The sequence below is a fragment of the Klebsiella sp. HN106 genome (assembly GCF_051209435.1).
GTDB lineage: Bacteria > Pseudomonadota > Gammaproteobacteria > Enterobacterales > Enterobacteriaceae > Klebsiella > Klebsiella oxytoca.
In genome coordinates this window covers 1-57,671 of sequence record NZ_JBLURD010000010.1, presented here as the reverse complement: position 1 = coordinate 57,671, position 57,671 = coordinate 1, and the positions used below count along the sequence as shown (strand labels likewise).

Genomic DNA, 57,671 nt, shown 5'->3' with positions numbered 1-57,671 from the left:
GGTCTTCCCCTTGCTGAGGGGCTTGGACTGCTGGCGCAGCAGCAGCCTAACGCGCAGTGGCAGGCATTGCTGCAAACCCTGGCTGAGGATCTGGCGCAAGGCATTTCGCTTTCAGGCTCCCTTGAAAAATGGCCCGAAGCTTTTCCTCCGCTCTATCTGGCAATGATCCGCACCGGAGAACTTACCGGTAAACTGGAGCTATGCTGCGCGCAGTTAGCTCATCAGCAGCGAGAACAGCGACTGCTTAGTGAAAAAGTCAAAAAGGCCCTGCGCTATCCTCTGATTATTTTGTCCCTGGCGCTACTGGTGGTGATGGGAATGCTGTGCTTTGTTTTGCCAGAGTTTGCTGCCATTTATCAAACCTTCAATACCCCGCTACCGCTGCTGACCCGCGCGGTCATGGGCATTGGCGAAGGGTTAACTCACTATTGGCCATTGCTCGCTGCGCTGCTCGTTTTACCTGCGATACTCAACCGACTGATTTGCCAGAGGCCCGACTGGCTGCTGTATCGTCAGAAACTTCTCCATAAGCTGCCGGTGTTTGGCAAACTGCTGTGCGGTCAGCGGCTTAGCCAGATATTTACCGTACTCGCATTGACGCAAAGCGCCGGTATCAGCTTTCTGCAGGGCCTGCAAAGCGTGGAAGAAACCCTGAGCTGTCCGCTATGGCGACAAAGGCTGCAGCAGGTTTCCCGGCAAATCACTCACGGCGCGCCCATCTGGCAGGCGCTCACTGACAGCGGAGGATTCACGCCGCTCTGTTTGCAACTGATACGTACCGGTGAAGCTTCGGGTTCGCTGGATACCATGCTGGAAAATCTGGCTCGCCATCACAGTGAGCAGACGCAACAGCAGGCGGATAACCTGGCCACCTTACTGGAACCGATGATGCTGGTCGTTACCGGAACGATTGTCGGCGTGCTGGTAGTCGCGATGTATTTACCCATTTTTCATCTGGGCGACGCCATTAGCGGGATGGGGGGATAGCGCTGGCGCAGTCGCGCCAGCGAGTTGCGTTACAGGCTGTTGAACACGCGGTTCTCTTGTTCCTGTACGCGAATAAAAGTCGTGCGTTTAGTCAATTCTTTCAGGCGTGAAGCACCAACGTAGGTACATGCGGAACGCAGGCCGCCAAGGATATCGCGCGCGGTATTTTCAACCGGGCCGCGCAGAGGCAGCTTAACGGTTTTGCCTTCAGCCGCACGATACTGCGCTACGCCGCCAACGTGACGGGTCATCGCCGACTCGGAGCTCATACCATAGAACAGCATAAATTTTTCGCCGTTCTCTTCAACTACGGTACCGCCGCTTTCTTCGTGACCGGCCAGCATACCGCCAAGCATCACGAAATCCGCGCCGCCGCCGAATGCTTTAGCCACATCGCCCGGCATAGTACAACCGCCGTCGCTGATAATCTGCCCGCCCAGGCCGTGCGCCGCGTCGGCGCATTCAATTACGGCGGAAAGCTGCGGGTATCCGACGCCAGTTTTTACGCGAGTCGTACATACGGACCCCGGACCAATGCCAACCTTCACAATATCGGCGCCAGAAAGAACCAGCTCTTCACACATTTCACCGGTCACAACGTTACCCGCAATAATAGTTTTCTGCGGCCAGGCTTCGCGAGCTTTGGCCACAAACTGCACGAAGTGCTCGGAGTAACCATTCGCCACATCAATGCACACAAAGCTAAGCTGCGGGTTCTGCAGCAGTATCTGCTTCGTTTTTTCGAAATCCGCATCGGAAGTGCCGGTTGAGACCATGACATGCTGCAGGACATCCGCAGAAACGCCCTGAACAAACGCCTGCCACTGTTCAACGCTGTAATGCTTATGAACTGCGGTCAGAACGCCAAAAGAAGCCAGCGCTTTGGCCATAGCAAACGTGCCCACCGTATCCATGTTGGCGGCAATGATCGGCACACCAGACCAGGTCTGGCCAGAATGTTTGAAAGTGAATTCACGTTCCAGCTGTACGTCAGAACGGCTTTTGAGGGTAGAGCGTTTCGGGCGGATAAGAACGTCTTTAAAACCAAGCTTCAGATCTTCTTCAATACGCATGTGCGAATTCCTGGGGTTAATTGCATTATTGTGAGAGCACAACTCCAGTGACGTTATCATACGCACGAATCATGGCCGCGCAAGACTGCGATTTTCACTTTTTTTACGCTACAATCGTATAAATTTACCTGGTGAATAGACAAAAGCGAACCTGCGATATTTAATCGCCAGCGTATCATTTTCAACCACTTGATTTACATGTGTAAAAAGAATCAGAATGCGTGGTGACAGCAGATTATCGGTTCGATATTACGTCGATAAAACAGCTGCGGCGTCGCTGTCATGTCGTAAATAACGGCGCTGCTTGTTGAAAATATGCATGTAGTCAGTTTCAGGATCGAGGTGTATGACGTACACGGTGGCGTTAACAGGCGGCATTGGCAGTGGTAAAAGTACCGTAGCCGATGCGTTCGCACAGCTCGGCGTTAACGTTATTGATGCTGACATTATCGCGCGCCAGGTGGTGGAGCCCGGTACACCGGGGCTAAGCGCTATTGCTCAACGCTTTGGTGCGCAGATGCTCAACGAAGATGGTACCCTGAACCGTCGTGCTCTGCGCGAGCATATTTTTGCTCATGACGAGGATAAGCGCTGGCTAAACGCGCTGCTGCACCCGCAAATTCAGCAGGAAACGCGTCGGCAGATACAGCTTGCCACCTCGCCTTATATTCTCTGGGTTGTACCTCTACTGGTCGAAAATGGTTTGTCCGCCAAAGCCGACCGCGTACTGGTTGTCGATGTGCCAAAAGAGACGCAAATTGAGCGTACGATGCTTCGCGATCGGGTCAGTCGGCAACATGCGGAACATATTCTTGCCGCTCAGGCGACGCGCGAGCAGCGCCTTGCCGTAGCGGATGATGTTATTGAAAATATGGGTTCACCTGATGTCATAGCATCAGCTGTCGCCCGCCTGCATGCAAAGTATCAACGTCTGGCATCGCAGGCCGCCTCACAGGAAAAACCGTAATGCATACCCCTGTTCTTTTTGAACATCCGCTTAATGAAAAGATGCGCACCTGGCTACGCATTGAGTTTTTACTTCAGCAGTTATCCGTTCATCCGGCGATTACCACTCATGCGGATGCGCTGCATTTCTTCCGCAATATCGGCGATCTTTTAGATGTTTTAGAACGCGGTGAAGTCCGTACCGATCTGATGAAAGAGCTGGATCGCCAACAGAGGAAACTGCAATCCTGGGCAGAAGTACCTGGGGTCGATCAGGATCGCATCAATGAATTACGCCAGCAGCTAAAACAATCCGGCAGCACATTAATGTCCGCCCCGCGGATCGGCCAGTATCTGCGAGAAGACCGTCTGATCGCCCTGGTGCGCCAGCGCTTAAGCATCCCAGGTGGCTGCTGTAGCTTTGACCTCCCGACGCTGCATATCTGGCTGCATATGCCGCAGGCATACCGCGATGAGCAGGTCGGTAAGTGGCTGACCAGCCTTGAACCTTTAACGCAATCCTTGCTGCTTGTTCTCGATCTCATCCGCAACTCGGCACCTTTCCGTAAGCAGACCAGCCTGAACGGTTTTTATCAGGACAACGGCGAGGACGCCGACCTGCTGCGTCTGCGCCTGGATCTTGCCAGCCAGCTCTACCCGCAAATTTCAGGTCATAAGAGCCGTTTTGCCATCCGCTTTATGCCGCTGGACAGCGAGCACGGTATTGTGCCGGAACGTTTTGATTTTGAACTGGCCTGCTGTTAAGGTGCGAAAATGTCAGAAGAGATAACCGTTAATTGCCCAACCTGCGGCAAAATTGTGATCTGGAATGAGCAGAGTCCACATCGTCCGTTCTGCTCCAAACGCTGTCAGCTCATTGATTTAGGCGAATGGGCGGCGGAAGAGAAACGCATCCCGAGCAGCAGCGATCTGTCAGATAGCGATGGCTGGAGTGAGGATAAAGAGTAAAACCGGGCTAGCCCAAAGATACCTTGCCGGATCGCGGTCTCGCCCGGTCCGGCTTAACTCCCGGCCGCTAGTTTTGCTATCACGGGTTCATTTGCCGGAGGAAAATCTTCGGCGACGAGCGCGCTTTGCGCTATCCAGCGCCCTGGCTGCCCCTCTTTCCCCCACGGCTCGCCATCCCAGCTTTCCACCAGCCAGAACCACAGCGTTATATGACGGTCGGGAAACTGATACTCCAGCTTATCGAACAGGCTGGAAGCTCTCACTGTAATACCCACTTCTTCCTGTAGTTCACGCACTAAGGCCTGCTCTGACGACTCGCCCTCTTCAATTTTCCCACCAGGAAATTCAAGCTTATTCGCCATATGCGCGTCGGCAGCTCGCTGGGTGATGAAAATTTCGCCTCGCGCATTGCGGATAATACCGACGGAAATCTGTAGTGTTTTCATTGTGCTTCTTCCATAAAAAAGGCGCAGATATCTGCGCCCTTGTATTCAACGTTGTTGAGCTTAGCTCAGACGACCGTGGCACTGCTTATATTTTTTACCAGAGCCGCACGGACAAGGATCGTTACGGCCCACTTTACGCTCGCCGGTTTGTTCAGCCAGCGCGGCCGCAGCTGCGCTCTCATCGTCCTGATGGCTCAGCTGTTGCATCTGCGCCAGACGCTCAGCGTCTTCACGACGCTGCTGCTCCATCGCTTCCACCTCTTCCGGCATCCGCACCTGAACTTTGCTCAGCGTGCTGATCACTTCGTATTTTAGTGATTCCAGCATTGCAGCAAACATAGAGAATGATTCACGCTTATATTCCTGCTTCGGATCTTTCTGCGCATAGCCGCGCAGATGGATACCCTGACGCAGGTAGTCCATCGCCGCCAGATGCTCTTTCCACAGTGAGTCCAGCGTTTGCAGCATGACGCCTTTTTCGAAGTGACGCATCATCTCAGCGCCAACCACTTCTTCCTTACGCTGATAGGTTTCAATGGCGCTCTGCAGAATGCGCTCGCGCAGCGTTTCTTCATGCAGCTCCGGTTCTTTATCCAGCCACTCTTTGAGCGGCAGATCGAGGTCGAAGTCATTTTTCAGACGTTCCTGCAGTCCTTCCACATCCCACATTTCTTCCAGCGACTGCGGAGGAATATGGGCATCGATAGTGGCTTTAAATACGTCTTCACGAATGCTGTTGATCGTTTCGCTCACGTCGGTCACGTCGAGCAGTTCATTACGCTGGGTGTAAATAGCGCGACGCTGGTCGTTGGCCACGTCATCATATTCCAGCAGCTGCTTACGGATATCGAAGTTGCGGCTCTCGACTTTGCGCTGGGCATTGGCAATCGCCTTGGTCACCCAAGGATGCTCGATAGCCTCACCCGGCTTCATACCCAGTTTACGCATCATGCCGGACACGCGGTCAGACGCGAAGATGCGCATCAGGGCATCTTCCATCGACAGATAGAAACGGGAAGAACCCGCATCCCCCTGACGACCTGAACGGCCGCGCAGCTGGTTATCGATACGGCGAGATTCATGGCGCTCGGTCCCGATGATATGCAGACCGCCGGCGGCCAACACCGCATCGTGGCGAACCTGCCAGTCGGCTTTGATCTGAGCAATCTGTTCCGGCGTCGGGTCTTCCAGCTGGGCGACTTCCGCCTGCCAGCTACCGCCGAGCATGATATCAGTACCACGGCCCGCCATGTTGGTCGCAATGGTCACTGCTGATGGGTAGCCCGCCTGAGCAACGATGTCCGCTTCGCTGGCGTGGAATTTCGCATTCAGCACGTTGTGCTTGATGCCCGCTTTCGTCAATTCTTTGGAGACCACTTCTGATTTTTCGATTGAAATGGTACCCACCAGCACCGGCTGACCCGCAGCGGTACGCTCTTTAATATCTTCGATAATGGCCTGAATTTTTTCCGCTTCGGTCATATAAACCAGGTCCGCCATGTCTTTACGAATCATCGGGCGGTTGGTCGGAACCACAACGGTATCCAGCTTGTAGATCGAGCTAAATTCAAACGCTTCGGTATCGGCGGTACCGGTCATTCCTGCCAGCTTCTCGTACAGGCGGAAATAGTTCTGGAAGGTAATTGAAGCCAGCGTCTGGTTCTCGTTTTGAATCTCAACGCCTTCTTTCGCTTCCACCGCCTGGTGCAGGCCATCAGACCAGCGACGTCCCTGCATCGTACGGCCGGTATGCTCGTCGACGATGATAACTTCGCCATCTTTAACGATATAGTCAACATCACGGGTAAACAGCACGTGCGCGCGCAGCGCCGCGGTCACGTGGTGCATCAGCATGATATTGGTCGGAGAGTACAGCGACTCGCCTTCATCCATAATGCCTTCATTGACCAGCAGCTCTTCAATCAGCACCAGACCGCGTTCGGTCAGGTTAACCTGGCGCGCTTTCTCATCAACGGAGAAATGCCCTTCGCCGGTAAAGGTCTCGGAGTCTTCTTTTTCCTGGCGGATCAGATGCGGGATGATTTTGTTCACTTTCTTATACATTTCCGAACTGTCTTCAGCCGGGCCAGAAATGATAAGCGGGGTACGTGCTTCATCGATGAGGATGGAGTCGACTTCATCCACCAGCGCATAGTGCAGTTTGCGCTGTACGCGTTCTTCAGGGCTGAACGCCATGTTGTCGCGCAGATAGTCAAAGCCATATTCGTTGTTGGTGCCGTAAGTAATATCGGCGGCGTAGGCTTCGCGCTTGGCTGGCGCAGGCAGGCCAGACATGTTAATCCCAACGCTCATACCGAGGAACTCAAACAGCGGACGGTTGTTCTCCGCATCACGCTGCGCCAGATAGTCGTTGACGGTGACCACGTGAACACCTTTGCCGGTCAGCGCATTAAGATATGCTGGTAAGGTGGCGGTCAGGGTTTTACCTTCACCAGTGCGCATTTCCGCAATGCAGCGCTCGTTGAGGACCATGCCGCCCAGCAGCTGAACGTCAAAGTGACGCATGCCGAAGACGCGCTTACTGGCCTCACGTACAACGGCAAAGGCTTCCGGGATCAGGCTCTCAAGGCTTTCACCTTTTTCCAGACGCGCGCGGAACTCAGCGGTTTTCGCTTTCAGTTCGTCATCGGAAAGTTTTTCCATGGCCGGTTCCATGGCGTTGATAACGTTGACGGCTTTGCGCATACGACGCAGCGTACGGTCGTTACGGCTACCGAATACTTTAGTTAATAATTTGATTAGCATAATAAAATCTCAAACGCCCCGCAGTGCGGAGTCACAAAAAATGGAATGGTCCGTATTTGTTTCAGCTGAGACGTTGAGGCCCGGCGCGTATGCCCGTAACCTGGCTTATCCAGGTACAGACGCGAAACGCACATTGGGAGAAGGTGGGATTGTATGCCACCAGGTGAACGATGACCGGAGGTTTACTCTCCTGCGTCAACAGCGCGCTAAGCGTATCGAGGAGCGCGAGATGCTGCGCCTGCAGCGGTGAAGACTCCTCAGCTACCGGCAGCGCCTGCGGCGCCATCGCAAAAGAGAGATGGCGGATGACCGTACGAATGGCATGCTGATGCCAGTAATCAACGGTAAAATTTGGCCGACGACTGGAAGACTCCAGCAGCGCGAGCTGAGAAAAATTGACTTTAGCAGGGTTGTGGTTGCTGGAAGTTGTTTTTGCCGGCGACGCGGTCTCATGCTCATGGCCGTTGCTAAGCGCAGGCAGGCCAAGGCTAGCCGCGACCATCCCCAACAGGAGATGCGGCCAGAAATACCTTCTGCCAAACTGTCGCCAGCGCGTCAGCAATCCACTCACTTAACTTACCTTTTGTTGGTAACAACCCTGAGAAATATTTTGCGTCCAAATACTAACATTAATACGCCATCACGGCAGCAGGAATGAGGGCTCGGGCGGGGTAAAAACGTCTAAAAAAGGAACGAACGCGCAGTAAAGACGGGTAAAACTGGAAGCTGGGTGCAGCGGAAACGCAAAAAGAAAACGACTGGTTCCCTGGCCGGAGAGAGTACCAGGTTACCAGTCGAATTTACTACAGGATCTGGCTTATGCCAGAACCAGTGTCGGCGCGCGGAACGCCAGCGGCATCTCTGCGTCGTCCTCGAAGGTCACATACTCCCAGGCTTCCTGTTTTGCCAGAACAGCCTGCAGCAGTTTGTTATTCAACGCATGACCGGACTTGTACGCCGTAAATGCACCGATAATATTGTGACCGCACATAAACAGGTCGCCAATCGCATCCAGCATTTTATGACGGACAAATTCGTCTTCAAAGCGCAAACCGTCTTCGTTCAGTACGCGATAATCGTCAACAACGATGGCACAATCGAAGCTGCCGCCCAGGCACAGGCCGCGGGACTGCAGATATTCGATATCGCGCATGAAACCAAAGGTACGCGCACGGCTAATCTGGCGCATAAACGCATCGGCCGAGAAGTTCATTGCGTAGCGCTGGCTGCTGGAGTCAATCGCCGGATGGTTAAAATCAATGGTGAAGTCCAGTGAAAAACCATTATACGGTTTGAATTCAGCCCATTTATCGCCATCTTCGACGCGAACGGTCTCTTTGATACGCACAAATTTCTTAGCGCAGTTCAGTTCATCGATGCCGGCATCCAGCAACAGATAAACGAACGGAGCCGCACTACCGTCCATAATCGGGACTTCCGGGGCATCGACTTCAATAATAATGTTGTCGATACCTAAGCCAGCCAGGGCAGCATTAAGGTGCTCAACCGTCGATATCCGCACGTCATGCTCGTTGACCAGGCAAGTACAGAGCATGGTATCACGCACAGATTTGGCATCAGCCGGAAAATCAACCGGTGGATTCAAGTCGGTGCGACGATAGATGACCCCGGTATTTGCCGGCGCAGGGCGTAACGTCAGGGTGACTTTCTTGCCGGTATGCAAACCGACGCCAGTCGCCTGAACGATACGTTTAAGAGTCCTTTGTTTGATCATCGTATAATCTCGCCAAGTTACCTATCCAACCGAAGTGTACTATACATTCGGCAGGCCAGTTTAGCACAAAGAGCGCAGATGCCCAACTTCCAGCCAATTCTTAATCGGCTTGCTTACGCAGGAAGGCTGGAATATCCAGATAATCCGGCTCTTTTGCGGTTTGCGGCGTATTGTCGTTTACCACTTTCGAAACCGGTTTCTGCTCTTGATTCAGTGGGGACATGCCGTGCTGCTGGTAACGATCCATCACCGGCTGCTGAACCTGCTTGTTGGTGACCAGGGTAATTTCCGGACGTTTGTCCATACCGATACCGGTGGCAACCACGGTTACGCGCAGTTCGTCGTTCATATCCGGGTCCAGAGAGGTACCGATAACCACGGTCGCGTTATCCGAAGCAAATGCACGGATCGTGTTACCCACGGTTTCGAACTCATCGAGACGCAGATCGAAGCCAGCGGTGATGTTAACCAGGACGCCGCGGGCGCCGGATAGATCGATATCTTCCAGCAGCGGGGAAGAGATAGCCATTTCAGCCGCTTCTTCCGCACGGTCTTCACCGCTCGCTACGCCGGAGCCCATCATCGCATAGCCCATTTCAGACATCACGGTACGTACGTCCGCAAAGTCGACGTTCATCAGGCCTGGGCGCGTAATCAGTTCAGCGATACCCTGCACCGCGCCTTTCAGCACGTCGTTAGCCGCACCGAAGGCGTCAAGCAGCGAAATACCGCGCCCCAGAACTTTCAGCAGCTTATCGTTCGGGATGGTGATCAGAGAATCCACGTGCTTGGACAGCTCGGTGATACCCTGCTCGGCGAATGCCATACGCTTCTTGCCTTCAAAATTGAACGGCTTAGTCACGACGGCAACGGTCAGGATGCCTAAATCTTTGGCGACTTCAGCAACCACGGGCGCAGCACCGGTTCCGGTCCCGCCGCCCATACCTGCTGCGATAAACACCATGTCGGCGCCATCAAGAGCGGCACGCAGCGCTTCACGGTCTTCATCCGCTGCGTTACGGCCCACTTCCGGGTTTGCGCCTGCGCCCAGCCCCTTGGTAATACCGCTGCCGATCTGGATAGTCTGGCCAACAGCCGTTTTGCGCAGTGCCTGCGCGTCGGTGTTCACCGCGAAAAATTCAACACCCTCAATGCGCTCGCGCACCATGTGCTCAACGGCGTTACCGCCGCCGCCACCGACGCCGATGACTTTAATCACCGCGTCGTTGGTCAGTTCCATAGGTTCAAACATAATTTCTCTCTCCGTTGTGCCTGTCGCCTGAGAACGCTAATTTTCTGCGTTCTCTTAAAAAATTAAAACTCTTTTCGCAACCAACTGTTGAGTCGTTTGATCCACGACCCGACCGTTACGCGTTTTTCCACTTCTGCTTCACCACTGAGATGAGATTCCTTCCCGTAGTGCAGCAGCCCAACCGCCGTCGAGTAATACGGTTCCTGGGCATAATCCGTTAATCCGGTAATGTTCAGCGGCGCGCCAATTCGCACCTGCGTGTGAAACACGCGCTGCGCACAGGCGGCAAGCCCTTCAATTTGCGCCGCACCGCCGGTTAATACAATCCCTGCCGCCAGATGATGCTTGACGCCCTGCTGACGAAGCTGTTCCTGCAGTTGCAGAATCTCTTCATTCACGAGGTTGAGCAATTCGGTATAACGCGGCTCAATAACCTCTGCCAGAGTCTGACGCTGCAGGCTGCGGGGTGGACGCCCACCCACGCTCGGCACTTCGACGTTTTCATCTTTACCAACGATGGAGCCCAGCGCGCAGCCGTGGCGCACTTTAATGGCTTCGGCATCGCTCGGCGGCGTACCGAAAGCGTAAGCAATATCGCTGGTCACAACGTTCCCCGCATAAGGGATCACTTTGGTATGACGCAGCGCGCCGCCGGTATACACCGCGATATCCATTGTACCACCGCCGATATCCACCACGCAGACACCCAGTTCACGTTCATCTTCCGTTAAAACGGAATAGCTGGCGGCTAAACCAGCGAAAATGAGCTGGTCGACTTTCAGACCGCAGCGCTCCACCGCTTTGACAATATTTTTCGCCATATCGTTATGGCAGGTAATCAAATGCACTTTTGCCTGCATACGTACGCCAGACAGGCCGACGGGGTTTTTTATCCCCTCCTGGTAGTCAATAGCGTACTCTTGCGGAATAACGTGCAGAACGCGGTGTTCATCGCGCACGCGAACCGATTTGGCGGTATGCACCACGTTCTCGACGTCATCCTGAGTGACTTCTTCTTCAGAAATCGGCACCATACCAATTTCATTTTGACAGCTGATATGCTTGCCTGAAAGCGCCAGATAGACTGACGAGATCTGGCAATCCGCCATCAGTTCGGCCTGGTCAATGGCGCGCTGTACGCATTTCACCACGGATTCCAGGTCGTTCACTCCGCCTTTATCCATACCACGCGATGGGCAACTGCCCACGCCAATGATATTAATCATACCGTCGGGCAGAACTTCCCCTACTAAAGCGGCAACCTTAGCGGTGCCAATCTCCAGTCCAACTACCAGTTTTCTGTCCGTCGCCTTGATCATTGTTGTTCTGCCTGTGCCTGATTCTGTTGTTGATTAGTTTCCTCTGCGGGAACCGGTACCCAACCGACTGCCGCTCCCGAGTCATAACGCAAATCAACGTAGCTTATCCGTTTGCCGTCGGTCTGCGCCTGCTGCTGAAGAACCGGGTAGAGTTCCATAAAGCGCTGAAGCCGTTTCATGGTGTCGCCTCGGCCAAGATTGAGCTTAATATCGTTATTAAGCGTCAATTGCCAGGAGCGACGCGCGGTCATTGCCGCCACTTTCAACGTGAATTTATCCTTTGCCAGCACCTGCCCCATGTCACGGTACCCCTGAAGAACTTCGTTCTCACTACCTTCCGGGCCGTATAACATCGGTAAATTCTGTTTACTGGTGCGATCTGACGGCACGCTGAAAGAATTGCCTTCGACGTCTACCATATGCTGATCATTCCAGCGCGCAATCGGCACATATTCAACCAGATGAATCTTCAATTCGTCCGGCCATTGCTTTCTGACGCTCGCCTGCTTAATCCACGGCAGGCGTTCAATCTGGCTTTGAATAATATTGACGTCCTGAGTCATAAAGGTGCCCGGCGACCCCAATGCCAGTATCGCCTGACGGATATCATCGTTGCGCGTGTAGTGACGCTCTCCGGTGACGACCATCTTCGACAGCGGTAACCGCTGTGCATCTTCCATCCAGCCCAGAACCATCCAACCGCTGACCAGCACGGTACAGAGCACCGCCAGCAGGAAGAAAATACCTGCCAGACGAGAGCCATTACTTCGACGCGAAGAAGATTCTTCTTCCTCTTCGTGGTTCCGCGTATTCAGCGCAGCCTGCGACATATCACCCCGCCAGGTCCAGAATTCGTACAACAAGCTGCGAGAAGCTCATCCCTGCCTGACGCGCCGCCATCGGCACCAGGCTGTGGCTGGTCATGCCAGGAGAGGTGTTAGCTTCCAGCAGATAAAACTGGCCATCGCTGTCCAGCATCACGTCAATTCTTCCCCATCCCTTGCAACCAAGGCTATCCCAGGCTTTTTGCACCAGAGCCTGGATTTCTGACTCACGCGCGGGATCTTCGAAGCCTGGGCAGAAATATTGCGTCTCATCAGAGAGATACTTTGCTTCATAATCATAGAAGGTTCCAGCCGCCTGGATACGTATTGACGGCAAAATTTCTTCTCCGACCATAGCGACGGTAAATTCCGGGCCACTGAGCCATTTTTCAATCAGAACTTCATCATCATGCTGAAAAGCCAGCGCCAATGCATTTTGTAATGCGCAACTTTCGCTGACTTTTGACATACCGACGCTGGAGCCTTCCCGGCTCGGCTTAACAATCAGCGGCAGTCCGAGAGCCAGGAGTTGCTGTTCAACGTCAGCAGAAAGCCCTGCCTCGAACTGTTTACGGGTTAGCGCAACCCACGGCGCAACCGGCAGTCCGGCGCCCTGCCACAGTAATTTGCTGCGCAGCTTATCCATTGAGATCGCTGAAGCCATCACCCCGCTACCGGTGTAGGGAAGTTGAATCAACTCCAGCAGCCCCTGCAACGTACCATCTTCACCGCCGCGACCATGCAAGGCAATAAACGCTTTCTTAAAGCCCATGTTTTTCAATTGGGTAATATCAACGTCGCGCGGGTCGACCGGGTGCGCATCAACGCCGGCTTCACGCAGGCCGGCGAGCACCGCAGAACCTGAATTGAGAGAGACTTCACGTTCAGCGGAGGTTCCGCCAAAGAGGACCGCGATTTTATCAGCCATGGCGCTCCTCCTGCGTTTTTTGCGGTTGCAATTTGATTTCCGCCAGGTGACGGGCGATTTTACCGATATTTCCCGCCCCCTGCACCAGCACCAGATCGTTGCCGGTCAATACTGATGCCAGCATCTCTGCCGCTTGCGCCGGATCGGAAACCAGAATCGGGTCGACTTTTCCGCGGCCGCGAATCGTACGGCACAGCGAGCGGCTATCAGCGCCAGGAATGGCGGCTTCGCCAGCAGAATAAACGTCCAGCATCAGCAGAGCATCAACCTGGGTCAGTACGTTGGCAAAATCGTCGTACAGGTCGCGCGTACGGGTAAAACGGTGCGGCTGAAACAACATCACCAGATTTTTATCCGGCCAGCCCGCTCGCGCCGCTTTGATAGTGGCATCCACTTCCGTAGGATGGTGGCCATAATCATCGATCAGCATCGCGGTTCCCGTTTTACCGTTAACCTCAGCTAACGGATATTCGCCGAGGAAATCAAAACGACGCCCGGTACCCTGGAAGCTTTCCAGCGCGCGCAGGATCGCTTCATCATCAATGCCCTCTTCCGTCGCAACGGCCACCGCTGCCGCTGCGTTAAGCGCGTTGTGGCGACCCGGTGCGTTCAGCGTCACCTGAATGACGTCTTTATCCTGACGGACCAGGCGGAAATGCCCCTGAGCGCCGACCTGACGATACTCTTCCACGCGAACGTCAGCATCATCGCTAAAACCGTAGGTGGTAAGCTGGCGACCAACGCGCGGCAGCAGCTCGCGAATCACCGGATCGTCCACGCACATCACCGCGCGTCCATAGAACGGCAGGTTATGCAGGAAGTTGATAAACGTCTGCTTCAGGTTTTCGAAGTCGCCGTGGTAGGTATCCATATGATCGGCTTCGATATTGGTCACGATAGCGACCATCGGCTGTAAATGCAGGAACGAGGCGTCGCTTTCATCCGCTTCGGCAATCAGGTAACGGCTGTGTCCAAGGCGCGCATGCACGCCAGCGGCTTTCACCAGGCCACCGTTCACGAAGGTCGGATCAAGTCCAGCCTCTGCATAAATACTTGAGACCATCGCCGTAGTTGTGGTTTTGCCGTGCGTGCCGGCAATGGCAATGCCGTGGCGAAAACGCATCAGTTCCGCCAGCATTTCAGCGCGACGAATAACTGGAATACGCGCTTCGTGAGCGGCGACGATTTCCGGGTTATCCGCAGAAATCGCGCTGGAAACCACGACAACGCTCGCATCGCGCACGTTTTCAGGGCGATGATTGAAATAAATCGTGGCGCCAAGCTGAGTCAACTGTTGGGTCACCGGATTCGGCGCCAGGTCGGAGCCGCTAATCTGATAACCTTCATTGGCCAGAACTTCGGCAATACCGCCCATGCCGGCACCGCCAATGCCAACAAAGTGAATGTGCCGGACGCGACGCATCTCGGGCACTATGGAACGCAGTTTTGCCAGATCTTGTGTATTCATTCTTTACGCCATCAACTTCTTTATTCGGACGGTGATCATCACCGCGATTAGCGCGCCAGTGCTGCGGCGCTCACTTCTTCCGCTACCCGTTCGGTAGCATCCGGAATCGAGGCTCTACGCGCTCGCTCCGCCATATCCAGCAGCGTTTCGCGATCCCAGCCCGCCAGGGTTTGCGCGACGGCATCCACGGTAAACTGCGGCTGCTCGAGGATCTTCGCTGCTCCTGCCTTCTCTAACGGCAGGGCATTCCAGTACTGCTGACGATCTTTGTGCTGGAAAGGCACAAACAGCGCCGGTAAACCCGCGGCGGCAATTTCGCTCACCGTCAGCGCCCCGGAACGACACACGACAACATCGGCCCAGGCGTAAGCCGCCGCCATGTCGTCAATAAATTCGGTCACTTTGTGCTGCGGCTGCCCGGCATCGGAATAGGCCCGCTGTACGGTTCCCTGCCCACCTTTACCGCTCTGGTGCCAGATGGTGACAGTAGAGCCCAGCTTCGCCGCCACCTGCGGCATCGTCTGATTGAGCACGCGAGCGCCCTGCGAACCGCCGACGACCAATACGCGAATTGGCCCCTGACGCCCGACTAAGCGCTGTTCCGGCAGCGGGAGCGCCAGCACATCGGTGCGAACCGGGTTGCCCACAACATCGGCATGCGGGAAAGCGCCGGGGAATGCCTGCATCACTTTTTTGGCAATTTTCGCCAGCCACTTATTCGTCAGACCGGCAATTCCGTTCTGTTCATGCAGGACCACCGGGATCCCCAGCGACCATGCCGCCAGTCCGCCGGGGCCGGACACATAGCCGCCCATTCCCAGCACCACGTCCGGTTGAAAACGCTGCATAATCGCCCGCGCCTGGCGCCAGGCGTTGAATATCCTAACCGGCGCCAGCAGCTGCGCCTTCAGGCCTTTGCCGCGCAGGCCGGAAATCTGAATGAAGTCAATTTCAATGCCGTTCTTCGGCACTAAATCCGCTTCCATACGATCCGCGGTACCCAGCCAGCGAACCTGCCAGCCCTGGTCCATTAAATGGTGCGCAACCGCCAGCCCCGGGAACACGTGTCCTCCGGTACCGCCCGCCATCACCATTAACCGCTTTTCCTGACCGCTCATCGAACACCCCGTGTAAACGCCTGGGCTTTTTCCAGACGCGTTTCATAATCAATTCGTAACAGCAACATGATGGCCGTCGACATAATCAGCAGGCTCGAGCCACCGTAGCTGATCAGCGGCAGCGTCAGGCCTTTAGTTGGCAGCATTCCCGCTGCCGCGCCGACGTTAACCAGCGCCTGAAAGCTGAACCAGATCCCAATGGCGCAGGCCAGAAAACCGGAGAAACGGTGGTCAATCTCCAGCGCTTTGCGGCCAATGGACATGGCGCGAAAAGCGACGAAGAATACCATTAAAAGTGCGAGTACCACACCGATATAACCGAGTTCTTCACCGATAATGGCGAAGATGAAATCGGTGTGCGCCTCGGGCAAATATTCGAGCTTCTGGACCGAGTTACCCAGGCCCTGCCCCCACATTTCACCGCGGCCAAAGGCCATCAGCGACTGGGTGAGCTGGTAGCCGCTGCCGAATGGATCTTCCCACGGGTTCCAGAAAGAGGTCACGCGGCGAATACGGTACGGTTCAGCCAGAATCAGCAGTACGACTGCCGAAAGCCCCATCCCGATAATCGCGATAAACTGCCACAGCTTGGCCCCCGCAAGGAACAGCATGGCCAGAGTCGTGACAAACAGCACCACAACGGTACCGAGGTCAGGCTGCGCCAGCAGTAAAATCGCCAGCACGAAAATCACGCCCATCGGCTTTAAGAAGCCGCGCAGGTTGTTACGCACTTCGTCGCCTTTACGCACAAGGTAGTTGGCGATATAGCAGAACAGCGACAGCTTGGTGAACTCCGCAGGCTGGATACGCAGCGGCCCCAGCGCAATCCAGCGCGAGGCCCCGTTAACCGAGCTGCCGACCACCAGAACAATCAGCAGCATGACGATAGAAGCAATCAGCATTGCAGTACTGTGGCGCTGCCAGAACTCCATTGGCAGGCGCAGCGTCACCATCGCCAGCCCTAGCGCCAGCAGAATGTATAAGCCATCGCGCTTGGCAAACAGAAACGGATCGTTCGCCAGACGCTGGCCTACCGGCATCGACGCCGAGGTCACCATGATGAAGCCGATTGCGGCCAGGCCAAAAGTCAGCCACAGCAGCATCCGGTCATACATCACCAGGCTATCGGTATCTTTTTGCCGTGAGCCCATCACCCAGCCTTTCAGCGCGGCGAACAGCCATGCGAAAATAAACATTCCCGGCAGACGCGGCAGTCTTAGCCGTGGCATTTTCAGGCGCGGGAGTGATAAACGCATCAACCTAACTCCTTCGCGAGGCGAGCAAAGATGTCGCCGCGTTGTTCAAAGTTTTTAAACTGATCGAGGCTGGCGCACGCGGGAGACAGCAGCACCATATCGCCCGGGACAACCTGCGGCGCAATCTGGCGCATCGCCTGCTCCATCGTTTCCGTTTGCACAGCGACATCCGGGCGCAGCGCCGCCAGCTGCGCGCCGTCGCGTCCGAAGCAGTACAGGCGAATGTTGTCGCCGGTCAGGTAACGGCTTAACGGCGTGAAATCAGCGGATTTCCCGTCTCCGCCCAGCAGCAGATAGAGCGTTCCATCAAGATGCAGCCCATTGAGCGCCGCTTCGGTACTGCCGACGTTGGTGGCTTTAGAATCGTTGATCCAGCGCACGCCGTTGTGCTCCAGCACCAGTTGGAAACGATGCGCCAGCCCGGCGAATGTGGTTAGCGCTTTCAGGCTGCTGGCGCGCGGCAAACCCGCGGCGTCAGCCAGGGCCAGGGCCGCAAGAGCGTTACTGTAGTTGTGCTGGCCGCTAATCTTCATCTCTTTGACGTTAAGCACTTTTTCGCCTTTGACGCGCAGCCAGGTTTCGCCCTGCTGGCGGTTCAGGTGATAGTCGCCAACGTCAACGCCGAAGCTGATGCAGCGCTCGTCCGCGCCGCGTACCGGCATGGTTAACGCATCGTCGGCATTGACGATACAGGCCCGCGCATTCTCGTAAATTCGCAGTTTGGCGGCGCGGTACTGCTGAAGCCCCAGCGGATAGCGGTCCATATGATCTTCGGTGACGTTCAGGATCGTCGCCGCTACCGCCCGCAGGCTGGAGGTAGTTTCCAGCTGGAAGCTTGAAAGCTCCAGAACATAGAGTTCGCGTTCAGGATCCAGCAGCATCAGCGCCGGCAGGCCAATATTGCCCCCAACGCCAACGTTCATACCCGCTGCTTTCGCCATTTCTCCCACGAGGGAAGTCACGGTGCTTTTACCGTTAGAACCGGTGATCGCAACGACAGGCGCCTGCGCCTCGCGGCAAAACAGTTCGATATCGCCGACAATTTCCACCCCAGCATCCGCCGCGGCGCTCAGGGAAGGATGCGCCAGAGCGATACCCGGACTGGCGACAATCAGGTCTGCCGTCAACAGCCAGTCTTCATTAAGACCGCCAACATAGCGCTCAACAGCTTCCGGCAGTTTATCCAGCCCCGCCGGCGCAACGCGGGTATCCATCACCCGCGGCGTCACGCCGCGAGCCATGAAAAAGTCCACGCATGACAGGCCGGTCATACCCAGCCCAATAATGACGACTTTTTTACCCTGATAATCTGCCATGATTAACGTACCTTCAGCGTCGCCAGGCCAATCAGCACCAGCATCAGCGAAATAATCCAGAAACGCACGATAACGCGCGGTTCCGGCCAGCCTTTCAGTTCATAGTGATGGTGAATCGGCGCCATGCGGAAAATGCGCTGACCGCGCAGCTTGAAGGAACCGACCTGCAGAATCACCGAGAGCGTTTCCACCACAAATACGCCACCCATAATCACCAGCAGGAATTCCTGGCGCAGCAGCACGGCGATAATACCCAGCGCGCCGCCGAGTGCCAGCGAACCCACATCGCCCATAAAAACCTGTGCCGGATAGGTGTTAAACCACAGGAAGCCCAGACCCGCGCCAACAATCGCGGTACAGACGATCACCAGTTCACCAGCGTGACGCAAATAAGGGATATGCAGGTAGTTGGCGAAGTTCATGTTACCGGTCGCCCAGGCCACCAGCGCGAAGCCGGCGGCAACGAATACGGTTGGCATAATCGCCAGCCCATCGAGGCCGTCGGTCAGGTTGACCGCATTACCGGTCCCAACGATAACAAAATAGGCCAGCAGGACGTAGAACAGGCCCAGCTGCGGCATCACGTCTTTAAAGAACGGCACCACCAGCTGAGTCGCCGGCGTATCTTTACCCGCCATATACAGCGCAAAGGCAACGCCCAGCGCAATCACCGACATCCAGAAGTACTTCCAGCGAGCAATCAGACCTTTGGTATCTTTACGCACCACTTTGCGATAGTCATCGACAAAGCCGATGATGCCGTAGCCAACGAGAACCGTCAGTACGCACCAGACGTAGGGGTTGGATGGGTAAGCCCACAGCAGAACGGAGACAACAATGGCGGTCAGGATCATGATCCCGCCCATGGTTGGCGTACCGCGCTTACTAAAGTGAGATTCCGGGCCATCGTTACGTACAACCTGGCCAAAGGAGAGTTTTTGCAGACGGGCGATCATGCGCGGGCCCATCCACAGCGAGATGAACAGCGCGGTCAGCAGGCTGACAATGGCGCGAAACGTCAGGTAGGAAAAGACGTTAAAGCCTGAATAATATTTGACCAAATGTTCGGCCAGCCATACTAACATGTTCCGTTCTCCTGTAATGCGCGTACTACCACTTCCATGGCGGCACTACGTGAACCTTTCACTAAAATGGTCATAATTTTATGTTCTGCGGTAAGCTCGCGCAGGCGAGTCACCAGCGCGGCCTTCTCGCTAAAATGTTCGCCAACTCCGCTGGCGCCGCTGATTTCTGCGCTCAGCGTACCGACGCTCAGTACGCGATCGAGCCCGGCCGCTTTTGCCGCTTCGCCCACTTGACGATGGCACGCCTGGCTTTCCGCGCCGAGTTCAGCCATATCGCCGACGACCAGTACCCGATAGCCCGGCATCTCAGACAGCACCTGTACCGCGGCGGTTAGCGAGCCAACGTTGGCGTTATAGGAATCATCCAGCAGGAGCTGGCTGTCAGTCAGTTGGATCGGGAATAAACGCCCTGGTACTGCTTGCAGATCTTTCAGACCCGCTTTGATCGCCTCATGCGTCGCACCAACCGCCATTGACAGCGCCGCTGCGGCCAGCGCATTAGCGATGTTATGGCGCCCCGGGAGCGGTAGCAGGACATCAACGCTGCCCGATGGGGTTTGCAGGGTAAATTCAGTCCCATGCGACGTCACGTGTACGTTGGTTGCGGTGAAATCGCTGTTGGCGGCATTCGGCGAAAAACGCCAGGTTTTACGCTCGCCAATTACGCTTTGCCAGTTCAGCCAGTCATTATTGTCGGCGTTCATAATCGCGATGCCGTTGAGCGGCAGGCCGGTGTAAATTTCGCCTTTAGCTTTCGCCACGCCTTCCAGAGAGCCAAAACCTTCCAGGTGGGCAGCGGCCAGGTTATTCACTAACGCGGCTTCGGGGCGGGTCAGACTAACGGTCCAGGCAATTTCGCCCTGATGATTAGCGCCTAACTCGATGACCGCGTAGTCATGTTCCTGGGTGAGGCGCAGCAGCGTTATCGGCACGCCGATATCGTTGTTCAGGTTACCTGCGGTATACAGCGTATTCCCGCACTGGCTCAGAATCGCCGCGGTCATCTCTTTGACCGAGGTTTTTCCGGAAGATCCGGTCAGCGCGACTACGCGCGCCGGAACCTGCTGACGCACCCATGCGGCCAGTTCGCCGAACGCGAGGCGCGTATCCTTCACCACTACCTGCGGTAAATCGCAGGCCAGCTGACGACTGACCAGCAGCGCGCCCGCGCCGGCAGCTTTCGCCTGTTCGGCAAAATCGTGAGCATCAAAACGCTCGCCTTTTAGCGCCACGAACAGGCAGCCCGCCGTGACTTTACGGGTATCGGAGGTGACGTCATCAATCGCCACATCGCGGCCGTGCAGCTCGCCGCGCGTGATGTCGGCGAGCTGGCTGAGAGTCAAGCGAATCATGCTACCGTCCCCAGCAAACGCGCCACGGTGACGCGGTCAGAATAATCGAGCCGGCGATTGCCGACGATTTGATAGTCCTCGTGGCCTTTGCCCGCCACCAGAACGACGTCGTTTTCTTTCGCCTGCATCACTGCATTCGTCACCGCTTCCGCACGCCCCTCCACCGCTCTGGCATGGCCCGCGTCCAGCATGCCGGCCAGAATATCGTTAATAATCGCCCGCGGCTCTTCAGTGCGCGGGTTGTCATCGGTGACAACCACAATATCGGCAAACTCTTCGGCGATAGCGCCCATTAGCGGACGCTTGCCTTTGTCGCGATCCCCGCCGCAGCCGAATACGCACCACAGCTTACCGCTGCAGTGCAGACGCGCCGCCTGCAGCGCCTTTTCCAGCGCATCGGGCGTGTGGGCATAATCAACGACCACGGTCGGTTTACCCGGCGCGGCGAACACTTCCATACGCCCGCATACCGGCTGCAGGCGCGCGGTGGTTTTCAGCAGATCGGCAAGCGGATAACCCAGCGCCAGCAGGGTGGCTAACGCCAGCAGCAGATTGCTGACATTAAAGGCGCCCATCAAGCGGCTTTCTATCTCGCCGTTACCCCAGCTGGAAGCAAACTGAACGGTTGCGCCGCTGTCGTGATAGTTCACGGCAGTGGCTTTGAGCCAGCGGCCACGGCAGTTCGGGTTAATGTGATCTTCCATTGATACGGCAACCGCATCCGGCAGTTTCGCCAGCCAGCGGCGACCGACTTCATCGTCCGCATTAACAATCGCCTGACCGCAATGGTGAGTTGAGTAGAGCAGCCATTTTGCCGCTTCGTAATGCTCCATATCACCGTGGTAATCAAGGTGATCGCGGCTCAGGTTGGTGAAGACCGACGCGGCAAACTGCAGCGCGGCGACGCGGTGCTGCACCAGGCCGTGAGAGGAAACTTCCATCGCGGCGAACGTTGCCCCCTGCCCTGCCAGGCCAGAAAGGATGTGCTGAACGTCAACAGCCGAACCGGTGGTGTTTTCCGTTGGGATAACTTTCCCCAGCAGGCCATTGCCTACGGTTCCCATTACCGCACTGGTTTCGCCAAGCAGCTGCGCCCATTGCGCCAGCAGTTGCGTCGTGGTGGTCTTACCGTTAGTTCCGGTGACGCCCACCAGGCGCAGTTGTTCTGAAGGCTGATGGTAAAAACGCCCGGCCAGCGCGGATAAGCGCTCGTTGAGTTGGCTGAGATAGATAACCGGCACCCCGTGCATTTCACGGATCTCGCCGTCATGGGCCTCATCTTTGGCCTCAGCAATAATGGCAGCAACACCTTGCGCTATCGCCTGCGGGATATAACGACGCCCGTCCGCCTGATGACCTAAAACCGCGACAAAAAGATCGCCAGAAGCAGCCACCCGGCTGTCCAGCGTCATTTCTCGCAGAATTCGCTCCGGCGCATTTGGCACCCACGGAGCGAGAAGGTCGCGCAAATTACGATCTGCCACCTGTTCCCTCGCCTTGATTAATCACTAATTCACTTTTTTCAGCCGTTGCCAGCGCATCCGGTTCAATGTTCATGGTACGCAGCACGCCGCCCATGATGGCACCGAAGACCGGCGCGGAAACGGCGCCGCCGTAGTATTTGCCCGCCTGCGGATCGTTGATCACCACCACCAGCGCAAAGCGCGGATGGCTGGCGGGCGCAACGCCTGCGGTGTAAGCAATATATTTGTTGATGTAGCGGCCATCCGGCCCTACTTTTTTCGCCGTACCGGTTTTAATGGCGATGCGATAGCCTTTGATCGCCGCCTTCACGCCGCCGCCGCCGGGCAACGCCACGCTTTCCATCATGTGAACAACGGTACGAACGAGTGATTCCGGGAAGACGCGCTCGCCCGGAACCGGTGGATCAACTTTGGTAATCGACAGCGGGCGATAGATGCCGTAGCTGCCGATCGTTGCGTAGACTCGCGCTAACTGTAACGGGGTTACCATTAGCCCATAGCCGAAAGAAAAGGTGGCCCTCTCTATGTCAGACCACCGTTGTTTTTGAGGGTATAAGCCACTGCGTTCTCCGACCAACCCCAAATTGGTCGCTTTTCCAAGCCCAAAACGTGAGTAAGTATCTACTAACGCTGAGGACGGCATCGCTAACGCCAGCTTAGAAACACCGACGTTACTCGACTTCTGTAGCACCCCGGTCAGGGTCAATTCGCTGTAGCGCGCCACGTCTTTGATTTCGTGGCCGTTAATTCGGTAAGGTATGGTATTCAGCACGGTATTTTCGTTAACAATGCCGCGCTGAAGGGCCGTCATCACCACCATCGGCTTCACCGTTGAACCCGGCTCAAACACGTCGGTAATGGCGCGGTTACGCATGGTATCTTTAGACGTGCCGGCGAAATTATTCGGGTTGTACGAAGGACTGTTAGCCATTGCCAGCACTTCGCCGGTGTTGACGTCGACCAGAACCGCTGTGCCTGACTCCGCCTTGTTGAACGCCACTGCATTGTTCAGTTCGCGATAAACCAGCGCCTGGAGGCGTTCATCGATGCTCAGCGCCAGGTTATGCGCGGCCTGGCTATCGGTGGACGAAATATCTTCTATTACCCGGCCATAGCGGTCTTTACGTACGATACGCTCGCCGGGCTGGCCGGTGAGCCACTTATCGAAGCTCTTCTCAACGCCCTCAATCCCCTGGCTATCAACGTTAGTGAAGCCAATGAGGTGAGCGGTTACTTCGCCCGACGGATAGTAGCGGCGGGACTCTTCCCGCAGGTGAATCCCCGGCAGCTTCAATTTACGGATGTAGTCGGCCATATCGGGGTTCACCTGACGCGCCAGGTAGATGAAACGCATCCGTGGGTTGGTATTGATGCGCGATGCCAGCTGATCCAGCGGCATATTCAGCGCATCGGCCAGCGCCTTCCAGCGGTTGTCCAGGGTGACGCCGCCCGCTTCATGCAGCTCTTTCGGGTCAGCCCAGATCGCTTTTACCGGTACGCTCACCGCCAGCGGACGGCCGGAACGATCGGTTATCATTCCGCGCGCGGTAGAAACTTCCTGCACGCGCAGAGAACGCATATCGCCCTGGCGTACCAGCATGTCCGGGCTAATCACCTGTAGCCAGGCCACGCGGCCCAGCAGGAAGCCCAGCGCCAGCAGAATACAGCCGCACAGCAACGCAAAACGCCAACTGATAAAGTTGGCCTGTTCTTCCTGACGTTTTGCTTTTGGCGTTTTCGGCGCTGCTTTCATGCGTCGCAATAATCCTTATTTCTGTACAACGATATTTTCTTGTGATGGATCGACGTGCTGCATCTGCAGCTTCTCGGTCGCGATCCGCTCAACCCGACTGTGATCGCCGAGAGCATTTTCTTCGAGGATCAGGTTGCGCCATTCAATATCCAGCGCGTCGCGTTCCAGAACCAGTTGTTCGCGCTGCGCCGTTAAGAGGCGAGTATGGTGCGCCGTTGTCACCACCGTAATCGCCGTAATAATGATGCAAATGAACAGGCAGAGTGGCAGCTTCCCGAACCGCAGAAGGTCGTCTCCGATCACGCCAGGCAAAGCATGGCGCTCGTTGCTTCCTATCGACCCTTTAACCTTGCTTAGGGCTTCTGTCACTCTGCCGATCATGCGTTCGTCCTCTCTGCAATACGCAGAACTGAACTACGGGCACGAGGATTTTCAGCTACCTCTTTTTCACCCGGCATCAACTTGCCTAATGCTCTTAGCTCACGGCCGCCCAGTTTTTTAAGCTGCTCTTCGGTCATCGGTAACCCAGCCGGAACCTGCGGACCGCGGCTTTGCTCGCGCATAAAACGCTTCACAATACGGTCTTCCAGCGAGTGGAAACTAATAATTGAGAGCCGCCCGCCCGGGGCCAGCACGCTGAGCGAGCTTTTTAGCGCCTGCTCTATCTCCTCCAGTTCACTGTTTACCCAAATGCGCACCGCCTGGAAGGTACGGGTCGCGGGATGTTTGAATTTGTCTTTCACCGGCGTTGCCGCCGCAACGACCTCCGCCAGCTCTTTGGTGCGCGTCATCGGTTCGATGCGGTTACGTTCGACGATGGCGCGGGCAATACGTTTACCAAAACGCTCTTCACCAAAAGTTTTGATGACCCAGGCGATATCGGCTTCGTCGGCGGTTTGTAGCCATTCAGCGGCAGATTGGCCGCGCGTCGGATCCATACGCATATCCAGCGGGCCATCACGCATAAAAGAAAAGCCGCGTTCAGCGTCATCCAGCTGCGGCGAGGAGACGCCAAGATCGAGCAAAATACCGTCGATCTTGCCGGTCAGGTTGCGCTCGCCTACATAGTCGGCCAGCTGAGAAAATGGACCATGAACGATGGAAAAGCGGGGATCATCGATAGTTTTCGCGACGGCGATAGCCTGTGGGTCACGATCGATCGCCAGCAGGCGTCCCTCCGCACCCAGTTGGGAGAGGATCAGACGCGAGTGACCGCCGCGGCCGAAGGTACCATCAATGTAGATACCGTCAGGACGAATATTCAGGCCGTTAACGGCTTCATCCAGAAGTACCGTAGTGTGTTTATAATTTTCCATCATTTTACAAAGACAAATCCTGCAGGCGCTCCGACAGTTCCCCGGAAGCGGACTGCTCAGCGTCGATATCTTCCTTGACCCGTTGATACCAGGTCGTTTCATCCCACAGCTCAAACTTATTGAACTGCCCGACCAGCATCACTTCTTTTGTCAGCCCGGCATGTTGCCGCAGCACCGGGGCTATTAATAGCCTCCCGGCGCTATCCATCTGACATTCGCTGGCATGTCCCAAAAGCAAACGCTGTACGCGCCGCTCGGTGGGGTTCATGCTCGATAAACGCGATAATTTTTGCTCGATGATTTCCCACTCAGGCAAAGGGTAAAGCAGCAGGCATGGGTGATGGATGTCAATGGTGCACACCAATTGACCGGAAGCGTCCTCGATCAGCCCGTCGCGGTAGCGCGTCGGCACGGCCAAACGGCCTTTACTGTCGAGATTGACTAACGTTGCCCCACGGAACATGCCAGCCTCACCCCTTTTCGCCACTTTACCCCACAAATTCCCACAAGAAGGAGTTTACGGAGCGGAGGAAAAGCTTGTCAAGCCAGCACGAATGCCAACAGAGCTCAAAAACCCATTATTTACAGCCGATATTCGCCCTGAGGAAAAATCAACCAACAAACGAGGCAAATTAACGTTATGAATATCGGTAAGAAAACAACCAACAAACTTGTAACAGTTAAAAGCAGCAAAATATCTTCTGAGGGAAAATATAAAGTGTCAGTTTGCGACGCGAGCGGCATTTTAGGCCATTCTGATGACCGTTAACAGCACCAGTTTTCATTGGGGAGGCTCTCTTACTGCGGGGTACAGCGCTTTTGGCGAGCATAAGCGTGAGGAAATGAGTGTTAATTCAGCAACTCATCCGCCGAATGTAACAAAATAATACAAATAAATACGCTAATCCTTTTATCGGTTAATTAAACCGCTAAATAAATGGCGCTAAGAATAGAATTAAAAGAGATGTCAGGAAGATTAAGGATTTGTCTGAAAGATCCTTAACCCTGCAATTTTTACGTCATTTATCCAGATTATCGCCAGACGCGTCTCCGTCTGGCGAATTTGCTACGAATAATCCTGGTATTGCGCTCAGCGACGGTTCAGGCTGCCGCGACGATAAAGGTTGCGCCGTATGCGGCTTAAACCCGGTTTGGGCTTCCGCGGTTCATCAAGGCTGGCGAGCACGATCTCCAGCACGCGTTCCGCGACATCGCGGTGGCGCTGAGCCACGGCCAAAACGGGGCACTGGAGGAAATCCAGCAGCTCGTTATCGCCAAAAGTGGCAATGGCCAGTTCAGAAGGCAGCTTCCCTTCCCGGCGCAGCGTGACGTCCATCACCCCCTGCAGTAACGGAAATGAAGTTGTAAATAGCGCCTGAGGCATCGGATGAGTTTCCAGCCACTTTTCGAAAAGCTGGGCCGCGGCTTCTCGCTCATAGCTATTTGCATAGAGGAAATGTACCTCTCGGGGATCGTCCTTCCACGCCGTACGGAATCCCTGCTCGCGCAGGAAGCTCACGGAAAGCTCCGGCAAAGCGCCGAGATACAGCACCGTTTCAGCGGGAAACTTACGCAGCTCCGCACCAAGCATTTCGGCATCATCCTGATCGGCGCCAACTACGCTGGTGAAGTGTTCTCGATCGAGAGCGCGGTCGAGGGCGACAATCGGGAAAGGATCGTTAGCCCAGCGCTGATAGAACGGATGTTCAGGCGGTAATGAGGTGGAAACGATAATCGCGTCGACCTGTCGCTGCAGCAGATGCTCAATACAGCGCATTTCGTTATCCGGCTGATCCTCGGAGCAAGCGATCAATAGCTGATAGCCGCGCTGGCGCGCCTGACGCTCCAGGTAATTAGCGATGCGCGTATAGCTGGTGTTTTCCAGGTCCGGGATAACCAAACCGATAGAACGCGTACGTCCTGCACGCAAGCCTGCAGCAACCGCGTTGGGGTGATAGTTGTGCTCACGAACGACCGCCATCACCTTCTCAACAGTTTTATCGCTAACGCGATACTGCTTCGCTTTACCATTAATCACATAGCTAGCGGTCGTTCGCGAGACGCCGGCCAGCCGGGCGATTTCATCCAGTTTCACAATTGCCCCTTGGGTAATAAGTACAGAACATAACCATTCTTCAGGTACGAGCTCGTTTTTATAACATCTAAGCGCAGAAAAGTAAGCGCAGCAACCGCTTTAGTCCACAGTTCCCACCGAATTCGCAAAAAAATAGCCCGGCACGCTGTGTCGGGCTATTTTTACGTCAGTTTCAGGGCTCAACGCATGATTTTGTCACCGCGAGATAAACCAACCACGCCCGAGCGGGCGACTTCAACAATTCGCGCCACGTCGCGCAGAGAAGCCAAAAACGCATCCAGCTTGTCGCTGGTTCCCGCCAGTTGAACAGTATAGATAGACGGCGTGACATCGATAATTTGCCCGCGGAAGATTTCCGTATTGCGTTTCACCTCATCGCGTCCATAGCCGCTCGCCTGCACTTTCACCAGCATAATTTCACGCTCTACGTGCGCGCATTGCCCAAGCTCGTTAACGCGCAGAACGTCGACCAGCTTATGCAGCTGCTTTTCGATCTGCTCAATGGCTTTCTCATCACCAACGGTTTGAATCGTCATGCGGGAGAGCGTCGGATCGTCCGTCGGCGCTACCGTCAGACTTTCAATATTATAACCACGCTGGGAAAAGAGGCCGATCACGCGGGATAAAGCACCCGATTCGTTCTCCAGTAATACTGATAATATCCGGCGCATAATCAGGTCCTCTCCGTTTTGCTCAGCCACATCTCGTCCATACCGCCGCCGCGGATCTGCATAGGGTATACATGCTCACTGCCATCAACCGTCACATCGACAAAAACCAGTCGATTGTTACGCACCTGCGCCAGCGCCTCAGCGAGTTTCGCTTCCAGTTCCTGCGGGTCGCTAATACGAATGCCCACATGGCCATAGGCTTCCGCTACGCGGGCAAAATCAGGCAGTGACTCCATATAGGATTGCGAATGGCGGCCCGAATAGAGCATATCCTGCCACTGCTTCACCATCCCGAGGTAGCGGTTATTCAGGTTCAGCACCAGCACCGGCAGCTCGTACTGCAGCGCGGTGGAGAGCTCCTGGATATTCATCTGGATACTGCCATCGCCGGTGACGCAAATGACCGTCTCTTCCGGCAGCGCCATCTTCACGCCAAGCGCAGCAGGAAGGCCGAACCCCATGGTTCCCAGACCACCCGAGTTGATCCAGCGCCGCGGTTTATCGAAAGGATAATAGAGAGCGGCGAACATCTGATGCTGACCGACGTCGGACGTTACGTACGCATCGCCGTTAGTCAGCCGCCAGATCGTTTCAATAACCGCCTGCGGTTTAATCTTGCCGCTTTGCGTGTCGTATTGCAGGCAGTGACGCGCGCGCCACTGTTCAATTTGCTGCCACCAGTCGCGAATTTCATCGAGTGGCTGCTGTGTCTCCTCGTGTTCGAGCAGCTCCAGCATCTGTTCCAGCACCAGGCGAGCGTCACCCACAATAGGCACGTCGGCAGGAACGGTTTTGGATATCGAAGTCGGATCGATATCAATATGCAGCACCGTAGCGTTCGGACAGTAGCGGGCCAGGTTATTCGTCGTACGATCGTCAAAGCGCACGCCAACGGCGAAAATCACGTCGGAATTGTGCATGGTCATATTGGCTTCATAGGTCCCATGCATGCCCAGCATCCCTAATGCCTGCTGGTGAGACGCAGGGAAAGCGCCCAGCCCCATCAGCGATGAAGCTACCGGTAACTTCAGTTTCTCTACCAGCGCGTATAGCTGCGGTTCACATTGCGCATTGATCGCCCCGCCCCCTACATAAACGACCGGTTTTTTTGCCGCTATCAGCGTCTGCAGCGCTCGCTTAATCTGCCCTTTATGACCGGACGTCGTCGGATTATAAGAACGCATGCTAACCGTATCCGGCCAGCTGTAGGGCAGTTTTTTAGCCGGGTTGAGAATATCTTTCGGTAAATCCACGACGACCGGACCAGGGCGCCCGCTGGCGGCCAGCCAAAACGCTTTTTTCAGTACGCCGGGAATATCTTCGGTTTGCTTAACCAGAAAGCTGTGCTTTACCACCGGTCGGGAGATGCCAACCATGTCGCACTCCTGGAAAGCATCGTAACCGATTAAGGAGGTCGCGACCTGGCCGGAAAGAATTACCAGCGGGATGGAGTCCATATAAGCCGTCGCAATGCCGGTGATGGCGTTGGTCGCCCCCGGGCCCGAGGTCACCAGTACCACTCCGACTTCGCCCGTTGCGCGAGCAAGACCATCCGCCATATGAACGGCCGCTTGCTCATGACGGACCAGAACGTGATCGATTCCGCCAAGGGTGTGTAACGCATCATAGATATCGAGGACCGCGCCCCCGGGATAACCGAACACCTGCTTGACGCCCTGATCGACCAGCGACTGGACGACCATTTCGGCTCCTGACAACATCTCCATGGTTTGCCTCCCGGCTTATTGTTTTTAACGACAGCGGAATCCGATTTCCGCGCGCTCGCACAAGACGAAGCGCAATAGCTTCGCATTGAGATGAATAGACTGCATGCCGTTACCATAACTGCTCGCTTACGGGCAGGCAATTGGCGAGCGTCGGCGCTTGACCGACATTAAAAGAATAAAAGAAAGATTCGCAGGTAAAACACGGTGAAAAACTTCGGCGATAAGAAAATATGATAGTCAATGCTCGGGGAAAATAACCAACAGCAGCAAATCATCCATTTTTTATCTGACCGTGTTGGTTACCGAACAATGCAAACAGAATAAAATTCTGCATTTAGTGATTTTTGTCACACAAAGCAGGAGCCGAAGCCCCCGTTTGTATTGCGACAGTTTAGCGCTGGCAGATACTCACCAGCAATTCTTCCATCCACTGATGGCCTTTATCGCGGCCTGCCGCTTCATGCCAGGAGAGATAGCAGGTACGGCTATTGACCTTCAACGGTAGAGGTAATATTTGCAAATCCAGCTTATCGGCGAACTCGCTGGCCAGCCAGCGCGGCGCGATAGCGACCATATTGGTTTGGGAAACAACGTTTAATACGCTAACCATTGCGTTGCCTTGATAGGCAATACGAGACTGTTTATCCGCAGTGTCATACCATGGCTGACTAAATGATGCGTAACGATCAAGAGCGACAACGGCGTGCTCCTCCTGATAAATATCATTTTCCATCAGCGGACCGGAAATACGCGGATGCTTGCGACTTGCCACCAGTACCATTTCATCTTTAAATAAAGGTACGCAGGCAAACTCAGGACGACGAAACTCTTCATAACCAATAACGAATTCAATTTCCTGATAGCGTAATTGATGTTCTGTGTTTTGATTCAATGCCGATTTAAAGACCAAATGAATGTTGGGCGCAATCTCGCCAACTTTGTTGAAAATAACCGAAGTTAAAGCGTTATCCAGCGGGCTGCACACGCATAAATTAAAGACCCGCTCGCTGCTGAGCGGCTCAAAGCCCGAGCCCGGTAATTCGTTTTGCACCAGCTGCAGAGCCTGCCGTACGGAACCAAATAGCTGGAAAGCCCGCGCCGTAGGCTGGATGCCGCGCCCATAACGAACAAACAGCTCATCATTAAACATCACTTTCAGGCGCGAGACCGCATTGCTGACCGCCGGCTGGGACATTCCCAGAGAGTGCGCCGCACGGGTGATATTTTGCTCCTGCATTACCGCATCAAATACGGTTAGCAGATTGAGGTCGACCATCCGCAGCTGGGGTTTTGTGTTTTCTACCTCAGAGGTCGACTTATATTCAGTACCTTCATTTAACATATTTAACTCCACTGTCACGCTAAATTCCCTTTGCCAAAGTGCAGTAATTAATTCTCAGAATATCATTTATCATGCATATGACATTTACAAAAGGGCAAAGATGAATTTTAGGAATATATCAAGGTTATGAGTGGCGACGAAAAGTCTGCATTTGAAAGTACCCGCGACCACTTAAACCATATTGTTTACTTGATAAAATCAAGTGTACCCATAAATATCAAAAATAAACAATAACAGCAGTGGTTAACTTTAACTTAAGCATTATTAAAATATCAGCTTAAGCCATCCTTAAACTTCACATTTTATTATCATTGATAATGAACCATCATATTCACAAACACATTCACAAAACAAATAAGTTTATAATTTTCATCAGGATATCATCCTGCGCGACAGCGATATCCATGAAGATTCGATTGAAAATAAAAATTATCAAATGGTGAAAATAACTCAACATGAAGTGATGTCCAAAAAAGGATCATCGGCCAAAAAGCGCGATCGTCAGCACAATTAGCTAATGCGCCTGTTAGGTAAAAAGACGTTTTCTACGCCCGGGGGTTGACATCAAAACCCATATCCAGTAACTCTAAAAGCATAACGATTTCATCTGGAGCATGACGCAATGATTCGCAGCATTCGCTTTCTCAGCCTACTACTACTAAACGCATCCATTTTGCGCGGTAGGCTGTTGGGCGACGTTCATCGTTAAGTCATCTTCCAGCAAGACTATAAAACCCGCGCCAATGCGCGGGTTTTTTTATGCTCGCTAGCAAGGCGCCAGGACACAGACCAAGGATCTAAACCATGAGCCAGCAAGTCATTATTTTCGATACAACCTTACGCGACGGTGAACAAGCGTTACAAGCCAGCCTGAGTGTGAAAGAGAAACTGCAGATTGCTATGGCCCTGGAGCGGATGGGCGTTGACGTGATGGAAGTCGGTTTTCCGGTTTCATCCCCGGGCGATTTTGAATCCGTGCAAACCATCGCACGCACCATCAAAAACAGCCGCGTTTGTGCGCTGGCCCGCTGCGTTGAAAAAGATATCGACGTTGCGGCGGAATCGCTGAAGGTCGCGGAAGCCTTCCGTATTCATACCTTTATCGCCACCTCGCCGATGCACATCGCGACCAAGCTGCGCAGTAATCTGGATGAAGTGATTGAACGCGCTATCTATATGGTTAAGCGCGCCCGCAACTACACTGACGACGTTGAGTTTTCCTGTGAAGATGCTGGCCGTACGCCGATTGCCGATCTGGCCCGCGTCGTCGAAGCCGCGATAAATGCCGGCGCAACGACCATCAATATCCCTGATACCGTCGGCTACACCATGCCGTTCGAATTCGCCAATATCATAACCGGCCTGTACGAACACGTTCCCAATATCGATAAAGCCATTATCTCCGTCCATACCCATGACGATTTGGGTATCGCGGTGGGTAACGCCCTCGCCGCGGTCCATGCCGGCGCTCGCCAGGTTGAAGGCGCAATGAACGGCATCGGCGAGCGCGCGGGTAACTGCTCGCTGGAAGAAGTGATTATGGCGATTAAAGTGCGCAAAGACATTATGAATGTGCACACCCGCATTAATCACCAGGAAATCTGGCGTACCAGCCAGACCGTCAGCCAGATCTGTAATATGCCGATTCCTGCCAACAAAGCGATCGTCGGTACCGGCGCCTTCGCCCACTCTTCCGGTATTCACCAGGATGGCGTGCTGAAGAATCGCGAAAACTACGAAATCATGACGCCAGAATCTATTGGTCTGAACCAGGTACAGCTGAACCTGACTTCCCGCTCCGGCCGCGCGGCGGTGAAACATCGTATGGAAGAGATGGGCTATAAGGACAGCGACTACAACATGGATCACCTGTATGAAGCGTTCCTGAAGCTGGCGGATAAAAAGGGTCAGGTATTTGACTATGACCTGGAAGCGTTAGCCTTTATTAACAAACAGCAGGAAGAACCGGAGCATTTCCGTCTGGATTACTTCAGCGTGCAGTCCGGTTCCAGCGACATCGCAACCGCCTCCGTGAAGCTGGTCTGCGGCGAAGACACCAAAGCTGAGGCCGCCAACGGCAACGGACCGGTTGACGCCATCTACCAGGCGATTAACCGCATCACCGGCTATGAGGTTGAGCTGGTCAAATATGACCTGAACGCCAAGGGTCAGGGCAAGGATGCGCTGGGCCAGGTGGACATCGTGGCAAACTACAACGGCCGCCGCTTCCACGGCGTTGGCCTGGCGACGGACATCGTGGAATCCTCCGCGAAAGCGATGGTTCACGTCCTGAACAATATCTGGCGCGCCGCTGAAGTCGAAAAAGAATTGCAACGCAAAGCTCAGAATAAAGAGAACAATAAGGAAACCGTGTAATGTCGAAGAATTACCATATTGCTGTTTTACCAGGTGATGGTATTGGCCCGGAAGTCATGAACCAGGCAATGAAAGTACTGGAAGCCGTTCGCAACCGTTTTGATATGCGCATTACCACCAGCCAGCATGACGTTGGCGGTATCGCCATCGATCGTCAGGGCACTCCGCTGCCTCAGTCTACCGTTGAAGGCTGCGAGCAGGCTGACGCAATTCTGTTCGGCTCCGTTGGCGGACCGAAATGGGAGCATCTGCCGCCCGCTGAGCAGCCGGAGCGCGGTGCGCTGCTGCCCCTGCGGAAACACTTTAAATTATTCAGCAACCTGCGTCCGGCTAAGCTGTATCAGGGGCTGGAAGAGTTTTGCCCGCTGCGCGCCGATATCGCCGCCAACGGCTTCGACATTTTATGCGTGCGTGAACTGACCGGCGGCATTTACTTTGGCCAGCCGAAGGGTCGCGAAGGTAGCGGTCAGCATGAAAAAGCATTTGATACCGAGGTATACCACCGCTTCGAGATTGAGCGTATCGCGCACATTGCCTTCGAATCCGCCCGTAAACGTCGTCACAAAGTGACTTCTATTGATAAGGCTAATGTCCTGCAGTCCTCTATTTTATGGCGTGAAATCGTTAGTGAAATCAGTAAGCAGTATCCTGACGTTGAGCTGTCGCATATGTACATCGACAACGCCACCATGCAGCTGATTAAAGATCCGTCTCAGTTCGACGTTCTGCTGTGTTCCAACCTTTTCGGCGACATCCTGTCTGACGAATGCGCCATGATTACCGGTTCGATGGGCATGCTGCCGTCAGCCAGCCTCAACGAGCAAGGCTTTGGTTTATATGAACCAGCAGGTGGCTCCGCGCCGGATATCGCCGGCAAAAACATCGCTAACCCTATCGCGCAGATCCTCTCGCTGGCGCTGCTGCTGCGCTACAGCCTGGATGCCGACAACGCGGCCACTGCGATTGAGAACGCGATCAACCGCGCATTAGAAGAAGGCGTACGTACCGGCGATTTAGCGCGCGGTGCGGCGGCGGTCAGTACCGATGAAATGGGCGATATCATTGCCCGCTATGTCGCTGAAGGGGTGTAATCATGGCGAAGACGTTATACGAAAAATTGTTTGATGCTCACGTCGTTTATGAAGCGCAAAACGAAACCCCGCTGCTGTACATTGACCGTCATCTGGTTCACGAGGTGACCTCGCCGCAGGCGTTTGACGGCCTGCGCGCCCATAAACGTCCGGTACGCCAGCCGGGTAAAACCTTCGCCACGATGGATCACAACGTATCGACGCAAACTAAAGACATTAATGCGTCCGGCGAAATGGCGCGTATCCAGATGCAGGAGTTGATTAAAAACTGCAAAGAGTTCGGCGTTGAACTGTATGACCTGAATCACCCTTACCAGGGCATCGTGCACGTGATGGGGCCGGAACAGGGTGTGACCCTGCCGGGCATGACCATCGTCTGCGGCGACTCCCATACGGCAACCCATGGCGCATTCGGCGCGCTGGCATTCGGTATCGGCACCTCCGAAGTCGAGCACGTTCTGGCAACGCAGACGCTGAAGCAGGGCCGCGCCAAAACCATGAAGATTGAGGTCAAGGGTAAAGCAGCCCCGGGCATCACCGCCAAAGATATCGTTCTGGCGATTATCGGTAAAACCGGCAGCGCCGGCGGCACCGGTCATGTTGTCGAATTTTGCGGCGAAGCCATCCGTGATTTAAGCATGGAAGGCCGTATGACTCTGTGCAATATGGCGATCGAAATGGGCGCGAAAGCGGGCCTGGTAGCGCCAGACCAAACCACCTTCGATTACGTGAAAGGCCGTCTGCACGCGCCGAAGGGCCAGGATTTTGACGAAGCCGTCGCCTGGTGGAAGACCCTGACTACCGATGATGGCGCGACGTTTGACAGCGTTGTCACGCTGCAGGCGGAAGATATTGCTCCGCAGGTCACCTGGGGCACCAACCCAGGGCAAGTGATATCCGTCACCGACATCATCCCGGACCCGGCATCGTTCAACGACCCGGTAGAGCGCGCAAGCGCGGAAAAAGCGCTGGCCTATATGGGGCTGAAATCTGGCGTACCGTTAACCGAAGTAGCGATTGATAAAGTCTTTATCGGTTCCTGCACCAACTCGCGCATCGAAGACTTACGCGCGGCCGCCGAGATCGCTAAAGGCCGTAAAGTGGCGCCGGGCGTTCAGGCGCTGGTCGTTCCTGGTTCCGGCCCGGTGAAAGCGCAGGCCGAAGCGGAAGGTCTGGATAAAATCTTTATTGAAGCCGGTTTTGAGTGGCGTTTACCCGGCTGCTCTATGTGCCTGGCGATGAACAACGACCGCCTGAATCCGGGCGAGCGCTGCGCTTCCACCAGCAACCGTAACTTTGAAGGCCGTCAGGGCCGCGGCGGGCGCACCCATCTGGTTAGCCCGGCCATGGCAGCCGCGGCGGCCGTTACCGGTCATTTCGCCGATATCCGTAGCTTGAAATAAGGAAACCCTCATGGCAGAGAAATTTATCAAACATACCGGCCTGGTGGTTCCGCTGGATGCCGCGAACGTCGATACTGATGCAATCATTCCAAAACAGTTTCTGCAGAAAGTCACGCGTACCGGTTTTGGCGCCCATCTGTTTAACGACTGGCGCTTCCTGGACGATAAAGGCGAACAGCCTAACCCGGAATTCGTGCTGAACTTTCCGGAGTATAAAGGCGCCTCTATCCTGCTGGCGCGAGAAAACTTCGGCTGCGGCTCCTCCCGCGAGCATGCGCCGTGGGCGCTGACCGATTACGGTTTTAAAGTCGTCATCGCGCCCAGCTTCGCCGATATATTCTATGGCAACAGCTTTAACAATCAGCTGCTGCCTGTCACGCTGAGCGAAGAACAGGTTGATGAGCTCTTTAAGCTGGTCCAGTCTCAGCCCGGCATTAAGTTTGAAGTCGATCTGCAAGCCGAGGTCGTGAAAGCTGGCGATAAATCATGGAGCTTTAAAATTGACGCTTTCCGCCGCCACTGCATGCTTAACGGCCTGGACAGCATCGGTCTGACCCTGCAGCACGAAGAGGCCATCTCGGCCTATGAGAAAAAACTGCCGGCTTTTATGAATTAAGGCGAACCGCCATTGCTATCTCAGCCCGGACGAACATCCGGGCTTTTTTCTGCCGATGAAAATGCGATCTAGCGCACATATATAATATCCAGACTGATTTGATAGATAGAAAATTTTGCCGATAAAAAAATAAATCATTATCAATTGGGCATCTATTCAATCATTCCCCTACTTTTTTTGTGTCATTCCACAAGTACAAGTAAAAATTCGATTGAAATATTTAAGATAAAAACATGAATATGTGAATCGAATGTTAATCCCATAGAGTCCCCCTATAGCTCCACGCAAAAAAAAGCATTATTTTTCTATTGGACGCCTCGTTATCTTTCCCCACAGAGAAATATTAACTTTGGACCGGCCAGGATCGCCCAATAGCGGCCATCAGGCATCCAGTGGAGAGAGCATATGAGCCACTACCCCCATCTTTTTTCCCCGTTGACCATTAACGGGATGACAATAAAAAACCGCATCATTATGCCGCCAATGGGGACCAACCTGGCGAGCCTGAACGGTGAAGTCACTCAGGAACAGATTGACTACTATGAGCTACGCGCGCGGGGCGGCACAGGACTCATCACTATCGAGAATATTTGTATCGATTTTCCATTCGCTTCTAATGGCACAACCCAGCTGCGTATCGATAACGATCAGTATATTCCGCGCCTGTTCAAATTAACCGAAACCTTACATAAACACGGCGCCTGCGTCGGTATTCAATTAAACCACGCTGGCGCATCGGCCTATGCATATCGCCTGAACGGCGAAATGCCGCTTTCCTCTTCCAGCACGCCGTCCAAAAAGAACGGTAATATTCCCCGTCCGATGACGCACGACGAGATATATCATGCCGTCGATAAGTTTGGTGATGCTGCGGAGCGCGTTCGCCGCGCTGGTTTCGACTGTGTGGAAATTCACGCCGGCCACTCTTATTTAATTAGTCAGTTTTTATCACCGCTGTTTAATAAGCGTACCGATGAATTTGGCGGCAGCGTAGAGAATCGCGCCAGAATATTAACCTTAATCGTCGATAAGGTACGCGCCTGCGTTGGTCCGCGTTTCCCGGTCAGCCTGCGTATTAGCGCCGATGACTTCCTGGAGGGCGGGAATACGCTCGAAGATTCCTTGCGGATCCTCGAATTGTGCCAGGAGAAAGTCGATATTATCAACGTCTCCGCCGCGCAAAACGACAACCTGAATTTCCAGATTGACCAGATGTCTCTGGAAGATGGCTGGAAGCGCTATCTCTCCCGTGCGGTACGCGACAAATTCCACAAGCCAACGGTAATTGCCGGCAATATCCGTACCCCGAAAGTCGCTGAAGATATTATCGCCAGCGGCGATGCTGACCTGATAGCCATTGGCCGCGGACTGATCGCCGAGCCGGAGTGGGTACAAAAAGTGCAGAGCGGTAACGAGCGTTTGATGCGGAAATGCATCTCCTGCAACATCGGCTGCGCGGATCACCGCATCGCCCGCTCCCGCCCTCTGCGCTGCTCGATTAACCCGGATATTATCCACGGCGATGCCTATAAACAGCAGCGCGTTATCCGCGATACCAACGTCGTGGTTATCGGCGCGGGTACGGCGGGAATGGAAGCGGCCTGCACCGCGGCGGAAGTCGGCTGCCATACCTGGCTGCTGGAAGAGAAGCACAGCATCGGCGGACTGGCCAGCGAGATCTCCCTGCTGCCGGAGAAAAAGCGTATCGCCGATTTTCCGCAGTTTATGAAAAACCGTATCGCCTCGCTCGATAACCTGATGCTGCAGGTCGGCAAGCGCGCCACCGTGGCATCCGTTTCCGCTCTTCGCCCGGATTTAATCGTCAACGCAACCGGTTCAGTTCCTCTGCTGCCGCCAATTGAAGGACTGCGCGAGAACATCGATGTCGAAGGCGGAAACGTCTTCTCCATCACCAACATGATTCATCATCTGGACCAGTTTGCCGATGCTACAGGTAAACGCATCGCTGTCGTCGGCGCAGGCGCCGTAGGTCTGGATGTTATTGAATACTTCTCCGCGCGCGGCGCCAGCGCCGTGCTTATCGAGATGCAGGACGCGCCGGGACGCGACCTGGACATCATTACTAAAAATGCCATGTTGACCATGCTCGATGAACATCACGTGGAACAGCACATGCGTACGCAGCTGGTTGCCGTCACCCCAACGCATTTCACCGTTAAAAATGCGGATGGCACCTTTGACATTCCTTTTGATTACGGCTTCGTCTGCCTGGGAATGCGCGCCAATACCGCCGGTCTCACTGAGATTGAACAATGGGCCAGAGCCAATAACGTAAAAATAATGAACATCGGCGACAGCCTGATGGCCCGGCGAATCATTGATGGCGTGCGCGAAGGGCGCAACGTGCTGGACACCCTTGAAGATATGGGCGCTCTCGGCAACCGCGAATCGACAAAAATTCCATTTCTAACATATTGAGGACTTTATCATGGCAGAACGTATTACTGGACACACCGAGCTGATTGGCCTGATTGCGACCCCGATTCGTCACAGCATGTCGCCGACTATGCATAACGAAGCCTTTGCCCATCTGGGACTGGACTACGTTTATCTGGCGTTCGAAGTAGGTAATGAAGAGCTGAAAGATGTCGTACAGGGTTTTCGTGCATTAAAACTGCGCGGCTGTAACGTCTCCATGCCGAACAAAACGGAGATTTGCCAGTATCTGGACAAACTCTCGCCGGCGGCAGAACTGGTTGGCGCGGTGAATACCGTGGTGAACGACAATGGCGTCCTGACCGGCCATATCACCGATGGCACCGGATATATGCGCGCGCTCAAAGAAGAAGGCATTGATATCATCGGCAAAAAGATGACCGTTCTGGGCGCTGGCGGTGCGGCAACCGCGCTCTGCGTTCAGGCCGCGCTTGATGGCGTCAAAGCGATCTCCATCTTCAACCGCAAAGATAAATTCTTCGCCAACGCAGAACAGACCGTTGCCAAAATCCGTAATAACACCAACTGCGAGATCCACCTGTTCGATCTGGACGATCATGACAAACTGCGCGCGGAAATCGACAGCAGCGTCATTCTGACCAACGCCACCGGCGTGGGGATGAAACCGTTTGAAGGCCAGATGCTGCTGCCTGACGACAGCTTCCTGCGCCCGGACCTGATCGTTTCTGACGTGGTCTACAACCCGCGCAAAACTTATCTGCTGGAAGTGGCTGAGAAAAAAGGCTGCCGCACCATCAACGGTCTGGGGATGATGCTCTGGCAAGGCGCGCGCGCTTTTGAAATCTGGACAGGCAAAGAAATGCCGGTTGAACACGTCAAAAATATCCTGTTCTAAGGATGGGCGCGATGAAAAATCAATATGTCCCAACGGCAGCTGGGCTATATCTTAACTATCTGATCCACGGTATGGGGGTTTTGTTAATTACCCTCAATATGGCGAATCTGCAGGAACAATGGGGAACCGACGCTGCCGGCGTCTCCATCGTTATCTCGTCGCTCGGGATCGGTAAGCTCGCCACGATCGTGACAGGATTCCTGTCCGACCGTTTTGGTCGTAAACCCTTTATCTATCTCGGCATAGCCAGTTATGTGGTGTTCTTCCTCGGTATTCTGCTGACGAAAAACATCTATCTGGCCTACTGCTGCGGCATTATGGCGGGCCTGGCGAACAGCTTCCTCGACTCCGGTACCTATCCGGCGCTGATGGAGTCTTTCCCTAACTCCGCCAGCCGGGCTAATGTGTTGATCAAAGCCTTTGTCTCTGCCGGGCAGTTCCTGCTGCCGTTCATTATCGGTGCGCTGATATGGGCGAATATGTGGTACGGGTGGTCGTTTATCATCGCTGCAGCATTAATGATCCTGAGCGCGGTCTACCTGATAAAAATGCCTTTCCCGGATCATCGGGCGAAAAAGGAAACCGCAGAGAAATCAGTGACTGCCGCCGCCGCTCCGCAGGCGGACTCCGGCAAACTGGATATGGTCATCTTTACCCTGTACGGCTATATCGGTATGGCGACTTTTTATCTGGTAAGCCAGTGGTTAGCGCAGTACGGCGAGTTCGTTGCCGGCATCCCTCACGAGTCGGCTATTAAACTCTTGAGCGTCTATACTGCCGGTTCACTGACCTGCGTATTCGTCACTGCGGCTTTTGTTAAAGAGGTATTCAGCTCAGCCGTCGCTATGATCATCTACACTTTCCTGTCGATGATTTCACTGCTGATCGTTTGCCTGTTCCCGACGCCAATGATTGTGACCGGCTTTGCCTTTATCATCGGCTTTGCCGCCGCAGGCGGCGTGCTGCAGATAGGCGCGACCATCATGGCCATGAGCTTTCCGAACGGGAAAGGCAAAGCCACCGGGATCTTTTATACCGCAGGAAGTCTGGCCAGCTTTACGATCCCGCTAATTACGGCAAAACTGTCGAAGATTGGTATCGCCAGCATTATGTGGTTCGATCTTCTGATCGCTATCGTCGGCTTTGTGATCGCCCTGTACATCGGTTATCGTCAGCTTCAGGTTCGCGCCGCTGCAAAAACATCCCGCGTTGCAGCAACCGCCTGATGGTCAATGACAAAAAGAATAATGGATACCAACATGACTAAAGCAGTAACAGTAAAAAACATCACCTTCCAGGAAGGGGAAACCTTAATCTGCGTACCGCTGATCGGCAAAACGCTTGCCGAGCTGCAGACTAACGCACGCGCGCTGGCTACCGCTGGAGCCGATATTATCGAATGGCGCGTCGATCACTTCACCCAGGTCAGAGAAACTGAGCAGGTTCTGCTGGCGCTGGGCGAAATTCGCCAGCTGCTGAAAGAGATTCCTCTGCTGTTTACCTTCCGCAGCAAAAAAGAGGGTGGCGAAACGGAAATCAGCGACGAAGCCTATTTTGAGCTGAATCGCCAGGCGGCCGTTAGCGGTCTGACCGACGTGATTGATATCGAGCTGTTCAACGACGAAGCGCAAATTCGCTCGCTGGTGAGCGATGCCCACGCTGCGGGCGTTAAAGTTATCATGAGCAATCACGATTTTCATAAAACGCCAGCTCAGGAAGATATCATCTACCGTCTGCGTCGCATGCAGGATCTTGGTGCTGACCTGCCGAAGATCGCGGTTATGCCACAGTCGCCGCAAGATGTTCTGACCCTGCTTTCGGCAACGCTGACGATGAAAGAGAAGTATGCCACTCGCCCATTAATCACGATGTCGATGGGTAAATCCGGCGGCGTGAGCCGGGTAACCGGCCGTTTGTTCGGTTCAGCAATGACCTTTGGCACCGTCGGTCAGGCTTCTGCGCCAGGGCAAATCGCCATTACCCAGCTGCGTGAGCTGATGGATATTCTTTCCTGATGAAACCATCGCCCGGAGGTCACCCTCCGGGCATCTTGTTATCTGATTTTTTGGCTGTCATTAATAATGACATCTTTAAATGACTGAATGGCCGGGGAAAGTACCCGCTCCTTCATGGTCGCCAGATAGATATAACGCGGAGGAATGGCATTTTTGATCGTCAGGATATGCACGTTGTAATACGACAGCGCGGAAATTCTCGGCATAATCGCAATACCGTAATCAATACTAACCAGCCCCGCCATCGCCGTATCCTCATCAACGTAGCAGGCAATATCCGGAACCAGTTTTTGCTGCATAAACACGTTATCAATAAAAGGTCGCAGACCGCTATTTTCTGAAAAATAGATATAGGGGTAGTGGATCGTCTCCACCAGGTCGACTTCATTTTCATAAAGCCTGGCCAGAGGATGATTTTTGCCGTCACTACGACCAGTTCTTGTTGAATAATAGGAATAAAGTCAATATCCGGTTCATCCGCAATATAGGAACAAATAGCCAGATCGCTTTTTCCGGCTTTCAGTTCCTGGAGAAGGGTTAACGAGGTTCCCTGAGTAAAAGAAAATGTCACATTGTGACGAGATGGTGACAGCGAATATTTGTTAATTAACTGCGGAACAACATATTCGCCCATGGTATAAATAAATGCAATGCGAATATTTTCTTTGTTCTCAGCGCTATTTTTTTGCAACGTCATACGGCCATTTTCTAACGAGGCCAGCGCATCTTCCACGTAGGGCAGAAAGCGCCTACCATTCTGCGTAATCTTGACATTGCGCCCTTTCCTGGCAAATAGCGCCACTCCCAGCTCTTTCTCCAGTTCAGATATGGCATGGCTGAGGGACGGTTGGGTGATAAAAAGGCTGGAGGCAGCTTCAGTGTAATGCTCAGTTTCTGCCAGTCGCTTAAAATAATAAAGTTGCTTTAGGTTCATTATTTTTGCTCGTATAATATAAAAATAAAACTAATGTGCTTAATATACCATACAAGCTATCTATGATGAGCCGGAAAGGAGAAATATCGGAGTCATATCAAATATTGTTTTACCATTTCGTTCCAGGGGTAACAAGGCATGACCAATCATCGATAGAGTCAATACTTAAGCAGAGTATTTCTGCATGCATAAATACATGCAAAAATATTTTAAACTTTAAAGGAACTCTCTATGAGGACACTCAATGCTCAGGAACGGCCGATTTTGCCGTCGGCCACGCAAAAGCGAACTAAAACGCGAATTGTAATTTTAATGTTACTATCGATCGGGACGATGATAAATTATCTCGATCGTACTATTTTAGGTATTGTTGCACCTAAGTTAACGAGCGAAATCCATATCGACCCGGCGATGATGGGTATCGTTTTTTCCGCTTTCGCCTGGACCTACGCGCTGGCGCAAATTCCCGGGGGAATGTTTTTAGATCGCTTCGGTAATAAATTAACTTACGCGCTTTCTATTTTCTTCTGGTCAACCTTTACCCTATTACAAAGCTTTTCCGTAGGCTTAAAATCATTGCTGCTGCTGCGATTAGGTTTAGGCATCAGCGAAGCCCCCTGCTTTCCGGTGAATAGTCGGGTCGTGAGTAAATGGTTTCCCCAGCATGAACGCGCTCGGGCAACGGCGACTTACACCGTCGGTGAATATATTGGGCTGGCCGCATTCTCCCCGCTACTTTTTTTAATTCTGGAGCATCATGGCTGGAGAACGCTATTTTTCCTGACCGGCGGTTTGGGCATTGCATTCACTTTTGTGTGGTGGAAATTTTATCATGAACCGCATCAATCAAAGACTGCAAATAAAGCAGAGCTGGAATATATCGGCGTAGAAAATACGGCTAGCGCCGATGAAAATATCCCGTTTAACTGGCCCGATGCCAAACGCCTGCTGTGCTGCCGACAGATTATCGGCGCCAGCCTGGGGCAGTTTGCCGGTAACACCACGCTGGTTTTCTTCCTGACCTGGTTCCCCACTTATCTGGCTAACGAACGCCATTTACCGTGGCTTCACGTGGGTTTCTTCGCCTCCTGGCCGTTCCTGGCCGCGGCTATCGGTATCTTTTTCGGCGGTTGGGTATCCGATAAAATCTTAAAGAAAACCTGTTCCGTAAATATTAGCAGAAAGCTACCCATTATTTCCGGGCTGCTGCTTTCGAGCTGCATCATCATTGCTAACTGGGTCGAGAGTAACACCGCTGTTATTATTATTATGTCGATCGCTTTTTTTGGTCAGGGCATGGTTGGACTCGGCTGGACGCTTATTTCAGACATTGCGCCTAAAAACATGGGCGGACTCACCGGAGGGATCTTCAACTTCTGCGCAAATATGGCATCAATTATTACCCCGTTAATTATCGGGGTCATCATATCCATGACCGGTAATTTTTTCTACGCGCTGATTTATATCGGTTTAACCGCGCTAATTGGCGTTATCGCTTATATTTTTATTATCGGCGATATAAAAAGGATCGTGTTGAAATAACCCGCCGGGACGCTGCCCCGGTAGCCAGCCGGGGCGGTAACGACAATCAGATATCTTTCACCCGGCTGGTCATAAATAGCGTCACCAGCGAGATAGCGGCAATTGTCCAGTAGACGCTGGCGTGCCCATAGCTTTGCGACAGTGCGCCCTGAATCACCCCGGCCAGAATCACCCCGGTAGAGATACTGTTGGTAAACAGCGTCGTCGCGGCGCCCGCCCGTCCGGGCATCAAATCCTGAAACCACAGCATGCCAATGCCGGCAACAATGCCGATAAACACGGCATTAAACAGCTGTAACACCAGCAGCGCCACGCGGTCGTGAAACAGAATCAGACCGATATAAAACAGCACGCCCGCCGCCACCGCAGTCACCATCATCTTGCGTTTCCCCCAGCGCTTAACGTAATAGCCCGCCAGGATCATCGCCGGGATCTCCAGCCCGGCGGCGGTGCCCATCAGAATCCCCGCGAGGCTATCGGGAAGGCCAAGATCGCTACTGATCCACAAAGGCATATCAATGATATACATGGTGTTGCAGGTCCACATCAGCGTCGAGGCAATAAACAGCATGCGTACGTTTTTATCGTGCCATCCTCCGGCCTGTACCAGAACTTCAGCGCCTTCCGAGGGTTGTTCAACGCGGGCGACCGAGGGCAGCTTGAAAGCAATCAGCGCCAGGCTAATAACAAAGATCCCGGCAGCAATCGAAAACATGGTGGTGAAGCCGTAGTTCAGCGCCAGCATAAAGGCCAGCGGCGGGCCAATAACCCATGCCAGAGAGAGCTGCGCACGCATTATCGAACTGAACATCACCACTTCACGCGCCGAGCTATCAGCATATTCCCGCGCGAGAGCAAAAAGCTGCGGCATCGCGGCATTCGCCACGGAGGCCAGCATAACCCCGCAGGTAATCAGCGTCAGATAGTGGCGATTAAAAGCAAACAGCAGCGCGTTTCCCACCGCCATCAGGCAGCAAAACATAATCAGCCGTCGGCGATCGCCCCGACTATCGGAGCGCTTAGCCAGCGCCAGGCTGACCAGTATGCCGGCAATGGCGTTAACCGTATAGAATAGCCCTACCCAGAAAGGCTGCGCGCCCACTTCGCGGCTGAGAAATAAGCTGAGCGTCGGCGCCTGCAGCGCGCCTGCGATTCCCATCATGAAAGCGACAAGCATAAAAGCGGCGTAAACGCCGTTAAGACGTCGACCCATCGTCATTAACCACAGCATGAAATATCCTTAAGCACGCGAAGAAAACGAAAAAAGCCAGCAGAAGTTTTCTGCTGGCGGGTGATTCTATACTCTATGGATTTCGAGTTGCGGGCAGGCGGCCAGAACGTAAGTCCCTGGGAACATAGATAACTATGTGACCTGGGCGAGCGGGCGCAGCCAACGCACCTGCAGCTTGAAAGACGACGAGTATAACACCAATACTCAGTCACACATGATGTCTGCAAGTCAATGATCAGAGGCCTGCGACGTAACTCCCCACTGCATCAGTTCGCCGAGAATTTCCTGCTGTCTTCCTGCCATCAGGCGGGCCAGCCATGACGCATCCTGCGTCGCAGAAAAGTAGCGTTGGTAGAACTGTTTAATGGTTGACCCCATCATATTCACCTCCTCGCTTCATCGACGTTGATTATTGACTTAATATAGGAAGTAATAAATTGCTGAGTTTTTATCAGGAGTTCCCCTTTTATGTCTTCCGGTCGTTTACAACAGCAGTTCATCCGCCTGTGGCAGTGCTGCGACGGCAAGTCGCAGGAGACAACGCTGAATGAACTGGCAGAGATGCTAAGCTGCTCGCGTCGTCATATGCGTACCTTACTCAACATGATGGAGGCGCGCGGCTGGCTGACCTGGGAGGCGGAGGCCGGACGCGGCAAGCGTTCCCGGCTCGCTTTTCTCTATACCGGTCTCGCGCTGCAGCAGCAGAGGGCGGAAGATCTGCTGGAGCAGGACAGAATCGATCAGCTGGTGCAGCTGGTTGGCGATAAAGCCGCCGTCCGCCAAATGCTGGTTTCCCATTTAGGCCGCAGCTTTCGCCAGGGTCGGCATATCCTGCGCGTGCTCTACTACCGGCCGATGAAAAATCTGCTGCCCGGCAGCGCGCTGCGCCGCTCGGAAACCCATATTGCCCGGCAGATTTTTAGCGCCCTGACGCGAGTAAATGAGGAAAATGGGGAACTGGAAGCCGATATTGCTCACCATTGGCAGCAGATCGCGCCGACCCACTGGCGTTTTTTTCTGCGTCCAGGCATTCATTTTCACCATGGGCGTGAGCTGGAGATGGAGGATGTCATCACCTCCCTGCAGCGCAGTAACACGCTGCCGCTCTTCTCTCACATCGAGCGTATCGACTCCCCCACCGCCTGGACTCTCGACATTCATCTCAGCCAACCCGACCGCTGGCTACCGTGGTTGTTAAGCCAGGTACCGGCCATGATCCTTCCGCATGAGTGGCGTACGATGGAGAATTTCTCCAGCATCCCCGTGGGGACAGGGCCTTACTCGGTTGTGCGTAATAATCAGAACCAGCTCAAAATTCACGCCTTCGATGACTATTTCGGCTACCGGGCACTGATCGATGAAGTGAACGTCTGGGTTCTGCCGGAAATCAGCGAAGAGCCCAACGGTGGGTTAACGTTACAGGGCACCACGCAAAGCGAAAAGGCGGTGGAAAGCCGTCTGGAAGAGGGGTGTTATTACCTGCTGTTCGATGCCCGTAGCCCGCTCGGCGCGAACAGCGCGGTACGCCAGTGGCTAAGCTATGTATTCCAGCCCGCTAATCTGCTCTATCACGCGGGCGAGCACTATCAGGGCAACTGGTTCCCGGCGTATGGCCTGCTGCCCCGCTGGCATCATGCGCGCAGCCACGCCTGTGAAAAACCGCCCGGTCTTGAAACGGTCAGGCTGACCTACTACCAGGACCACGTCGAGCATCGCGTGATGGGCGGGATCATGGCGACGCTGCTGGCCGAGCATCAGGTTAAGCTGGAGATCCAGGAGCTGGAGTATCAGGAGTGGCACCGCGGTGAGGTGGTCAGCGACGTATGGCTCAACAGCGCCAACTTTACGCTGCCGATCGATTTCTCCCTGTTTGCCTGGCTGTATGAAGTTCCCCTGATTCGCAATTGTATCCCCATCGACTGGGAGCAGGACGCCGCTCGCTGGCGCGCGGGTGAGCTGAATCCGGCGACCTGGAGCCAGCAGCTGTTGGCCAATCAAACCGTGGTGCCGCTCATTCACCACTGGCTGATGATCCAGGGGCAGCGCAGTATGCGCGGCGTACGTATGAACACGCTCGGCTGGTTTGACTTTAAATCCGCGTGGTTCGCGCCGCCGGAGCCGTAATGCTTTCAGTCCGCTGACAAAATCATTACACTAACTGCCGTTCTCAACGGGGTGCTAATAAACATACGCAATCTCATTCAAGTTGCTTCAACGCGCGGTTAGCGCGGAAACAACCCGAAGATAAAGCGTATGGGCTGAGAAAATACCCGTCGAACCTGATCCGGATAACGCCGGCGAAGGGATTTGAGGCCCTCTCAAAATCCTTTGCCACCCCTTTTTCTGAGGTGCAAAGTGTTGAAAAAATTACTCCCCCTGCTGGCGCTGGCCGCCGCGCCCGTTTTTGCCAAACCGCTGCTCACCGTTTATACCTACGACTCATTCTCCGCCGACTGGGGCCCTGGCCCGGCGGTTAAAAAAGCCTTTGAAGCCGACTGCGGCTGCGAGCTGAAGTTCGTGGCGCTGGAAGATGGCGTCTCGCTGCTCAATCGTCTGCGGATGGAAGGCAAAAACAGCAAAGCCGACGTAGTGCTGGGGCTGGATAACAACCTGCTGGAAGCGGCTTCGCAAAGTAAGCTGTTCGCCAAAAGCGGCGTCCCTGCCAGCGCGGTGAACGTACCCGGCGGCTGGAACAACGACACCTTCGTCCCGTTCGATTACGGCTATTTCGCCTTTGTTTACGATAAAAACAAGCTGAAAAATCCGCCCAGGAGCCTGAAAGAGCTGGTTGAGGGCGAGCAAAAATGGCGGGTGATTTATGAAGATCCGCGTACCAGCACGCCGGGTCTGGGCCTGCTGCTGTGGATGCAAAAAGTCTACGGCGATAAAGCGCCGGAAGCCTGGCAGAAGCTGGCGGCGAAAACCGTCACCGTCACCAAAGGCTGGAGCGAAGCCTACGGCCTGTTCCTGAAAGGCGAAAGCGATCTGGTGCTGAGCTACACCACCTCCCCGGCTTACCACATTATCGAAGAGAAGAAGGATAACTACGCCGCGGCAAACTTCGCTGAAGGACACTATTTGCAGGTCGAAGTCGCCGCCCGCACCGCGGCCAGCAAGCAGCCGGAACTGGCGGAAAAATTCCTCAAATTTATGGTATCGCCGGGCTTCCAGAATGCGATCCCCACCGGCAACTGGATGTATCCGGTCACTCAGGTTGCGCTTCCGCCAGGCTTTGACGCGCTGATGAAACCGCAGACGACCCTCGAATTTACACCGCAACAGGTGGCCGCCGAACGTCAGAACTGGATTAGCGCATGGCAACGCGCCGTCAGCCGCTAGCTTTCGGCTGGCTCCTGCCGGGACTCACGGCGGCCATCGTTCTGGTCGTCGTGGCGCTGGCCGCCTTTCTGGCGCTATGGTTCAGCGCCCCGGAGACCACCTGGAAAGCGCTTATCAGCGACGGCTATCTCTGGCACGTGGTGCGTTTCTCCTTCTGGCAGGCCTTCCTTTCCGCGCTTTTTTCGGTGCTACCGGCAATCTTCCTCGCCCGCGCTCTGTACCGGCGACGTTTCCCCGGGCGCACGCTGCTGCTGCGCCTTTGCGCGATGACCTTAATCCTGCCGGTACTGGTGGCGGTCTTCGGTATTCTGAGCGTCTACGGTCGTCAGGGATGGCTGGCTGAATTATGCAACGCGTTCGGCTGGCAGTGGGAATTCTCGCCCTACGGGCTACAGGGGATCCTGCTGGCGCACGTGTTCTTTAATATGCCGATGGCTACGCGCCTGCTGCTGCAGACGCTGGAAAATATCCCCGGCGAGCAGCGGCAAATCGCCGCCCAGCTCGGCATGCGCGGCTACGTCTTTTTCCGGCTGGTTGAATGGCCGTGGCTGCGGCGGCAAATCCCGCCCGTTGCGGCGCTGATCTTTATGCTCTGTTTCGCCAGCTTTGCAACCGTGCTGTCGCTGGGCGGAGGACCGCGGGCCACGACGATCGAGCTGGCGATTTACCAGGCTCTCAATTTCGACTACGACCCGGCGCGCGCGGCGATGCTGGCGCTTATCCAGATGATCTGCTGTCTCGGGCTGGTGTTGCTTAGCCAGCGCCTGAGTAAAGCGCTCGCCATCGGGGCCAGTCATATCCGCGGCTGGCGCGATCCCGACGACCGGCTATATAGCCGGCTGTGCGACACGGCGCTGATCGGCGCTGCGCTTTTGCTGCTGCTACCGCCGCTGCTGGCGGTGATAGGCGACGGGCTGAACAGCAATCTGTTTAGCGTGCTGCAGCAGCCTGCGCTTTGGCAGGCGCTGTGGACATCGCTGCGTATCGCCCTTGCCGCCGGACTCTTAAGCGTCATCCTGACCATGATGCTGCTGTGGAGCAGCCGTGAGCTCCGCGCCCGCCGTCGCCCTCTCGCCGGTCAGGCGCTTGAGCTGAGCGGCATGCTGATCCTCGCCATGCCGGGCATCGTGCTGGCCACCGGTTTCTTCCTGCTGCTCAATAATAGCGTGGGCCTGCCGGAATCCGCCGACGCCATCGTTATTTTCACCAATGCGCTGATGGCGATCCCCTACGCGCTTAAGGTGCTGGAAAACCCGATGCGCGATATCGCCGCCCGCTACGGTACCCTCTGCGAGTCGCTGGGGATGCACGGCTTTACCCGCCTCCGGGTGGTCGAGCTTCGCGCTTTAAAACGGCCGCTGGCCCAGGCGCTGGCCTTCGCCTGTGTGCTGTCGATTGGCGATTTCGGCGTCGTAGCGCTGTTCGGCAACGAAGATTTTCGTACTCTGCCCTTTTATCTGTATCAGCAAATTGGCTCTTATCGCAGCCAGGACGGCGCTGTCACCGCCCTCCTGCTTCTGCTGCTGTGCTTTTTACTCTTTAGCGTGATTGAAAAACTTCCGGGACGCGATGCTAAAACTGAATGATGTGACCTGGCTTTATCAGCATCTGCCGATGCGTTTCACGCTTGCCGTCGAACGCGGTGAGCGCATTGCGGTTCTTGGCCCCAGCGGCGCCGGGAAAAGTACGCTGCTGAACCTGATTGCCGGTTTTCTGCCGCCTGCCAGCGGCAGTATCGAGATCGATGGTCAGCCCCATACCTACACGCCGCCCGCGCGTCGCCCGGTATCGATGCTGTTTCAGGAAAATAATCTGTTTAACCATCTCACCATCCGCCAGAACATTGCTCTGGGAATGCATCCGGGGCTCAAGCTGAACGCGACGCAGACCGCCCGCCTGCAGGCCATTGCCGGACAGATGGGAATCGACGCCTTGTTAGAGCGGCTGCCGGGCGAGCTTTCCGGCGGCCAGCGTCAGCGTGCGGCGCTGGCGCGCTGTCTGGTACGCCAACAGCCGGTACTGCTGCTGGATGAGCCCTTCTCCGCGCTCGATCCCGCGCTGCGTCAGGAGATGCTGACCCTGGTTGCCGACATCTGCCGGCAACAGCAGCTGACGCTGTTAATGGTCTCGCACAGCGTGGAAGATGCTGCGCGTATCGCGCCGCGGTCGGTGGTCGTGGCTGAGGGACGGATTGCCTGGGATGGTGAGACCGCCGCGCTGCTCAACGGCAGCAGCAGCGCCTCGGCGCTACTGGGAATTAGCGCAAAATAACCTTATGCAGGATGTCGAGATAGACCGGCATCAGCGGATGACGGAAGGCGAGCACCAGGGCCGCGACGGCGGCGCATACCATCAGCGGCGCGATCCACAGCAGGCGCGAACGCGGCAGAAAGCGGGTGAGACGATCGCCGGCGCTTTTGGCGCTGCGCCACAATCGCCAGCACAGCCACGCCGCCAGCCACGCCAGCAGCGCCGCCCCCAGCAGCAGCCACTTAAAGCTGGCGCTATTCTCATCGGCCGGAATATCAATTGCCGCCCCGGCTAGTATCCCCGGTAAGAAGTAGAGCGGCGGCCATAGCAGGCAGCCGATGATATTCGGCGGGATAAATTTCGCGACCGGCAGATCCAGCATCCCGGCGACCATCGGCACCAGCGGGCGCGTTGGCCCGACAAAGCGGCCAATCAAAATGGTAAACATGCTGTGCTGATGCAGCGCATGTTCGGTTTTATCCAGCAGCGCTTTGTTTTTCTTTAAAAAAGACCAGCGATGCAGCGGCTTTTTAAACCGCCAGCCAAGCCAGAATGAGATCCAGTCGCCGAGCAAACAGCCGATAATCCCCGCCAGCCACGCCTGCCAGAAGTTAACCTCTCCGCTGCCGATCAGCGCCCCCAATCCGGCCATCATCACCGTTCCCGGTAAGATAAGCCCCACCAGCGCCAGCGACTCGAGGAAGGCGACCAGCAGAACGGCTATCAGGGAATAGACCGTCGATTGAGTAATAAAGTGTTCCAGCAATGCTTGCATAATGTACCCGGTTTAAAAACGAAGCACGGATTCTCCGGAGCCGTTCATACTTCGTCAAGCCATCATTTGTTTGTATAGTTTACTGGCTGTGTTAAAAATCCGGGCCATCATTTCACTTTCTTTACTTTTTATTCACACCCAGCGCGAAACTCGCTCGGGCTGGCGCCGGTGCATTTCTTAAACACGCGCGAAAAGTAGAGCTGGTCCTCAAAACCGACGTTACGGCCAACGGTAGCGATCGGCATCCGCGTCGTGCTCAGCAGCAGCTTGGCCTGGCTAATGCGCTGATCCTCCCGCCACCCCAGTACGCTGATCCCTAACTGCTGGCGGAACAGATGCGACAGGCGCGACGGCGACAGGCACACGTGCTGGGCGACGCTGGCAATGTCGAAATGGCTGTCCGCCAGATGATCGCTGATGTACTGGCAGGCATCGCGCACCCGGTTATCCAGCGGCGGATGCAGCGATTCATTGATGGCCTCCATACGGCGCAGCAGCAGTTGCTCCATAAGATTGATCGCCAGCAGCTCGGAATAACGCCCCGCGCCCTGCCCGGCCTCCACAATCTGCCCGAACAGCTCGCCAAAGCGCGCCTGCCACTGCTCATCCGGGCGGAAAAAGCCGGTCTGGGCAAAAATCGTTGGCCAGTTAAGCCATTCATGCCAGTAGGCGCGCGGCCGGAAATAGACCCACTGGTGATACCACTCGCGGGCATCGGGATGGCGGCCGTAGTGGTGTATCTCTCCCGGCGGAAACAGCAGCATATCGCCGGGGCGGCAGATAAACTGCTCCCCGTGGTTATTGATCACCCCTTCGCCGCGGATCGTCAAATTAAGGATATAGCCCTTCATGCCCAGCGGACGGTCAATAAAGAAATCCAGATAGCCGTCGGCCTCAATCGGCGTCAGGCCCGTCACCAGATGGGCATTAAAAGAGTAACCCGGCAACAAAGGATCGTTTTGCGTTTCAGCCATAAACTCTGCTCTCCCGGAGACATTAAGGACACCAATTGTCCATACCTTGCATTTTATCCTCAGGCTGAAGACCCGTACTGCGATGCGCGTTAGAAATCGGATTAAAACCCGCCTCATCTCGGCAAAAACTGAGCATGGCGCACAATTCAGGCGCTTTGGGCACATAACTGAAGTGTCTATAAAGACGGCAGGAAAGTCCACATTGAATATTTGCACGGCGTCACACTTTGCAGCTTCACAGCAATATAGTCCATAAGATTAGCGAATACGGCCTGACGGTTTTCAGCCCAGATATCTACTGTTGCACCATGAATGATTTTTAGCATGGAGTAACAGTATGGCAATTGCGATTGGCCTCGATTTTGGCAGTGATTCAGTACGCGCCCTGGCGGTAGAGTGCGCGACCGGCGAAGAGCTCGCCGCAAGCGTCGAGTGGTATCCGCGCTGGCAGGAGGGGCTATTCTGCGATGGCCCGAACAACCAGTTCCGCCATCATCCACGCGACTATATCGAATCAATGGAAGCCGCGCTGAAAAGCGTCCTCGCCGCCCTTAGCGCCGAACAGCGCGCTGCCGTCGTAGGTATCGGCGTTGATAGCACCGGCTCAACGCCCGCGCCCATCGACGCTGACGGCAACGTGCTGGCGCTGCGCGATGAGTTCGCCAACAACCCCAACGCCATGTTCGTGCTGTGGAAAGACCATACCTCGGTGGAGGAGGCGGAGGAAATTACCCGCCTGTGCCACCAGCCCGGCAAAGAAGATTACTCCCGCTATATCGGCGGTATCTACTCCAGCGAATGGTTCTGGGCCAAGATCCTCCACGTGACTCGCCAGGACCGCGCCGTCGCCGAGGCCGCCGCGTCGTGGATTGAGCTGTGCGACTGGGTGCCGGCCCTGCTTTCCGGGACGACGCGCCCGCAGGATATTCGCCGCGGCCGCTGCAGCGCCGGGCATAAATCCCTTTGGCATGAAAGCTGGGGCGGCCTGCCGCCAGCCGGGTTCTTCGATGAACTTGACCCGATAATTAACCGGAACCTGGCCTACCCGATGTTCAGCGAGACCTGGACTGCGGATCTGCCGGTCGGCACGCTGACCGCCGAATGGGCCGCGCGTCTGGGCCTGCCGCAAACCGTCGCCATCTCCGGCGGCGCATTCGACTGCCATATGGGCGCCGTCGGCGCCGGAGCGCAGCCAAATGCGCTGGTTAAAGTTATCGGCACCTCCACCTGCGACATTCTGATCGCCGATAAACAGAGCGTTGGCGAGCGCACGGTAAAGGGCATTTGCGGCCAGGTTGATGGTAGCGTCGTGCCTGACTTTATCGGTATGGAAGCGGGGCAATCCGCCTTTGGCGACATCTACGCCTGGTTTGGCCGCATTCTCGGCTGGCCGCTGGAGCAGCTGGCGCAGGCCCACCCGGAACTTAAAGAACAGATCAAAGCCAGCCAGAAACAGCTGCTGCCCGCGCTGACCGACGCATGGGCGAAAAATCCGTCTCTCGACCACCTGCCGGTAGTGCTGGACTGGTTTAACGGGCGCCGTACGCCGAATGCCAACCAGCGTCTGAAAGGGGTCATTACCGATCTGAACCTCGCCACCGACGCCCCGGCGCTGTTCGGCGGGCTGATTGCCGCCACCGCCTTCGGCGCCCGCGCCATTATGGAGTGCTTCACCGAACAGGGGATCCCGGTCAATAACGTGATGGCGCTCGGCGGCATCGCGCGCAAAAACCCGGTGATCATGCAGGCCTGCTGCGATGTGCTGAATCGCCCGCTGCAAATCGTCGCGTCCGATCAGTGCTGCGCGCTGGGCGCGGCTATCTTCGCCGCCGTTGCTGCCGGCGTCTACCACGATATTCCTGCCGCGCAGGAGCAAATGGCCAGCCGGGTGGAAAGCACCCTGCAGCCTCGCCCGGCGCAGGCGCAACGTTTTGAACAACTCTATCAGCGCTACCAGCAGTGGTCGCTCAGCGCGGAACAACGTTACCTCCCTTCGACTGCAAAAGCGGAATCCGCGCCGCAATCTCAGGCAGCCTTCACCCATTAAGGACATGAAAATGACAATTTTTGATAATTATGAAGTGTGGTTCGTTATCGGTAGCCAGCATCTGTATGGCCCTGAAGCGCTACGCCAGGTGACAAAGCACGCAGAACATGTGGTGAACAGCCTGAATGCGGAAGCCAAACTGCCGTGCAAACTGGTGCTTAAGCCGCTGGGTACCACGCCGGATGAGATCACCCATATCTGTCGCGACGCAAACTACGATGATAAGTGCGCCGGGATGGTGGTGTGGCTGCATACCTTCTCACCGGCGAAAATGTGGATCAACGGCCTCACGATCCTGAATAAACCGCTGATGCAGTTCCATACTCAGTTCAACGCGGCGCTGCCGTGGGACAGCATCGATATGGACTTTATGAACCTGAACCAGACCGCCCACGGCGGCCGCGAATTTGGCTTCATCGGCGCGCGGATGCGTCAGCAACACAGCGTGGTAACCGGCCACTGGCAGGATAAAGAAGCCCATCAGCGCATCGGCGCATGGATGCGTCAGGCGGTTTCGAAACAGGATACCCGCCACCTGAAAGTGTGCCGTTTCGGCGATAACATGCGTGAAGTGGCGGTCACCGACGGGGATAAAGTCGCCGCGCAGATTAAGTTTGGTTTCTCGGTTAACACCTGGGCGGTGGGCGACCTGGTACAGGTCGTCAATGCGGTCACCGATGGCGAAATCAGCGCCCTGGTCGATGAGTATGAAAGCAGCTATCGCCTGACGCCAGCGGTGCAAATCCACGGTGATAAGCGGCAGAACCTTCTTGATGCCGCGCGCATTGAGCTGGGGATGAAGCGCTTCCTGGAACAGGGCGGCTTCCACGCCTTTACTACCACCTTTGAAGATTTGCACGGCCTGAAACAGCTTCCGGGTCTCGCCGTACAGCGTCTGATGCAGCAGGGCTACGGCTTTGCGGGCGAAGGCGACTGGAAAACCGCCGCCCTGCTTCGCATCATGAAGGTGATGGCAACCGGTCTGCAGGGCGGCACCTCCTTTATGGAGGATTACACCTACCACTTCGAGAAAGGCAACGATCTGGCGCTGGGCTCGCATATGCTGGAAGTCTGCCCGACCATCGCTACCGCGGAGAAACCGATTCTCGACGTCCAGCCGCTGGGCATCGGCGGGAAAGCCGATCCGGCGCGCATCATCTTTAACACCCAGACCGGCCCGGCGATCGTCGCCAGCCTGATCGATCTCGGCGATCGCTATCGTCTGCTGGTGAACACCATTGAGACGGTGAAAACGCCGCACGAGCTGCCGAAGCTACCGGTGGCCAATGCGCTGTGGAAAGCCCATCCGGATCTGCGCACCGCGTCCGAGGCCTGGATCATTGCTGGCGGCGCGCACCATACCGTCTTCAGCCATGCGCTGACCCTTGATGATATGCGCCAGTTCGCAGAGCTACAGGATATCGAACTGACCGTGATTGACAACGAGACCCGCCTGCCCTCCTTCAAGGATGCGCTGCGCTGGAACGAAGTGTATTACGGTTCAAAACGCTAAGAGATCGTCCCCTCACCCTTACCCTCTCCCATAAGGAGAGGGTACCGCTCGGGCGCGAAACTGCTTTTCTCCCCTACCCTTGAACCGGGAAGAAAAGTTCGGGCACGGGACGGCTTCCTCCCTGGCCCTCCGGGAGAGGGTCGGGGTGAGGAGAAGCTGACTCGCCAGCTATTCGGAGCACATTATGTTAGAAGATCTTAAACGCCAGGTTCTCGAAGCCAACCTGGCCCTGCCAAAGCACAATCTGGTCACTCTCACCTGGGGCAACGTCAGCGCCGTCGACCGTGAACGGGGCGTGCTGGTGATTAAACCCTCAGGCGTCGACTACAGCGTCATGACCGCCGAGGATATGGTGGTGGTCAGCCTGGAGACCGGCGAAGTGGTTGAAGGCCAGAAAAAACCCTCGTCTGATACCCCGACCCACCGTCTGCTGTATCAGGCATTCCCGACGCTGGGCGGTATTGTCCACACTCATTCGCGTCACGCCACCATCTGGGCGCAGGCCGGACAGTCGATTCCCGCTACCGGCACGACCCACGCCGACTATTTCTACGGCGCGGTTCCCTGCACCCGGCTGATGACCGACGACGAGATCAACGGCGAGTACGAGTGGCAAACCGGCGAAGTGATCGTCGAAACCTTTCGTGAAAAAGGCATCGATCCGGCGCAAATGCCCGGCGTGCTGGTGCACTCTCACGGGCCGTTTGCCTGGGGTAAAAACGCCGAAGACGCAGTGCATAACGCCATTGTGCTGGAAGAGATCGCCTATATGGGCATCTTCTGCCGCCAGCTGGCGCCGCAGCTGCCGGAGATGCAGCAGACGCTGCTGGATAAACACTATCTGCGCAAGCACGGCGCGAAAGCCTATTACGGGCAATAAACCCGCGCTCTCCCCGGCTCGCGCTGCGCTTAGCCGTATATGGACACCTCCCGTTATGCAAGCCATCTCTGCATTTTGTGTAACGGGGTAAGTTGCGTTCGTATATCCGGCCTCTCTTACGATACCGTCGTATCCGGGCCATGAT

The 57,671-nt window shown here is 55.0% G+C and carries 49 protein-coding genes, 1 pseudogene and 1 riboswitch (1 of these 51 running past the window's edge); of the genes and pseudogenes, 21 read left to right on the top strand and 29 right to left on the bottom strand.

The features are described 5' to 3' along the window. A protein-coding gene (gene hofC, locus ACSIPU_RS20785) for a protein transport protein HofC (protein WP_032728899.1) crosses the window boundary here: on the top strand, positions 1–987 show its 3' portion. It extends 219 nt beyond the left edge of the window; 987 of the gene's 1,206 nt are visible here — the last part of the coding sequence; its start codon lies off the left edge, out of view; it ends in the stop codon at positions 985–987. Positions 988–1,016: 29 nt separating this feature from the next. On the opposite strand, the gene ACSIPU_RS20780 is transcribed toward hofC, so the two are convergent. Then, positions 1,017–2,060 (bottom strand): GMP reductase, encoded by a 1,044-nt coding sequence (locus ACSIPU_RS20780; RefSeq protein ID WP_004108101.1) that lies wholly within the window; start codon positions 2,058–2,060, stop codon positions 1,017–1,019. Between the two features lie 346 nt (positions 2,061–2,406). Here ACSIPU_RS20780 and coaE point away from each other — a divergent pair, with 346 nt between their 5' ends. Genes coaE through yacG form a run of 3 tightly spaced genes read left to right on the top strand, consistent with a single transcriptional unit; the run spans position 2,407 to position 3,974 of the window. After that, positions 2,407–3,027, top strand: coding sequence for a dephospho-CoA kinase (coaE, locus tag ACSIPU_RS20775; protein ID WP_024273729.1), 621 nt, complete (start codon positions 2,407–2,409; stop codon positions 3,025–3,027). Next, positions 3,027–3,770: a cell division protein ZapD gene (zapD, locus tag ACSIPU_RS20770; protein WP_004108104.1), complete on the top strand. Its 744-nt coding sequence runs from the start codon at positions 3,027–3,029 to the stop codon at positions 3,768–3,770. Before coaE ends, zapD begins: the two co-directional genes overlap by 1 nt. A 9-nt stretch (positions 3,771–3,779) precedes the next feature. Then, entirely contained in the window at positions 3,780–3,974 is a 195-nt protein-coding gene (gene yacG, locus ACSIPU_RS20765; RefSeq protein ID WP_004108106.1) for a DNA gyrase inhibitor YacG, read from the top strand. A 53-nt stretch (positions 3,975–4,027) separates the two neighbouring features. On the opposite strand, the gene mutT is transcribed toward yacG, so the two are convergent. The 23 genes from mutT to leuO all read right to left on the bottom strand — a co-directional run bounded on the left by mutT (position 4,028) and on the right by leuO (position 31,245). Then, positions 4,028–4,420, bottom strand: a complete 393-nt coding sequence (mutT, locus tag ACSIPU_RS20760) for an 8-oxo-dGTP diphosphatase MutT (protein ID WP_024273728.1) — start codon at positions 4,418–4,420, stop codon at positions 4,028–4,030. A gap of 60 nt (positions 4,421–4,480) precedes the next feature. Then, positions 4,481–7,186 carry a preprotein translocase subunit SecA gene (secA, locus tag ACSIPU_RS20755; RefSeq protein ID WP_004108109.1) on the bottom strand — a complete coding sequence of 902 codons (2,706 nt, stop codon included), beginning with the start codon at positions 7,184–7,186 and terminating at the stop codon, positions 4,481–4,483. A gap of 61 nt (positions 7,187–7,247) precedes the next feature. Continuing rightward, positions 7,248–7,757, bottom strand: coding sequence for a secA translation cis-regulator SecM (gene secM, locus ACSIPU_RS20750; protein ID WP_004108110.1), 510 nt, complete (start codon positions 7,755–7,757; stop codon positions 7,248–7,250). 246 nt (positions 7,758–8,003) lie between these two features. Then, complete coding sequence (gene lpxC / locus ACSIPU_RS20745) at positions 8,004–8,921, bottom strand: UDP-3-O-acyl-N-acetylglucosamine deacetylase (protein ID WP_004098599.1); 918 nt, start codon at positions 8,919–8,921, stop codon at positions 8,004–8,006. Between the two features lie 100 nt (positions 8,922–9,021). Beyond that, positions 9,022–10,173 carry a cell division protein FtsZ gene (ftsZ, locus tag ACSIPU_RS20740; RefSeq protein WP_004108111.1) on the bottom strand — a complete coding sequence of 384 codons (1,152 nt, stop codon included), beginning with the start codon at positions 10,171–10,173 and terminating at the stop codon, positions 9,022–9,024. A 62-nt stretch (positions 10,174–10,235) separates the two neighbouring features. Next, the gene (gene ftsA / locus ACSIPU_RS20735) at positions 10,236–11,492 is read right to left on the bottom strand and encodes a cell division protein FtsA (RefSeq protein ID WP_004098594.1); all 1,257 of its coding nucleotides are present in this window, start codon (positions 11,490–11,492) and stop codon (positions 10,236–10,238) included. Continuing rightward, the gene (gene ftsQ / locus ACSIPU_RS20730; RefSeq protein WP_004108112.1) at positions 11,489–12,322 is read right to left on the bottom strand and encodes a cell division protein FtsQ; all 834 of its coding nucleotides are present in this window, start codon (positions 12,320–12,322) and stop codon (positions 11,489–11,491) included. The genes ftsA and ftsQ overlap by 4 nt, the downstream gene beginning before the upstream one ends. A gap of 1 nt (position 12,323) precedes the next feature. Continuing rightward, complete coding sequence (locus tag ACSIPU_RS20725; RefSeq protein ID WP_004108113.1) at positions 12,324–13,244, bottom strand: D-alanine--D-alanine ligase; 921 nt, start codon at positions 13,242–13,244, stop codon at positions 12,324–12,326. Further along, entirely contained in the window at positions 13,237–14,712 is a 1,476-nt protein-coding gene (gene murC / locus ACSIPU_RS20720) for a UDP-N-acetylmuramate--L-alanine ligase (protein WP_004108115.1), read from the bottom strand. Before murC ends, ACSIPU_RS20725 begins: the two co-directional genes overlap by 8 nt. A gap of 47 nt (positions 14,713–14,759) precedes the next feature. Then, positions 14,760–15,830 carry an undecaprenyldiphospho-muramoylpentapeptide beta-N-acetylglucosaminyltransferase gene (gene murG / locus ACSIPU_RS20715; protein WP_016807523.1) on the bottom strand — a complete coding sequence of 357 codons (1,071 nt, stop codon included), beginning with the start codon at positions 15,828–15,830 and terminating at the stop codon, positions 14,760–14,762. Then, positions 15,827–17,086: a cell division protein FtsW gene (ftsW, locus tag ACSIPU_RS20710; protein WP_004098587.1), complete on the bottom strand. Its 1,260-nt coding sequence runs from the start codon at positions 17,084–17,086 to the stop codon at positions 15,827–15,829. Before ftsW ends, murG begins: the two co-directional genes overlap by 4 nt. Continuing rightward, positions 17,086–18,402 carry a UDP-N-acetylmuramoyl-L-alanine--D-glutamate ligase gene (murD, locus tag ACSIPU_RS20705; protein WP_017144998.1) on the bottom strand — a complete coding sequence of 439 codons (1,317 nt, stop codon included), beginning with the start codon at positions 18,400–18,402 and terminating at the stop codon, positions 17,086–17,088. Before murD ends, ftsW begins: the two co-directional genes overlap by 1 nt. Before the next feature lie 2 nt (positions 18,403–18,404). Continuing rightward, the gene (gene mraY, locus ACSIPU_RS20700) at positions 18,405–19,487 is read right to left on the bottom strand and encodes a phospho-N-acetylmuramoyl-pentapeptide-transferase (RefSeq protein ID WP_004098585.1); all 1,083 of its coding nucleotides are present in this window, start codon (positions 19,485–19,487) and stop codon (positions 18,405–18,407) included. After that, on the bottom strand, positions 19,481–20,839 hold the full coding sequence (gene murF / locus ACSIPU_RS20695; RefSeq protein ID WP_004108119.1) for a UDP-N-acetylmuramoyl-tripeptide--D-alanyl-D-alanine ligase: 1,359 nt from the start codon (positions 20,837–20,839) through the stop codon (positions 19,481–19,483). Before murF ends, mraY begins: the two co-directional genes overlap by 7 nt. Continuing rightward, positions 20,836–22,323 carry a UDP-N-acetylmuramoyl-L-alanyl-D-glutamate--2,6-diaminopimelate ligase gene (gene murE / locus ACSIPU_RS20690; protein ID WP_004108120.1) on the bottom strand — a complete coding sequence of 496 codons (1,488 nt, stop codon included), beginning with the start codon at positions 22,321–22,323 and terminating at the stop codon, positions 20,836–20,838. Before murE ends, murF begins: the two co-directional genes overlap by 4 nt. Continuing rightward, complete coding sequence (locus tag ACSIPU_RS20685) at positions 22,310–24,076, bottom strand: peptidoglycan glycosyltransferase FtsI (protein WP_004098582.1); 1,767 nt, start codon at positions 24,074–24,076, stop codon at positions 22,310–22,312. The genes murE and ACSIPU_RS20685 overlap by 14 nt, the downstream gene beginning before the upstream one ends. A 15-nt stretch (positions 24,077–24,091) precedes the next feature. Further along, complete coding sequence (ftsL, locus tag ACSIPU_RS20680) at positions 24,092–24,457, bottom strand: cell division protein FtsL (protein WP_002888550.1); 366 nt, start codon at positions 24,455–24,457, stop codon at positions 24,092–24,094. Continuing rightward, entirely contained in the window at positions 24,454–25,395 is a 942-nt protein-coding gene (gene rsmH, locus ACSIPU_RS20675; RefSeq protein WP_004108121.1) for a 16S rRNA (cytosine(1402)-N(4))-methyltransferase RsmH, read from the bottom strand. The genes ftsL and rsmH overlap by 4 nt, the downstream gene beginning before the upstream one ends. Before the next feature lies 1 nt (position 25,396). Further along, on the bottom strand, positions 25,397–25,855 hold the full coding sequence (mraZ, locus tag ACSIPU_RS20670; protein WP_004108122.1) for a division/cell wall cluster transcriptional repressor MraZ: 459 nt from the start codon (positions 25,853–25,855) through the stop codon (positions 25,397–25,399). A 627-nt stretch (positions 25,856–26,482) separates the two neighbouring features. After that, positions 26,483–27,487 (bottom strand): catabolite repressor/activator, encoded by a 1,005-nt coding sequence (cra, locus tag ACSIPU_RS20665; protein WP_004098577.1) that lies wholly within the window; start codon positions 27,485–27,487, stop codon positions 26,483–26,485. 179 nt (positions 27,488–27,666) lie between these two features. Then, on the bottom strand, positions 27,667–28,158 hold the full coding sequence (ilvN, locus tag ACSIPU_RS20660; RefSeq protein ID WP_024273724.1) for an acetolactate synthase small subunit: 492 nt from the start codon (positions 28,156–28,158) through the stop codon (positions 27,667–27,669). Positions 28,159–28,160: 2 nt separating this feature from the next. After that, a complete protein-coding gene (gene ilvI / locus ACSIPU_RS20655; protein ID WP_004108124.1) occupies positions 28,161–29,885 on the bottom strand; it encodes an acetolactate synthase 3 large subunit in 1,725 nt (574 codons plus the stop codon). Between the two features lie 391 nt (positions 29,886–30,276). Continuing rightward, the gene (leuO, locus tag ACSIPU_RS20650; protein ID WP_097365569.1) at positions 30,277–31,245 is read right to left on the bottom strand and encodes a transcriptional regulator LeuO; all 969 of its coding nucleotides are present in this window, start codon (positions 31,243–31,245) and stop codon (positions 30,277–30,279) included. A gap of 604 nt (positions 31,246–31,849) precedes the next feature. Between leuO and leuL the strand changes: the two genes are divergently transcribed. The 9 genes from leuL (at position 31,850) to aroD (ending at position 42,041) form a co-directional block, all read left to right on the top strand. Beyond that, the gene (gene leuL, locus ACSIPU_RS20645; RefSeq protein ID WP_009654551.1) at positions 31,850–31,936 is read left to right on the top strand and encodes a leu operon leader peptide; all 87 of its coding nucleotides are present in this window, start codon (positions 31,850–31,852) and stop codon (positions 31,934–31,936) included. Positions 31,937–32,031: 95 nt separating this feature from the next. Continuing rightward, positions 32,032–33,603, top strand: a complete 1,572-nt coding sequence (leuA, locus tag ACSIPU_RS20640; RefSeq protein WP_070555823.1) for a 2-isopropylmalate synthase — start codon at positions 32,032–32,034, stop codon at positions 33,601–33,603. Then, on the top strand, positions 33,603–34,694 hold the full coding sequence (gene leuB, locus ACSIPU_RS20635) for a 3-isopropylmalate dehydrogenase (protein WP_004108145.1): 1,092 nt from the start codon (positions 33,603–33,605) through the stop codon (positions 34,692–34,694). Before leuA ends, leuB begins: the two co-directional genes overlap by 1 nt. A 2-nt stretch (positions 34,695–34,696) precedes the next feature. Then, positions 34,697–36,097: a 3-isopropylmalate dehydratase large subunit gene (leuC, locus tag ACSIPU_RS20630; protein ID WP_004108147.1), complete on the top strand. Its 1,401-nt coding sequence runs from the start codon at positions 34,697–34,699 to the stop codon at positions 36,095–36,097. A 10-nt stretch (positions 36,098–36,107) separates the two neighbouring features. After that, positions 36,108–36,713, top strand: a complete 606-nt coding sequence (leuD, locus tag ACSIPU_RS20625; RefSeq protein WP_049094813.1) for a 3-isopropylmalate dehydratase small subunit — start codon at positions 36,108–36,110, stop codon at positions 36,711–36,713. A gap of 405 nt (positions 36,714–37,118) precedes the next feature. After that, on the top strand, positions 37,119–39,152 hold the full coding sequence (locus ACSIPU_RS20620) for an oxidoreductase (protein ID WP_004108151.1): 2,034 nt from the start codon (positions 37,119–37,121) through the stop codon (positions 39,150–39,152). Between the two features lie 10 nt (positions 39,153–39,162). Next, the gene (locus ACSIPU_RS20615; RefSeq protein ID WP_004108154.1) at positions 39,163–40,026 is read left to right on the top strand and encodes a shikimate dehydrogenase; all 864 of its coding nucleotides are present in this window, start codon (positions 39,163–39,165) and stop codon (positions 40,024–40,026) included. 11 nt (positions 40,027–40,037) lie between these two features. Beyond that, positions 40,038–41,252: an MFS transporter gene (locus ACSIPU_RS20610; RefSeq protein ID WP_016807515.1), complete on the top strand. Its 1,215-nt coding sequence runs from the start codon at positions 40,038–40,040 to the stop codon at positions 41,250–41,252. A 33-nt stretch (positions 41,253–41,285) separates the two neighbouring features. Continuing rightward, the gene (gene aroD, locus ACSIPU_RS20605) at positions 41,286–42,041 is read left to right on the top strand and encodes a type I 3-dehydroquinate dehydratase (RefSeq protein WP_004108159.1); all 756 of its coding nucleotides are present in this window, start codon (positions 41,286–41,288) and stop codon (positions 42,039–42,041) included. Between the two features lie 38 nt (positions 42,042–42,079). Here the strand turns inward: aroD and ACSIPU_RS20600 are convergent. Further along, a pseudogene (locus ACSIPU_RS20600) lies at positions 42,080–42,975 on the bottom strand (LysR family transcriptional regulator). Positions 42,976–43,206: 231 nt separating this feature from the next. Between ACSIPU_RS20600 and ACSIPU_RS20595 the strand changes: the two are divergent. Next, the gene (locus tag ACSIPU_RS20595) at positions 43,207–44,517 is read left to right on the top strand and encodes an MFS transporter (protein WP_032728895.1); all 1,311 of its coding nucleotides are present in this window, start codon (positions 43,207–43,209) and stop codon (positions 44,515–44,517) included. Positions 44,518–44,563: 46 nt separating this feature from the next. Here the strand turns inward: ACSIPU_RS20595 and ACSIPU_RS20590 are convergent, their stop codons facing one another. Together ACSIPU_RS20590 and sgrT are read right to left on the bottom strand one after the other, a co-directional pair. Continuing rightward, on the bottom strand, positions 44,564–45,748 hold the full coding sequence (locus tag ACSIPU_RS20590) for a sugar efflux transporter (protein ID WP_004108168.1): 1,185 nt from the start codon (positions 45,746–45,748) through the stop codon (positions 44,564–44,566). Between the two features lie 228 nt (positions 45,749–45,976). Beyond that, positions 45,977–46,129 carry a glucose uptake inhibitor SgrT gene (gene sgrT / locus ACSIPU_RS20585; RefSeq protein WP_004108171.1) on the bottom strand — a complete coding sequence of 51 codons (153 nt, stop codon included), beginning with the start codon at positions 46,127–46,129 and terminating at the stop codon, positions 45,977–45,979. An 87-nt stretch (positions 46,130–46,216) separates the two neighbouring features. Between sgrT and sgrR the strand changes: the two genes are divergently transcribed. The 4 genes from sgrR to thiQ all read left to right on the top strand — a co-directional run bounded on the left by sgrR (position 46,217) and on the right by thiQ (position 51,358). Then, entirely contained in the window at positions 46,217–47,872 is a 1,656-nt protein-coding gene (gene sgrR / locus ACSIPU_RS20580) for an HTH-type transcriptional regulator SgrR (RefSeq protein WP_004108174.1), read from the top strand. A gap of 37 nt (positions 47,873–47,909) precedes the next feature. Next, positions 47,910–48,072: riboswitch (TPP riboswitch) on the top strand. 31 nt (positions 48,073–48,103) lie between these two features. Continuing rightward, complete coding sequence (thiB, locus tag ACSIPU_RS20575; protein ID WP_023329242.1) at positions 48,104–49,087, top strand: thiamine ABC transporter substrate binding subunit; 984 nt, start codon at positions 48,104–48,106, stop codon at positions 49,085–49,087. Next, on the top strand, positions 49,063–50,673 hold the full coding sequence (thiP, locus tag ACSIPU_RS20570) for a thiamine/thiamine pyrophosphate ABC transporter permease ThiP (protein ID WP_049121329.1): 1,611 nt from the start codon (positions 49,063–49,065) through the stop codon (positions 50,671–50,673). The genes thiB and thiP overlap by 25 nt, the downstream gene beginning before the upstream one ends. Further along, a complete protein-coding gene (thiQ, locus tag ACSIPU_RS20565) occupies positions 50,657–51,358 on the top strand; it encodes a thiamine ABC transporter ATP-binding protein ThiQ (RefSeq protein WP_016807509.1) in 702 nt (233 codons plus the stop codon). The genes thiP and thiQ overlap by 17 nt, the downstream gene beginning before the upstream one ends. On the opposite strand, the gene ACSIPU_RS20560 is transcribed toward thiQ, so the two are convergent. Together ACSIPU_RS20560 and araC are read right to left on the bottom strand one after the other, a co-directional pair. After that, on the bottom strand, positions 51,345–52,112 hold the full coding sequence (locus tag ACSIPU_RS20560) for a DedA family protein (RefSeq protein WP_004108185.1): 768 nt from the start codon (positions 52,110–52,112) through the stop codon (positions 51,345–51,347). The two genes, thiQ and ACSIPU_RS20560, sit on opposite strands and share 14 nt — an antisense overlap. Positions 52,113–52,240: 128 nt before the next feature. Further along, positions 52,241–53,086: an arabinose operon transcriptional regulator AraC gene (gene araC, locus ACSIPU_RS20555; RefSeq protein ID WP_004098545.1), complete on the bottom strand. Its 846-nt coding sequence runs from the start codon at positions 53,084–53,086 to the stop codon at positions 52,241–52,243. Between the two features lie 337 nt (positions 53,087–53,423). On the opposite strand from araC, the gene araB reads away from it, so the two are divergent. From araB to araD, 3 genes are all read left to right on the top strand, one after another. After that, entirely contained in the window at positions 53,424–55,133 is a 1,710-nt protein-coding gene (araB, locus tag ACSIPU_RS20550; RefSeq protein WP_142475534.1) for a ribulokinase, read from the top strand. A gap of 10 nt (positions 55,134–55,143) precedes the next feature. Beyond that, positions 55,144–56,646 carry an L-arabinose isomerase gene (gene araA / locus ACSIPU_RS20545; protein WP_004110533.1) on the top strand — a complete coding sequence of 501 codons (1,503 nt, stop codon included), beginning with the start codon at positions 55,144–55,146 and terminating at the stop codon, positions 56,644–56,646. Between the two features lie 184 nt (positions 56,647–56,830). Beyond that, the gene (gene araD / locus ACSIPU_RS20540; protein ID WP_017145008.1) at positions 56,831–57,526 is read left to right on the top strand and encodes an L-ribulose-5-phosphate 4-epimerase; all 696 of its coding nucleotides are present in this window, start codon (positions 56,831–56,833) and stop codon (positions 57,524–57,526) included. Positions 57,527–57,671: the final 145 nt, after the last annotated feature.

Coding starts and splice junctions, on each gene's coding strand:
- leuB (WP_004108145.1), top strand. CDS start 33,603: ATGTCGAAGAATTACCATATTGCTGTTTTACCAGGTGATGGTATTGGC.
- ilvI (WP_004108124.1), bottom strand. CDS start 29,885: ATGGAGATGTTGTCAGGAGCCGAAATGGTCGTCCAGTCGCTGGTCGAT.
- ftsQ (WP_004108112.1), bottom strand. CDS start 12,322: ATGTCGCAGGCTGCGCTGAATACGCGGAACCACGAAGAGGAAGAAGAA.
- ACSIPU_RS20595 (WP_032728895.1), top strand. CDS start 43,207: ATGAGGACACTCAATGCTCAGGAACGGCCGATTTTGCCGTCGGCCACG.
- secA (WP_004108109.1), bottom strand. CDS start 7,186: ATGCTAATCAAATTATTAACTAAAGTATTCGGTAGCCGTAACGACCGT.
- sgrR (WP_004108174.1), top strand. CDS start 46,217: ATGTCTTCCGGTCGTTTACAACAGCAGTTCATCCGCCTGTGGCAGTGC.
- ACSIPU_RS20560 (WP_004108185.1), bottom strand. CDS start 52,112: ATGCAAGCATTGCTGGAACACTTTATTACTCAATCGACGGTCTATTCC.
- murC (WP_004108115.1), bottom strand. CDS start 14,712: ATGAATACACAAGATCTGGCAAAACTGCGTTCCATAGTGCCCGAGATG.
- ilvN (WP_024273724.1), bottom strand. CDS start 28,158: ATGCGCCGGATATTATCAGTATTACTGGAGAACGAATCGGGTGCTTTA.
- ACSIPU_RS20780 (WP_004108101.1), bottom strand. CDS start 2,060: ATGCGTATTGAAGAAGATCTGAAGCTTGGTTTTAAAGACGTTCTTATC.
- ACSIPU_RS20590 (WP_004108168.1), bottom strand. CDS start 45,748: ATGCTGTGGTTAATGACGATGGGTCGACGTCTTAACGGCGTTTACGCC.
- araC (WP_004098545.1), bottom strand. CDS start 53,086: ATGGCTGAAACGCAAAACGATCCTTTGTTGCCGGGTTACTCTTTTAAT.
- ACSIPU_RS20615 (WP_004108154.1), top strand. CDS start 39,163: ATGGCAGAACGTATTACTGGACACACCGAGCTGATTGGCCTGATTGCG.
- leuC (WP_004108147.1), top strand. CDS start 34,697: ATGGCGAAGACGTTATACGAAAAATTGTTTGATGCTCACGTCGTTTAT.
- mutT (WP_024273728.1), bottom strand. CDS start 4,420: ATGAAAACACTACAGATTTCCGTCGGTATTATCCGCAATGCGCGAGGC.
- ftsL (WP_002888550.1), bottom strand. CDS start 24,457: ATGATCGGCAGAGTGACAGAAGCCCTAAGCAAGGTTAAAGGGTCGATA.
- leuA (WP_070555823.1), top strand. CDS start 32,032: ATGAGCCAGCAAGTCATTATTTTCGATACAACCTTACGCGACGGTGAA.
- ACSIPU_RS20610 (WP_016807515.1), top strand. CDS start 40,038: ATGAAAAATCAATATGTCCCAACGGCAGCTGGGCTATATCTTAACTAT.
- thiP (WP_049121329.1), top strand. CDS start 49,063: ATGGCAACGCGCCGTCAGCCGCTAGCTTTCGGCTGGCTCCTGCCGGGA.
- rsmH (WP_004108121.1), bottom strand. CDS start 25,395: ATGATGGAAAATTATAAACACACTACGGTACTTCTGGATGAAGCCGTT.
- araA (WP_004110533.1), top strand. CDS start 55,144: ATGACAATTTTTGATAATTATGAAGTGTGGTTCGTTATCGGTAGCCAG.
- ACSIPU_RS20685 (WP_004098582.1), bottom strand. CDS start 24,076: ATGAAAGCAGCGCCGAAAACGCCAAAAGCAAAACGTCAGGAAGAACAG.
- murD (WP_017144998.1), bottom strand. CDS start 18,402: ATGGCAGATTATCAGGGTAAAAAAGTCGTCATTATTGGGCTGGGTATG.
- ACSIPU_RS20725 (WP_004108113.1), bottom strand. CDS start 13,244: ATGGCTGATAAAATCGCGGTCCTCTTTGGCGGAACCTCCGCTGAACGT.
- zapD (WP_004108104.1), top strand. CDS start 3,027: ATGCATACCCCTGTTCTTTTTGAACATCCGCTTAATGAAAAGATGCGC.
- aroD (WP_004108159.1), top strand. CDS start 41,286: ATGACTAAAGCAGTAACAGTAAAAAACATCACCTTCCAGGAAGGGGAA.
- yacG (WP_004108106.1), top strand. CDS start 3,780: ATGTCAGAAGAGATAACCGTTAATTGCCCAACCTGCGGCAAAATTGTG.
- murF (WP_004108119.1), bottom strand. CDS start 20,839: ATGATTCGCTTGACTCTCAGCCAGCTCGCCGACATCACGCGCGGCGAG.
- thiQ (WP_016807509.1), top strand. CDS start 50,657: ATGCTAAAACTGAATGATGTGACCTGGCTTTATCAGCATCTGCCGATG.
- leuD (WP_049094813.1), top strand. CDS start 36,108: ATGGCAGAGAAATTTATCAAACATACCGGCCTGGTGGTTCCGCTGGAT.
- lpxC (WP_004098599.1), bottom strand. CDS start 8,921: ATGATCAAACAAAGGACTCTTAAACGTATCGTTCAGGCGACTGGCGTC.
- sgrT (WP_004108171.1), bottom strand. CDS start 46,129: ATGATGGGGTCAACCATTAAACAGTTCTACCAACGCTACTTTTCTGCG.
- ftsW (WP_004098587.1), bottom strand. CDS start 17,086: ATGCGTTTATCACTCCCGCGCCTGAAAATGCCACGGCTAAGACTGCCG.
- araB (WP_142475534.1), top strand. CDS start 53,424: ATGGCAATTGCGATTGGCCTCGATTTTGGCAGTGATTCAGTACGCGCC.
- ftsZ (WP_004108111.1), bottom strand. CDS start 10,173: ATGTTTGAACCTATGGAACTGACCAACGACGCGGTGATTAAAGTCATC.
- ACSIPU_RS20620 (WP_004108151.1), top strand. CDS start 37,119: ATGAGCCACTACCCCCATCTTTTTTCCCCGTTGACCATTAACGGGATG.
- ftsA (WP_004098594.1), bottom strand. CDS start 11,492: ATGATCAAGGCGACGGACAGAAAACTGGTAGTTGGACTGGAGATTGGC.
- coaE (WP_024273729.1), top strand. CDS start 2,407: ATGACGTACACGGTGGCGTTAACAGGCGGCATTGGCAGTGGTAAAAGT.
- leuL (WP_009654551.1), top strand. CDS start 31,850: ATGATTCGCAGCATTCGCTTTCTCAGCCTACTACTACTAAACGCATCC.
- araD (WP_017145008.1), top strand. CDS start 56,831: ATGTTAGAAGATCTTAAACGCCAGGTTCTCGAAGCCAACCTGGCCCTG.
- murG (WP_016807523.1), bottom strand. CDS start 15,830: ATGAGCGGTCAGGAAAAGCGGTTAATGGTGATGGCGGGCGGTACCGGA.
- mraZ (WP_004108122.1), bottom strand. CDS start 25,855: ATGTTCCGTGGGGCAACGTTAGTCAATCTCGACAGTAAAGGCCGTTTG.
- mraY (WP_004098585.1), bottom strand. CDS start 19,487: ATGTTAGTATGGCTGGCCGAACATTTGGTCAAATATTATTCAGGCTTT.